Annotated in this window: 58 protein-coding genes and 1 other RNA gene (2 of these 59 cut by a window edge); 30 read left to right on the plus strand and 29 right to left on the minus strand. The window is 66.6% G+C overall.

Annotated features, from left to right (window positions below; all coding sequences use genetic code 11):
- Positions 1-243, minus strand: partial view of a nucleoside triphosphate hydrolase gene (locus ACP159_RS06190; protein ID WP_425098785.1) — the 5' end (the start) only. 381 nt of this gene lie to the left of the window's left edge; the window shows 243 of its 624 coding nt (coding positions 1-243); the start codon lies at positions 241-243; its stop codon lies off the left edge, out of view.
- A 471-nt stretch (positions 244-714) separates the two neighbouring features.
- Between ACP159_RS06190 and ACP159_RS06195 the strand changes: the two genes are divergently transcribed.
- Positions 715-2,715: a PIG-L family deacetylase gene (locus ACP159_RS06195; protein WP_425098786.1), complete on the plus strand. Its 2,001-nt coding sequence runs from the start codon at positions 715-717 to the stop codon at positions 2,713-2,715.
- A gap of 327 nt (positions 2,716-3,042) precedes the next feature.
- Here ACP159_RS06195 and ACP159_RS06200 read toward each other — a convergent pair whose 3' ends face one another.
- From ACP159_RS06200 to ACP159_RS06220, 5 genes are all read right to left on the minus strand, one after another.
- Entirely contained in the window at positions 3,043-3,477 is a 435-nt protein-coding gene (locus ACP159_RS06200; protein ID WP_425098787.1) for a CBS domain-containing protein, read from the minus strand.
- Between the two features lie 187 nt (positions 3,478-3,664).
- Positions 3,665-4,945, minus strand: a complete 1,281-nt coding sequence (locus ACP159_RS06205) for a flavin-dependent oxidoreductase (protein WP_425098788.1) — start codon at positions 4,943-4,945, stop codon at positions 3,665-3,667.
- An 82-nt stretch (positions 4,946-5,027) separates the two neighbouring features.
- Positions 5,028-5,912, minus strand: a complete 885-nt coding sequence (locus ACP159_RS06210; RefSeq protein ID WP_425098789.1) for an amidohydrolase family protein — start codon at positions 5,910-5,912, stop codon at positions 5,028-5,030.
- A gap of 3 nt (positions 5,913-5,915) precedes the next feature.
- The gene (locus ACP159_RS06215; protein WP_425098790.1) at positions 5,916-6,416 is read right to left on the minus strand and encodes a MarR family winged helix-turn-helix transcriptional regulator; all 501 of its coding nucleotides are present in this window, start codon (positions 6,414-6,416) and stop codon (positions 5,916-5,918) included.
- Positions 6,416-7,216, minus strand: a complete 801-nt coding sequence (locus ACP159_RS06220; RefSeq protein WP_425098791.1) for a crotonase/enoyl-CoA hydratase family protein — start codon at positions 7,214-7,216, stop codon at positions 6,416-6,418. Before ACP159_RS06220 ends, ACP159_RS06215 begins: the two co-directional genes overlap by 1 nt.
- 218 nt (positions 7,217-7,434) lie before the next feature.
- Between ACP159_RS06220 and ACP159_RS06225 the strand changes: the two genes are divergently transcribed.
- The gene (locus ACP159_RS06225; RefSeq protein WP_425098792.1) at positions 7,435-9,021 is read left to right on the plus strand and encodes an acyl-CoA dehydrogenase family protein; all 1,587 of its coding nucleotides are present in this window, start codon (positions 7,435-7,437) and stop codon (positions 9,019-9,021) included.
- 46 nt (positions 9,022-9,067) lie between these two features.
- Here ACP159_RS06225 and ACP159_RS06230 read toward each other — a convergent pair whose 3' ends face one another.
- Positions 9,068-9,757 (minus strand): SIMPL domain-containing protein, encoded by a 690-nt coding sequence (locus ACP159_RS06230; protein ID WP_425098793.1) that lies wholly within the window; start codon positions 9,755-9,757, stop codon positions 9,068-9,070.
- 172 nt (positions 9,758-9,929) lie between these two features.
- On the opposite strand from ACP159_RS06230, the gene ACP159_RS06235 reads away from it, so the two are divergent.
- A complete protein-coding gene (locus tag ACP159_RS06235) occupies positions 9,930-13,001 on the plus strand; it encodes a hypothetical protein (RefSeq protein WP_425098794.1) in 3,072 nt (1,023 codons plus the stop codon).
- Between the two features lie 63 nt (positions 13,002-13,064).
- Here ACP159_RS06235 and ACP159_RS06240 read toward each other — a convergent pair whose 3' ends face one another.
- Positions 13,065-13,694, minus strand: coding sequence for a CatA-like O-acetyltransferase (locus ACP159_RS06240; RefSeq protein WP_425098795.1), 630 nt, complete (start codon positions 13,692-13,694; stop codon positions 13,065-13,067).
- A 224-nt stretch (positions 13,695-13,918) separates the two neighbouring features.
- Here ACP159_RS06240 and ACP159_RS06245 point away from each other — a divergent pair, with 224 nt between their 5' ends.
- Positions 13,919-14,695, plus strand: a complete 777-nt coding sequence (locus tag ACP159_RS06245; RefSeq protein WP_425098796.1) for a gamma-glutamyl-gamma-aminobutyrate hydrolase family protein — start codon at positions 13,919-13,921, stop codon at positions 14,693-14,695.
- 5 nt (positions 14,696-14,700) lie between these two features.
- Here the strand turns inward: ACP159_RS06245 and ACP159_RS06250 are convergent, their stop codons facing one another.
- Positions 14,701-15,012 (minus strand): hypothetical protein, encoded by a 312-nt coding sequence (locus ACP159_RS06250; RefSeq protein ID WP_425098797.1) that lies wholly within the window; start codon positions 15,010-15,012, stop codon positions 14,701-14,703.
- Between the two features lie 321 nt (positions 15,013-15,333).
- A complete protein-coding gene (locus ACP159_RS06255) occupies positions 15,334-15,540 on the minus strand; it encodes a cold-shock protein (protein ID WP_425098798.1) in 207 nt (68 codons plus the stop codon).
- A gap of 222 nt (positions 15,541-15,762) precedes the next feature.
- Here ACP159_RS06255 and ACP159_RS06260 point away from each other — a divergent pair, with 222 nt between their 5' ends.
- Both ACP159_RS06260 and ACP159_RS06265 read left to right on the plus strand, forming a co-directional pair.
- Positions 15,763-16,080 carry an ArsC/Spx/MgsR family protein gene (locus ACP159_RS06260; RefSeq protein ID WP_425098799.1) on the plus strand — a complete coding sequence of 106 codons (318 nt, stop codon included), beginning with the start codon at positions 15,763-15,765 and terminating at the stop codon, positions 16,078-16,080.
- Positions 16,080-16,454, plus strand: a complete 375-nt coding sequence (locus ACP159_RS06265) for a hypothetical protein (protein WP_425098800.1) — start codon at positions 16,080-16,082, stop codon at positions 16,452-16,454. The genes ACP159_RS06260 and ACP159_RS06265 overlap by 1 nt, the downstream gene beginning before the upstream one ends.
- A 1-nt stretch (position 16,455) precedes the next feature.
- Here ACP159_RS06265 and ACP159_RS06270 read toward each other — a convergent pair whose 3' ends face one another.
- From ACP159_RS06270 to thrS, 5 genes are all read right to left on the minus strand, one after another.
- On the minus strand, positions 16,456-17,028 hold the full coding sequence (locus ACP159_RS06270) for a DoxX family protein (protein ID WP_425098801.1): 573 nt from the start codon (positions 17,026-17,028) through the stop codon (positions 16,456-16,458).
- A gap of 11 nt (positions 17,029-17,039) precedes the next feature.
- Entirely contained in the window at positions 17,040-17,774 is a 735-nt protein-coding gene (locus tag ACP159_RS06275) for a putative DNA-binding domain-containing protein (protein ID WP_425098802.1), read from the minus strand.
- 83 nt (positions 17,775-17,857) lie between these two features.
- The gene (locus ACP159_RS06280; protein WP_425098803.1) at positions 17,858-18,706 is read right to left on the minus strand and encodes a DUF692 domain-containing protein; all 849 of its coding nucleotides are present in this window, start codon (positions 18,704-18,706) and stop codon (positions 17,858-17,860) included.
- Between the two features lie 61 nt (positions 18,707-18,767).
- Positions 18,768-19,064, minus strand: coding sequence for a DUF2282 domain-containing protein (locus tag ACP159_RS06285; protein WP_425098804.1), 297 nt, complete (start codon positions 19,062-19,064; stop codon positions 18,768-18,770).
- 384 nt (positions 19,065-19,448) lie between these two features.
- On the minus strand, positions 19,449-21,395 hold the full coding sequence (gene thrS, locus ACP159_RS06290) for a threonine--tRNA ligase (protein WP_425098805.1): 1,947 nt from the start codon (positions 21,393-21,395) through the stop codon (positions 19,449-19,451).
- Positions 21,396-21,539: 144 nt separating this feature from the next.
- Here thrS and ACP159_RS06295 point away from each other — a divergent pair, with 144 nt between their 5' ends.
- The 14 genes from ACP159_RS06295 to rpmG all read left to right on the plus strand — a co-directional run bounded on the left by ACP159_RS06295 (position 21,540) and on the right by rpmG (position 33,162).
- The gene (locus ACP159_RS06295) at positions 21,540-22,784 is read left to right on the plus strand and encodes an MFS transporter (protein ID WP_425098806.1); all 1,245 of its coding nucleotides are present in this window, start codon (positions 21,540-21,542) and stop codon (positions 22,782-22,784) included.
- A gap of 21 nt (positions 22,785-22,805) precedes the next feature.
- A complete protein-coding gene (locus ACP159_RS06300; RefSeq protein ID WP_425098807.1) occupies positions 22,806-23,525 on the plus strand; it encodes a DNA-3-methyladenine glycosylase I in 720 nt (239 codons plus the stop codon).
- 212 nt (positions 23,526-23,737) lie between these two features.
- Positions 23,738-24,475, plus strand: a complete 738-nt coding sequence (locus tag ACP159_RS06305; RefSeq protein WP_425098808.1) for an alpha/beta hydrolase — start codon at positions 23,738-23,740, stop codon at positions 24,473-24,475.
- 15 nt (positions 24,476-24,490) lie between these two features.
- On the plus strand, positions 24,491-25,375 hold the full coding sequence (locus ACP159_RS06310; protein WP_425098809.1) for an alpha/beta hydrolase: 885 nt from the start codon (positions 24,491-24,493) through the stop codon (positions 25,373-25,375).
- A gap of 3 nt (positions 25,376-25,378) precedes the next feature.
- Complete coding sequence (locus ACP159_RS06315) at positions 25,379-25,807, plus strand: VOC family protein (protein WP_425098810.1); 429 nt, start codon at positions 25,379-25,381, stop codon at positions 25,805-25,807.
- A 25-nt stretch (positions 25,808-25,832) separates the two neighbouring features.
- Positions 25,833-26,441 carry a hypothetical protein gene (locus tag ACP159_RS06320; protein WP_425099043.1) on the plus strand — a complete coding sequence of 203 codons (609 nt, stop codon included), beginning with the start codon at positions 25,833-25,835 and terminating at the stop codon, positions 26,439-26,441.
- A 123-nt stretch (positions 26,442-26,564) separates the two neighbouring features.
- Positions 26,565-27,308: a hypothetical protein gene (locus tag ACP159_RS06325; protein WP_425098811.1), complete on the plus strand. Its 744-nt coding sequence runs from the start codon at positions 26,565-26,567 to the stop codon at positions 27,306-27,308.
- 104 nt (positions 27,309-27,412) lie between these two features.
- Positions 27,413-28,465 (plus strand): ester cyclase, encoded by a 1,053-nt coding sequence (locus tag ACP159_RS06330; RefSeq protein ID WP_425098812.1) that lies wholly within the window; start codon positions 27,413-27,415, stop codon positions 28,463-28,465.
- Entirely contained in the window at positions 28,462-29,088 is a 627-nt protein-coding gene (locus ACP159_RS06335; protein WP_425098813.1) for a class I SAM-dependent DNA methyltransferase, read from the plus strand. The genes ACP159_RS06330 and ACP159_RS06335 overlap by 4 nt, the downstream gene beginning before the upstream one ends.
- Before the next feature lie 126 nt (positions 29,089-29,214).
- Positions 29,215-30,339, plus strand: coding sequence for a LysM peptidoglycan-binding domain-containing protein (locus ACP159_RS06340; RefSeq protein ID WP_425098814.1), 1,125 nt, complete (start codon positions 29,215-29,217; stop codon positions 30,337-30,339).
- A gap of 3 nt (positions 30,340-30,342) precedes the next feature.
- Positions 30,343-31,389: an ABC transporter substrate-binding protein gene (locus ACP159_RS06345; protein ID WP_425098815.1), complete on the plus strand. Its 1,047-nt coding sequence runs from the start codon at positions 30,343-30,345 to the stop codon at positions 31,387-31,389.
- 175 nt (positions 31,390-31,564) lie between these two features.
- Positions 31,565-32,284, plus strand: coding sequence for an alpha/beta fold hydrolase (locus tag ACP159_RS06350; RefSeq protein WP_425098816.1), 720 nt, complete (start codon positions 31,565-31,567; stop codon positions 32,282-32,284).
- 194 nt (positions 32,285-32,478) lie between these two features.
- An RNA gene (rnpB, locus tag ACP159_RS06355) (RNase P RNA component class A) lies at positions 32,479-32,882 on the plus strand.
- 112 nt (positions 32,883-32,994) lie between these two features.
- The gene (rpmG, locus tag ACP159_RS06360) at positions 32,995-33,162 is read left to right on the plus strand and encodes a 50S ribosomal protein L33 (RefSeq protein ID WP_005856346.1); all 168 of its coding nucleotides are present in this window, start codon (positions 32,995-32,997) and stop codon (positions 33,160-33,162) included.
- Between the two features lie 155 nt (positions 33,163-33,317).
- On the opposite strand, the gene ACP159_RS06365 is transcribed toward rpmG, so the two are convergent.
- The 4 genes from ACP159_RS06365 to ACP159_RS06380 all read right to left on the minus strand — a co-directional run bounded on the left by ACP159_RS06365 (position 33,318) and on the right by ACP159_RS06380 (position 35,542).
- Positions 33,318-33,746 carry a hypothetical protein gene (locus tag ACP159_RS06365; RefSeq protein ID WP_425098817.1) on the minus strand — a complete coding sequence of 143 codons (429 nt, stop codon included), beginning with the start codon at positions 33,744-33,746 and terminating at the stop codon, positions 33,318-33,320.
- A 107-nt stretch (positions 33,747-33,853) separates the two neighbouring features.
- Entirely contained in the window at positions 33,854-34,309 is a 456-nt protein-coding gene (locus ACP159_RS06370) for a cupin domain-containing protein (protein ID WP_425098818.1), read from the minus strand.
- A 133-nt stretch (positions 34,310-34,442) separates the two neighbouring features.
- Entirely contained in the window at positions 34,443-35,186 is a 744-nt protein-coding gene (locus ACP159_RS06375; protein WP_425098819.1) for a Bax inhibitor-1/YccA family protein, read from the minus strand.
- Positions 35,187-35,335: 149 nt separating this feature from the next.
- Complete coding sequence (locus ACP159_RS06380) at positions 35,336-35,542, minus strand: DUF1127 domain-containing protein (RefSeq protein WP_425098820.1); 207 nt, start codon at positions 35,540-35,542, stop codon at positions 35,336-35,338.
- Positions 35,543-35,666: 124 nt separating this feature from the next.
- On the opposite strand from ACP159_RS06380, the gene ACP159_RS06385 reads away from it, so the two are divergent.
- Positions 35,667-36,542, plus strand: coding sequence for a LysR family transcriptional regulator (locus ACP159_RS06385; RefSeq protein ID WP_425098821.1), 876 nt, complete (start codon positions 35,667-35,669; stop codon positions 36,540-36,542).
- Positions 36,543-36,753: 211 nt separating this feature from the next.
- Here ACP159_RS06385 and ACP159_RS06390 read toward each other — a convergent pair whose 3' ends face one another.
- Together ACP159_RS06390 and ACP159_RS06395 are read right to left on the minus strand one after the other, a co-directional pair.
- Positions 36,754-37,161 (minus strand): hypothetical protein, encoded by a 408-nt coding sequence (locus tag ACP159_RS06390; RefSeq protein ID WP_425098822.1) that lies wholly within the window; start codon positions 37,159-37,161, stop codon positions 36,754-36,756.
- Between the two features lie 54 nt (positions 37,162-37,215).
- Positions 37,216-38,229, minus strand: a complete 1,014-nt coding sequence (locus tag ACP159_RS06395; protein ID WP_425098823.1) for an alkane 1-monooxygenase — start codon at positions 38,227-38,229, stop codon at positions 37,216-37,218.
- A gap of 171 nt (positions 38,230-38,400) precedes the next feature.
- On the opposite strand from ACP159_RS06395, the gene ACP159_RS06400 reads away from it, so the two are divergent.
- Together ACP159_RS06400 and ACP159_RS06405 are read left to right on the plus strand one after the other, a co-directional pair.
- Positions 38,401-40,086, plus strand: a complete 1,686-nt coding sequence (locus tag ACP159_RS06400) for an NAD(P)H-dependent oxidoreductase subunit E (RefSeq protein ID WP_425098824.1) — start codon at positions 38,401-38,403, stop codon at positions 40,084-40,086.
- On the plus strand, positions 40,083-40,739 hold the full coding sequence (locus tag ACP159_RS06405; protein ID WP_425098825.1) for a lysoplasmalogenase family protein: 657 nt from the start codon (positions 40,083-40,085) through the stop codon (positions 40,737-40,739). Before ACP159_RS06400 ends, ACP159_RS06405 begins: the two co-directional genes overlap by 4 nt.
- Positions 40,740-41,008: 269 nt before the next feature.
- Here ACP159_RS06405 and ACP159_RS06410 read toward each other — a convergent pair whose 3' ends face one another.
- Positions 41,009-41,896, minus strand: coding sequence for a transglycosylase SLT domain-containing protein (locus ACP159_RS06410; protein ID WP_425098826.1), 888 nt, complete (start codon positions 41,894-41,896; stop codon positions 41,009-41,011).
- A 100-nt stretch (positions 41,897-41,996) separates the two neighbouring features.
- Here ACP159_RS06410 and ftsY point away from each other — a divergent pair, with 100 nt between their 5' ends.
- Genes ftsY through ACP159_RS06425 form a run of 3 tightly spaced genes read left to right on the plus strand, consistent with a single transcriptional unit; the run spans position 41,997 to position 44,900 of the window.
- On the plus strand, positions 41,997-43,337 hold the full coding sequence (ftsY, locus tag ACP159_RS06415) for a signal recognition particle-docking protein FtsY (RefSeq protein WP_425098827.1): 1,341 nt from the start codon (positions 41,997-41,999) through the stop codon (positions 43,335-43,337).
- A 19-nt stretch (positions 43,338-43,356) separates the two neighbouring features.
- On the plus strand, positions 43,357-44,259 hold the full coding sequence (locus ACP159_RS06420; protein WP_425098828.1) for an EamA family transporter: 903 nt from the start codon (positions 43,357-43,359) through the stop codon (positions 44,257-44,259).
- A 32-nt stretch (positions 44,260-44,291) separates the two neighbouring features.
- Positions 44,292-44,900: an inner membrane-spanning protein YciB gene (locus ACP159_RS06425; protein ID WP_425098829.1), complete on the plus strand. Its 609-nt coding sequence runs from the start codon at positions 44,292-44,294 to the stop codon at positions 44,898-44,900.
- A gap of 93 nt (positions 44,901-44,993) precedes the next feature.
- Here the strand turns inward: ACP159_RS06425 and ACP159_RS06430 are convergent, their stop codons facing one another.
- Entirely contained in the window at positions 44,994-45,428 is a 435-nt protein-coding gene (locus ACP159_RS06430) for an Lrp/AsnC family transcriptional regulator (RefSeq protein WP_425098830.1), read from the minus strand.
- Positions 45,429-45,537: 109 nt separating this feature from the next.
- On the opposite strand from ACP159_RS06430, the gene ACP159_RS06435 reads away from it, so the two are divergent.
- The 4 genes from ACP159_RS06435 to ACP159_RS06450 all read left to right on the plus strand — a co-directional run bounded on the left by ACP159_RS06435 (position 45,538) and on the right by ACP159_RS06450 (position 50,716).
- Complete coding sequence (locus ACP159_RS06435) at positions 45,538-46,656, plus strand: type III PLP-dependent enzyme (protein WP_425098831.1); 1,119 nt, start codon at positions 45,538-45,540, stop codon at positions 46,654-46,656.
- Between the two features lie 76 nt (positions 46,657-46,732).
- Positions 46,733-49,027 (plus strand): xanthine dehydrogenase family protein molybdopterin-binding subunit, encoded by a 2,295-nt coding sequence (locus tag ACP159_RS06440; protein WP_425099044.1) that lies wholly within the window; start codon positions 46,733-46,735, stop codon positions 49,025-49,027.
- Positions 49,005-50,054: a DUF2235 domain-containing protein gene (locus ACP159_RS06445; protein WP_425098832.1), complete on the plus strand. Its 1,050-nt coding sequence runs from the start codon at positions 49,005-49,007 to the stop codon at positions 50,052-50,054. The genes ACP159_RS06440 and ACP159_RS06445 overlap by 23 nt, the downstream gene beginning before the upstream one ends.
- Positions 50,055-50,248: 194 nt before the next feature.
- Positions 50,249-50,716 carry a CoA-binding protein gene (locus ACP159_RS06450; protein WP_425098833.1) on the plus strand — a complete coding sequence of 156 codons (468 nt, stop codon included), beginning with the start codon at positions 50,249-50,251 and terminating at the stop codon, positions 50,714-50,716.
- 466 nt (positions 50,717-51,182) lie between these two features.
- Here the strand turns inward: ACP159_RS06450 and ACP159_RS06455 are convergent, their stop codons facing one another.
- The 6 genes from ACP159_RS06455 to hisF form a co-directional block, all read right to left on the minus strand.
- On the minus strand, positions 51,183-51,854 hold the full coding sequence (locus ACP159_RS06455) for a VPLPA-CTERM sorting domain-containing protein (protein WP_425098834.1): 672 nt from the start codon (positions 51,852-51,854) through the stop codon (positions 51,183-51,185).
- Positions 51,855-51,949: 95 nt separating this feature from the next.
- Complete coding sequence (locus ACP159_RS06460) at positions 51,950-52,894, minus strand: putative zinc-binding metallopeptidase (protein ID WP_425098835.1); 945 nt, start codon at positions 52,892-52,894, stop codon at positions 51,950-51,952.
- Positions 52,895-52,956: 62 nt separating this feature from the next.
- Complete coding sequence (locus ACP159_RS06465; protein ID WP_425098836.1) at positions 52,957-53,265, minus strand: phosphoribosyl-ATP diphosphatase; 309 nt, start codon at positions 53,263-53,265, stop codon at positions 52,957-52,959.
- A complete protein-coding gene (locus ACP159_RS06470; RefSeq protein ID WP_425098837.1) occupies positions 53,262-53,690 on the minus strand; it encodes a hypothetical protein in 429 nt (142 codons plus the stop codon). Before ACP159_RS06470 ends, ACP159_RS06465 begins: the two co-directional genes overlap by 4 nt.
- On the minus strand, positions 53,687-54,106 hold the full coding sequence (locus ACP159_RS06475; protein ID WP_425098838.1) for a hypothetical protein: 420 nt from the start codon (positions 54,104-54,106) through the stop codon (positions 53,687-53,689). The genes ACP159_RS06470 and ACP159_RS06475 overlap by 4 nt, the downstream gene beginning before the upstream one ends.
- On the minus strand, positions 54,103-54,323 hold the 3' end of the coding sequence (gene hisF / locus ACP159_RS06480; protein WP_425098839.1) for an imidazole glycerol phosphate synthase subunit HisF. 538 nt of this gene lie beyond the right edge of the window; the window shows 221 of its 759 coding nt (coding positions 539-759); the start codon falls outside the window, past its right edge; the stop codon is at positions 54,103-54,105. The genes ACP159_RS06475 and hisF overlap by 4 nt, the downstream gene beginning before the upstream one ends.

Below are 54,323 nucleotides of genomic sequence, written 5' to 3' on the forward strand. Positions count from 1 at the left end.
CGGCGCGCCCTTGCGTGGCAGCAGGCCCTTGGCCTCCAGCAGGCGGTTGTCGAGATGAAAGCCATCCATCGGCATGAGCACCGCCGGAACGTCGTCGGCGCGCAGGGCGGCGACCACCGCCTCGGCGAGCGTGGACTTGCCGGACCCCGGTGCGCCGGCGATGGCAATCATCTGTCGCCCGTCGCGCAACGGCATCCCTGCGATGCGCTGGTGCAACGCCGCAGCGTTCCTGGTTACTGACATTCTTACCCTCGTTCTGTTCACATAGTGTGACGCAGCCCTGTCACCCTGCCAAGCGGATGGACGATCCGCCTGCGGTTTTGGGCCAAACTGTGCTCATGGCGGCAGCAATCCCGCCTCAGGCGTTCCGTTGTCGCCCGCTGCGGCGGGTTCATCCGGTGCCGAATCACGGCCCGGGCGGCGGTTTGCCCGAATTATGACCCTGACATGGCAATGCGGAGGGCGGCAGGGGTTTGCGCCGAAAAGGTTAACGCAAGGTAAGCCTATGTCCCCTCGCAACAAATCGGATTGCTTCGAAACCGGAAACGCAGCTTTTCGGGAGTTGCGACAGCAAATCCGTGCAATTTCCGCGCGGCTGGGTTTTTAATCAATCACAGATTGAAGTGCCGCTTTTGTCCTTTGGGCAGGGGTGGGTTACGGGGTCGTCTGCGGTGCCTGATGCGCGGCGGCCCACTGTTTTGAACGGGATATGGCATGCCTCCGATTGATCCCCTGGCGCCTTACGACGGCGCCGACATTGACGGTGCCTTCACGCTGACCGTCACCGTGCGCTTCGACGACCTGCAGGCAGAGGCCTGGCAGACCGTCTTCGACTTCGGCACGGCGACGGCGGCGAACAACATCAGCCTGATGCAGTGGGGCACCACGAACGACCTGCTGTTCTATATCTATCAGGACGGGCAGGCGTATCGGCTGATCGCGGAGAATGCCATCGTGGAAGGGCAGGAACAGACCTTCCAGGTGGGTGTGCAGGACGATGGCACGATGTGGATCGGCGACGCGGGCGGCGTGATCGTCGAGATGGACGCGGTGGTTCCGCTGGACATCGCGCGCAGCAGCCAGCTGATCGGCATGACCGACTGGAGTGGCGGCGGCACGCTCGACGGGGCGGTGCTGGATTTCGAGATCGTCAATGCCGGTGCGCCGCAGCCCGACCCCGATCCTGCCCCCGCGCCCGACCCGGTGCCTGTCCCCGACCCGGTGCCTGTCCCCGATCCGGTGGACCCTGGCCCGGGCGAGACCGGCGGGGTGTTCGAGATCGACGCGGTGGCGCGGTTCGACGACATCCAGGGTGGGTACTGGCAGCGGGTGTACGACTTCGGCGACGGACCGGAGAGCAACAACATCCTGATGGGCCAGGTGGAGAACACCGCCGACATGATGCTGGAGATCTGGCAGGACGGGCAGGCCTATCGGGTGGTGGCGGAGAACGCCATCGTGCAGGGCGAGGAGGCGGTCTGGACCTCCGGTGTCGAGGCCGACGGCACGATGTACATCGAGAAGGACGGCGTGCGTCTGGCGGAGGCGCAGGGCGTGGTGCCCGAGGTTGCGGTTCGCGAAAACATGCTCGTGGGCGAGAGCAACTGGCCCGACGACACGCCGCTGATCGGGGATGTGTCTCAGATCGTGGTGGATGGCAGCGGGATGGATCCGCTTGACCCGGTCGATCCGGTTGACCCAGTGGACCCGGCCGATCCTGTGGAGCCGGTTGACCCAGTGGACCCGGTCGATCCGGTCGATCCCGGCACGCCGGGGCCGGTCTTTGCGGCGGGAGAGATGTTCATCGTCGCGCATCAGGACGACGACCTGCTGTTCATGAACCCGACGCTTCTGGACCAGGTGCAGTCCGGCGATCCGGTGACCACGGTCTACCTCACGGCGGGCGACGCCGGGGAGGGGGCGGACTACTGGGAGGCCCGCGAGGACGGCGAGAAGGCGGCCTATGCGGAGATGGCGGGAGTCCCGAACACTTGGGTCGACGAGACGGTCGACGTGACCTGGGGCGGAGAGACCCACGCGGTGCAGAGCGCCTACCTCGCCGACGCGCCCCAGATCCGGCTCTACTTCCTGCGCACCCCGGACGGCTTCGGCGACGGCAGCGGCTCGGACACCTACGGCCAGGAGAGTCTCGAACAGCTTTACGACGGCGAGATCGCCGAGGTGACAACCGTGGACGGCGCCGAGAGTTACACGGCGGACGGGCTGACCGGCGCGCTGACCGGGCTGATGGAGCTGCACCAGCCGGGGCAGATCCATATTCAGGACCACGAGAGCGAGCACACCGACCTCGAGCATTCCGACCACGTGCATTCGGCACTTTTCGCTTCCGATGCGGCAGAGGCGTACAACGGAGACTTCACCCTGACGAGTTACCTCGGCTATGCCACCTGGGGCTACGAGGAGAACGTCGAGGGAGACGAACTCGATGCGGTGCGGGCGGCGTTCCTCGAATATGCCGCCTTCGATCCCAAGGTCTTTGCGCCCGGTGGCCTGCTGATCGACGCCTACCAGGAATGGATGATGCGCGAGTATGTCGGCACGGAATACACGTTCCAGCAGGCGGACCCGCCGGAGCCGGCCGCGGTCGACGCGATGCAGGCGCTGATGACGGATGTGTCGGTGTACGAGCTGGACGCGGAGGCCGCGCTGCTGGACGAGGAAGAGCCGGAGGCGGAGCCGGACGGTCTGGCCTGAGAGGGGTCTTTGGGCGGTCAGGGCCCCACCCCGACCCTCCCCACCGGGGAGGGGGCCCCCGTCCCATGAAGAGCGTCTCGGGAGATCATGGCCGACAGTGCTGCCGGGTCTCCCTCCCCTTTGGGGAGGGTCGGGGTGGGGGAGGGCCGGTATCGTGGTGTCCCGGGACAAAGGTCCCGGACCGCCTCCTGATCCGGTCTCGCCGCTGAGTCCCGTGGCTTAGGGTTGCGGCCCACGCGGTCAAGGGTCTGATGACCGCGTCCGGCGCGGCGCGATCGCGGCCACCTCCGGCAGGGTGCTGCCCGTGGGTCCGGCCCGATGCGGGCGTCAGACGCTGCGCAGGCCGCAGGCGGGCTTCTGCGGGCCGCGCAGGATCTGTGCGGCTCTCTCGCCACTGTCGAGACGCGCGATGTCGGTCAGGGAGATCACCCCGACGAGGTAGCCGAGGCTGTCACAGACCGGCACCCGGCGCAGGCTGTAGCTGGCCATCATCCCGACGATCTCGTCCAGCGGCGTGTTCGGCGTCGCCTGATGCGCTTTCTGCGTGGCCAGGGACTTGATCGGATCGAAGGGTTCGAGCCCGCCGCCGCGCATGCCGCGGATCAGGATGTCGCGGTCGGTGACGACACCGCAGAGCCAGCCGTCACGGACGAGCGGCAGGAAGCCGATATCGTGGCGCACCATGAGGGCGATGGCTTCGTTGATAGTGGCGTCGTGCTGGATCTTGACGACCGGGCTGGTCATGATGTCGTGGGCGAGCATGGTCTGTCTGTCTGGTGCCGTGCCATGACGGAATGTCGATTCGCGCAATTGCCCGGAGGTTGAGTCTGTGCTCACGCATAGAGACTTCCGGATGTGTTTGGAAGCCCCATTGCCGTCCGGCGTCTCGTGCTCGCAAGCATGTGATGAACATCACACGTACAGAGCGGCACAAAATTGGAACCCATCGTCAACAGGCGACCGTGGCGCCCTCGGGAATGGTCCGCGGCGCGGCATTGAGCGTGTCCTTGGCAAAGCCCGCGGCGGCCTTGTATTTCGCCATGAATTCCGCGCGTTCCTCGGGCGGGATGACCGCGTCGATGTCGTCGAAGGTGCCGCCGCAGCGGTCGTCCACCATGTTCAGCAGGCCGAAGGGCCCGGCGCCCCGGTTGCGCAGGATGAGCTCGGAGACCGGCTTGCAGAGGGCGTCGTTGTAGGCTTGCAGCGCGGCGGGCGTGACGCCGTGCTCCAGCATCGCGGCGCCGATCGTGCGGGCGTCGATGATTGCCTGCGAGGCGCCGTTGGAGCCGGTGGGGTACATGGCGTGAGCCGCATCCCCCATCAGCGCCACGGGACCGTCCACCCAGGTGGGCACCGGGTCGCGGTCGATCATCGGGTTCTCGTAGGCGACCTCGGCGTTCCGCAAAAGCTCCGGCACGTCGAGCCAGTCGTACTGGAAGCCCTCGAAATGATGGGCGAATTCGCCGATTTCCACGGGCCGGAACCAGCCGGATTTCTCCCAGCCGGTGGTGTCGTCGAGCGTGTACTCCGCGATCCAGTTGATCTGCGCGAGGCCGTCTGCGTCCGGGTGCGAGATCGGGTAGATCACCATGCGGTGCCGATGCGTACCGAGACCGATGAAGCTGGAGCCGGTGCGGATCGGCTTCGCCCGCGTGGTGCCCCGCCACATCAGGGCGCCGCCCCAATGGATCGGCGGCTGCTCCGGGTGCATCTGGGCGCGGATCGGGGAATGGATGCCTTCCCCGTCGATGAGGAGCGTGCCGCTGTGTTCTGTGGGGCCGGAGGCGGTCTCGACAAGTGCCGTCACGGTGCCGTCGGCGTTCTTGCGATAGCCGGTGACGCGGTGGCCGAGGTTGATGTTTTCGGCTCCGATGCGCTCGGCCAGCGTGTGGTAGAGCAGCATGTGGAACTGGCCGCGATGCACGGCGTATTGCGGCCAGTTGTACCCGGCGAGGGTGCCCCTGGTTTCGGAATAGATGTCGTTGCCATTGAGGCCGACCAGCGCCCATTCCTTCGCGGGCACGCCAACGGTGTCGAGCGCCTCCGCGCCGATACCGAGGTCATAGAGCTCGCGCACCGCGTTGGGCTGGAGGTTGATGCCCACGCCGAGGGGCTTGAGTTCGCGCACGGACTCGAACACCACGACCGGCACGCCGATCTGGTGCAGGGTGAGCGCGGTCACGAGGCCGCCGATGCCGCCACCGGCGATCATCACGAGGGGCTGTGTCATGGTCTGTCCTTCCCGGCTGGCGCAGGCAAGGTCCTTCGAAGGACCTTGCAAATTCCGTTGACGGAATTTGTGCCCGCGTCAATCACATTTTCAGGATGCGGCGGGCGTTTTCTTTCAAGATCAATGGCTTGACCTCGTCCTTTATTCCGATGGTCTCGAAGTCCCTGAGCCAGCGGTCCGGGGTGATCGCGGGCCAGTCGGAGCCGAAGAGCATCTTCTTCTTCAGGATCGAGTTGGCATACTGGACAAACACCGGCGGGAAATACTTCGGCGACCAGCCGGACATGTCGTAGTAGACATTCGGCTTGTGCTGGGCGACGGCGAGGCCTTCCTCGGTCCACGGAAAGGACGGGTGCGCCATGACGATGGGCGTGTCGGGGAAGTCCACCGCCACATCATCGAGATGCATCGGGTTCGAGTATTTCAGCCGCATCCCCATGCCGCCCCGCATGCCGGAGCCGACGCCGGTCTGGCCGGTATGGAAGAGCATGATCGCGCCTTCCTCGGCGATGGCCTCGTAGAGCGTATAGGCCGCCTCGCGGTCGTTGGGGAAGAAACCCTGCATGGTCGGGTGGAACTTGAAGCCCTTGACGCCGAACTCCTTCACGAGACGGCGGGCCTCCCGCGCCCCGGCCTTGCCCTTGTGCGGGTCGATGGAGGCGAAGGGGATCAGGATGTCGTCGTTGGCGGCGGCCAGTTCGGCGACTTCCTCGTTCTTGTAGCGGCGGAAGCCGGTCTCGCGTTCGGCATCCACCGGGAAGATCACCGCGCCGATCCTGCGCTCGCGGAAGTAGTCCGCCGTCTGCTGCACCGACGGCAACATGCCGCCCGCACCTGCCGGGTTCTTGAAATAGGCGGCCATGCCGGCCTGAAACTCGTCGTAGCCGTCATCGCGCGGGCCGCAACAGGGTTCCTCGGCATGGGTGTGGAAGTCGATGGCGATGAGTTCGTCCATGTTCAGGGGCATGAGTCAGGACTCCTTGGGGCCTTGGCTGTCGAGGCCGATGTATTTGCGCAGCAGCGCCTTCAACTGCGCCTCCTCGGCGTCAGTCAGGCCGGTCGTGTTGCGGGTTTCGTGCGACAGGAAGGGCTGCTGCATGGCCATGAGCCGCTTGCGGCCCTTGTCGGTCAGCCACAGCTCGACCGAGCGGCGGTCGTCCTCGGGCACGGTGCGGGTGACGATCCCGGCGGTTTCCATCGCCCGGATCATCTTGGTCATATGCGCGCGCTTGATATGCAGGGCGCGGGCCAGCACACCCTGCCGCACGCCCGGGTTCTGCGCCATCAGCATGAGCACGGAGATTTCGCCGGGGCGGACGTTGAAGCCGTCCATCTCGTGGAAGAAATTCGCGAAGCTCTGGAGCTGCGACAGGCGCAGCAGGAAGCCGAGCGAGCCCGCCAGCGGACCGAAGTCGATGGCCTCGTCGCCGGGCATCGGCAGGGGCTGCGGATCGGGCGCGGTCCGGGGCATCAGGAGCCGCCGGGCGCCTGCACCTTGGCGGCGCGTTTCTCCAGGAAGTCGCGCAGGCGCGCCTTGGCGTCGTCGGTCATGGTGGCGAGGCTGGCGACCATGCTCTCGGTAAAGAGGCCGTCCTCGGAGGACATGTCGGCGATGCGGGGCAGGGCGTTGATGATCGCGTAATTGGTGAACTCCGCGTTCTGCGCCATGCGTTCGGCGATCTCCACCGCCTTGTCCAGCGCCTTGCCGTCTTCGGCGACATAGGTGACGCCGCCCCAGGCCTCCATGCCGGTCGCGTTCAGGACCCGCCCGGTCAGCATCATGTCGCCCATCCGTGCCGGGCCGATCAGCCGCGCGATGCGGACCGAACCGCCGCCGCCGACGAAGATGCCGCGCTGGCCCTCCGGAAGGGCGAAGAAAGCGGTGCCGTCGGCCACGCGGATCTGGGTGGAGGCGGCAAGTTCGAAGCCGCCGCCCACCGTCGCGCCGGTCAGCGCCGAGACAAAGGGAATCGTGCCGCGTTCGATCAGGTCGAAGACCGCATGCCAGCGGCGCGAGCCTTTCACCGCTTCGAACAGCGGCTTTTCGGAATGTTCGGACAGGTCCAGCCCGGCGCAGAAATGCGGGCCGTGGCCGAAGATCACGCCAGCCTTGGCCTCCGACGAGGCGCGGGTGACGGCGTCGGCAATGGCCTCGACGAAGCGGTCAGAGATCGCGTTGCGCTTGGCCGGGCGGTTGAGACCGATCAGCGCAACCGTGCCGCGCAATTCGTAGGTGACGAGGCTTTCCGCCTCGCCTGTGCTCTGTGACATGTCTGTCCTCCCTCGGGCCGCGGTTCGTCTGCGGCCAATTCTGTTTCCTAGTAGACAAATTTCGCGATTCGAGTCAACGTGCCGCGCAGGTTTGGCAGGGCAGGTCTGGCAGGGGAGGCGCTGCCGGCGTGGCGCGTGATGGGCATCCCTTGCAAGGTGGAGGCGGGCAAACGCGCTTTCCCCTCGCAATGGTGCGGCACGGTACGGGGAGAGGCAAGATGATCGAGACAATTGGCAAACTGCTTTGGGCGACACCGGGCTGGGCGGCTCAGGCCGACGGTGCCGGGCTGGACGAGGCGTCGGTGGCGCAAGTGCTCGAAGAGGCGGGCAAACTGGCGCGGGACGTGCTGGAGCCTTTGGCGAAGGTGGCCGATGAGGCCGGTTGCCGGGTCGAGGCGGGCCGGGTGAAGACCCCTGCCGGCTACCCCGAGACCTACCGTCGCCTGGGCGCGGATGGCTGGATCACCGCGGATCTGGACCCGGACTTGGGCGGCATGGGCTTGCCGGTGGCCTTGCATGTGGCGGCGAGCCTGCCGTTCGAGGGCGCGGCGCTGCCGTTCATGATGGCGCTCGGCTCCACCCGGGCCGGGGCGCACTGCCTGGCGGAACACGCGCCGGGGCTGCGCGAGGTCTGGTGTCCGAAGCTGGCGGAGGGGGAATGGTCGCTGACCATCTGCATCTCCGAGCCGGACGCGGGGTCCGACGTGGGTCGCATCCGCACGAAAGCGGCTCCAGATGGCGACGCATGGCGGCTCTCGGGCACGAAATGCTGGATCAGCTTCGGCGATCACGACATGGCGGCGCGCATCGGCCATCTGGCGCTGGCGCGGACCGGCACGGCGGAGGAGGGCACGCGCGGGCTGTCGCTGTTCCTTGTCCCGAACCTGACCGATGACGGCGCGGACAACGGTGTGCGGGTCGAGCGGATCGAGGAAAAGCTCGGCCTGCACGGCTCGCCCACCTGCGTGCTGCGTTTCGAGGAGTCGCAAGCCGTTATGATCGGGGAGCCGGGGCGGGGCCTTGCGCAACTCTTTACCATGATCGAACTGATGCGTTTGCAGGTGGGCAGTCAGGGCGCGGGCGTGTCTTTGCGGTGCAATGAACTGGCGCGCGGCTATGCGGCGGACCGCAAGCAGGGCGGCAAGCCGTCCGAAGCGCCGGTGCCGATCGACACCCATCCGGATGTGCAGCGGATGCTGGACAGCATCGAGGCGCAGGCGCTGGTTTCCACGGCGATGATGCTGGAAGCGGCGGTGGCCGTGGGGGCGAAGCGGACGGATTACGCGGCTTTCCTGCTGCCCTTGGCCAAGACCTTCTGCGGTGAGGGCGCACAGGAGGCGGCCTCGACCACCATTCAGGTGCTGGGCGGGGCAGGCTACACGCGGGAATGGCCGGCAGAACGGCTCTACCGCGATGCGCGAATCTGCACGATCTACGAGGGCACGACGGGGATGCAGGGGCAGGACTTCCTGTTCCGGCGGCTCTTGAAAGACGAGGGCGCGGGGCTTGCGACCTTTGCAGAGGCAATGCGGACGGAGCTGTCGCCCGGTGTCGGTCTGGAGCTTCTTTCGCGCCTCGAGGCGCTGTCGGAGACCGTCCGCGCGGGCGCACCGGGGGGCCAGATGGCGGCGGCGGACGGCTTTCTGCGGGCAGGCTGGGCCTGTGTCTCGGCCTGCCTCGCGGAACGGGTCAAGGCGCTCGGGTTCGAGGCACCCATGGCGCAGTACCTGGCGTTGGCCCCGGCGCGGTTCGCGCTGGCCGAGGCGCAGGTGATGCATGGCTTGGGTGAGGTGCCGAATTCTTGAAAAGAATTCGGACCGGATCCTTTGAAAGGATCCGGCACCCGGCGGCTCACTCCAGTCCGAACACCACCGTCACCCGGGCGTCCAGGCTGATTTCCCCGGCGGCGATCGGCACGCGCTTGGCCTCGGCGAAGGCGATGGGCATGTCGCGGCTCTGCACCATGGGCGTCGCGCTGTCGGTGATGGTCAGCACCGGCCCGAGCGTCACCCCCGCCGCCCCGGCGTAGAGTCGCGCCTTGGCCATGGCGTCGCGCACGGCGGCGCGGCGGGCTTCGTCCTGCAGCGGGCGCGGGTCCTGCACGTCGAAGCTCAGCCCCTGCAGGCTGTTGGCGCCGTCGTCCAGCACCGCCTGCAGCACGTCGCCGAGCTTGTCGAGATAGCGCACCCGCACCGTCACAAGGTTGGTCGCCTCGTAGCCGTCCGGCTTGCGATCCCCGCTGACGCGGTCGTTGACCCAGCGCTCGCCCAGTTGCAGCGAACTGGTCTGCACGTCACGGGCGTCGATGCCGATCTCGGTCAGCCGGGCAAGGATGGCCTCGACGGTCTGCGACGTCTGGTTCATCGCGCCCGTGGCGGTCTCGTCCACCGCCTGTGCCCCGAGGGTGATCTGGGCCATGTCGGGCGCAGCCGTCACCGTGCCCTCCCCGGAGACGGTCAGGCTGCGGACCGGGGTGTCCTGCGCGGGCAGAAGCGTCGGAATCGACAGGAACAGGGCGGTAACAAGGGCGGGGCGCAGCATGGCGGGGTTCTCCGGTCTGGCGTTGCAGGGCGTGTGTCGAATGTCGGTCGACGCGGGCCGTCCTGCAAGCCTTCGGCTCGGCTTTTCTTTTCCTCGGCAAAAGCTTGCTCTATACTGTGCGCTTACAGGAAATTGACTCCCGCAGGCCCTGCGGGACTGGTAGAGACGCTGCATGGTACCTGATTTTGCACTGTCCCTTTCCTTCGAAGGCATCGCCCTGCTGCGCCATGTGAATGGCCGCTGGGCCTGCATTGACGAGGTCGCGCTCGACGTTCCCGATCTTGACGGGGCGGTCAATGCGTTGCGCGACCGGGCGCTGGCGCTCGACCCGGAGGGCGAAAAGGTCGTTCTGGTGATCCCGAACGAACAGATCCGCTATCTCGACGCGCCCGATCCCGGCGACGACGCCGCGGCGCGGGAGGCGGCGGTGCGCCGTGCGCTGGAAGGGGCGACGCCCTACGAGGTGAAGGATCTGGTCTTTGACCACGTGGCGGACCGGGGCCGGCTGCGGATCGCGGCGGTGGCCCGCGAAACGCTTGACGAAGCAGAGGCATTTGCCGCGACGCATGGTTTTGCCGGGGTCAGCCACGCGGCGATTGCGCCGGACGGGGCGTTCCGGGGCGCGGTGCATTTCGGCAAGGTGAAGGGTTGGAAGGGCCGCACCCGGCGGCTGCCCGCGGCGATGGTGATCGCCGAGGCGGACGAGGCGGCACTGACGCCGAAGGCCGTGGCGGCGCCGGAGCCAGACCGGCAGGCGGCCCTGGATTTCGCGGCAGAGGAAACGGTCGCGACTCCGCCGCAGTGGGATGAGCCGGAGCCGGTTGCGGAGTCCGCGCCCGTCGATGAGCCAAAGCCCGAGCCGGTTGCCCCGCAGGAGGCAGAGCCGGTGGCAGAAGGCCAACCGGACCCCGCGCCGAAGGTCGAGCCAACGCCGGAACCGGCTGTGGCTGCCGATAAGACACCGGACCCCGTGCCCGTGCCCGCGCCGACAGCGGACGCTGCGGAAGAAGAGCAGGCACCCGTGGCCCCGGCCGCCGCGCTGACGCCGGGCGATCCCGATGCCGGGGCGGGGCTGTATTTCTCGACGATTCGCGCGGCCTTGGCGGAGGAAGAGCGGATTGCCCCGCCGTTGCAGGCTCCGCGTGCCGAGCACAAGCCGCGTTTCACACCGATGGCTGCCGACGCCGCGACGGCGGAGCCTGCGCCAGCCGCGCAGTCCCCGCAAGCGCCCGCCCAAGCCCCTGTGGAAAAGCCGCAGGCCGACGCTGCGCCGGAGGCCGGTGCAACTCCGAAGCCTGACGCCGCGCCGAAAGCCGACGCGCCTTTGACCGCTCGGGAGCGGGCCATCGCGCTGGCGTCGCGGGTGCCCGGCGCGGCGGAGGATACCGACAGCACGGCGGAGCCGACGCTGCCGAAACCGCAGCCGCCGATCAAGCCGGCGGGTGTGACCGAGGGCACGCTGGAAGCTGGTGAGGCTGCGGCGCGCAAGCCCGGCGCTGCCGCTGCCGCGATGCGCTTCCTGTCCTCGCGCCGCAAGGGCAAGGCCACCGAGGCAGATCCCCGGACCCGCCGGGTGCCGAACCTCGGCTTCGGCAAGGCGGGCCCGGCGCAGGACGAGGCCGCCCCGGTCCTCTCGGCCAAGCCTTTCCCCAAGGCTCCGGACCCGCAGGTGGCCGCCGGGCCGACGCTGACCGCGCCGCCGGCCGATCCGGGTATTCCAGTGACCGCAAAGGCTCCGGTGGCCGCCCCGGCGGCACAAACCACGGGGGCGCCAACGACCGGTGCCCTTGCAGGCGTTGCCGCACGCCGGGTGGTGGATGCGCCGCAGAAAGCGCCGCCCGCGCCGCCGATGCCCGCAGGCATGGGCCGCGCGGTGACCGCCCAGACCGAAGCCGAGCGCATGACCATCTTCGGCGCGCGCGGGCAGGAGATCGGCGGCAAGCCCCGGTTCCTCGGGCTGATGCTCACCGCGACCTTGCTGCTGTTCCTCGCCGGGGTTGCCGCCTGGGCGTCGGTCTTCATGCAGGACGGCCTCGCCAGCCTGTTTCGCTCGGAGCCGCCCGCCGAAGCCATCGCCAGCCTGCCCGAGGTCAGTGCCCCGATCCGCAGCCCCGATGCGCAGACCGAGACGGCGCTGAGCCCCGCGCCCGCCGACACCACCGTCGCGGAGGAGGAGGACGAGGACGTTCAGCTTGCCGCGCTGGAAACCGCCGACGACGTGACGCAGCAACCGCGCCCGCCGCTGGCGCAGCCGGTCGAGCCGCAGCTGCTGAGCCCGGAAGAGGCCGCCGCGACCTATGCGGCGACCGGCTTCTGGCTGCGCGCGCCGACACCGCCGATGACCCCGCCGGAGGACAGTGTGGCGGACGTCTATGCCGCCTCCATCGACCCGGCGGTGATGTCGTCCGACGCCGTCGCCCTGCCGGAGGCCCAGGACATCGGGCCGGAATACGCGATGCTGGACCCGGGTCTGCCGCCGCCCGCGGGCATGACCTTCGACTTCGACCAGCGTGACCTGATCCGCGCGACGCCCGAGGGGGCGCTGACGCCGGATGGCCTGCGCATCTTCACCGGGCGTCCGCCGGTGATCCCGCCGCTGCGCGGTCAGACCCGGGTGCCCGAGGCCGCCGCGCCAGAGGCGCAGGTGGACAACCCGCTGAGCCGCACGCGTCCGGAAGCCCGCCCCGACGACATCGTCGAGCAGCAGGAACGCGCCACGCAGACCGGCCTCTCCAACGCCGAGCTCGCCGCGATGCGTCCGGTCATGCGGCCGCGCACCGAGCAGGAGGAGGCTGTCGCGGAGGAGCCGGACAGCCCGGCCACCGACCAGGCCGTGACCGCCTCGCTGGTGCCGGTGACCCGGCCGCGCAACATGGAAGCCATCGTCGAACGCGCCCGGCAGGCCGCCCCGCCGGAGGTGATCCAGGAGGAGGACGCGCCGGTGCGGACCGCCTCCGCCACCGCCATCGCGCCGCGCACGGTGCAGCCGAGCGGGCCGACCGGAGGCAGCGTGGCGCGGAATGCGACAGTTTCCAACGCGATCAACCTGAGCAAGGTCAGCCTGATCGGCATTTACGGCACGCCCTCCAACCGCCGCGCCCTGATCCGCCTGCCAAGTGGCAGCTACAAGAAGGTGAAGGTCGGTGACAGCATCGACGGGGGCCGCGTTGCGGCCATCGGCGAGAGCGAGCTGCGGTATACGAAGAGCGGCCGCAATGTGCTGCTGAAGATGCCGCGCGGCTGACGACGGGTCCTGCGTCTCTGACAATCGCGCCGCCGGGGGCGTTCAAGGCCCCCGAACGTGCTTCTACACCCGATCCAGCTGCGCCTGCACCGCCTCGAAATACGCGCCGAGGTGCTCGCCGTCGACCAGGGCGTGGTGCACCTGGATCGCCATGGCCATGCGCCAGCCGTTCCCTTCCGGCACGATCTTGCCCCAGCTGACCCGGGGGATGCAGTCTTCGGCATGGGGCAGGGCGTTGTCGAGAGCGGTGAAATCCAGCCACGGCAGGCAGGAGACGAAGGCCACCGCGTCGTCGTTGTCGCCGAGCACCGGGTTCAGCCCGTCGGCCACGCGGGCCTCGGCCATGCGGCGCTGCGCCTCCGCATCGAAGGTCGGGAAATCCGGATCATACGGCACGTACCCGTAATTGAACCCGCCCCCCGCCCGCGGCACCGGCATCGACAGGAACAACCGGTCATGGCGGACCACCGTATCGCCGCGAAACCGCATGCACAGCTCCGGCACCGCGTGCAGCCCTGCGCCGATGGCAAAGAGGCAGGCGCGGTAGGGCGACAGCCCCTCCGCCTTGCGGGGCATCACCCGAGACAGATCGAGCCGCACGGTCACCGCGTAATGCGGCCGCTCGAAGCTGCGGAAGAAGCGGAACTGCGCGGTGCGCGGCCAGGAGGTGAGATCGACGGGATGTTCTGTCATGACGCGGACCCTACAGCGTTTCAGGTTGAACCAGAAACGCTGTATCGCCGATTTCGCGCATGGGAAACCGGGCGCGTGTCTGCCTGCTTTCGCGGCACCGCCTGCGACCTGTGCATTTGTGCAGGGTGCTTCACCTTTCTTAAGGGAGCGCTATGGTTTAATCCTGAGAATACGCGGATCCGGAGCCAGCCTCCGGGGATGCGACGGACGAACGGAGCACAGGCATGGCACGGCCCATCGTAGGCATCATCGGCAACTCCTTCCTGATCAACGATCAGTACCCGGCCCACGCGGGCGGGACGATGAATTCGGAGGCGGTCTCGCATGTGTCCGGCTGCCTGCCGTTGCTGATCCCGGCCGATCCCCGCTTCCTGTCGGTGGAGGAACTGCTCGAAACCTGTGACGGCTTCCTGCTCACGGGCGGGCGGCCCAATGTGCACCCGGAGGAATATGGCGAGGCCTGGACGGAAGCGCACGGCGCCTATGACCGCGCCCGCGACGCCATCACCCTGCCACTGGTGCGCGCCTGCGTCGAGCGGGGGCAGCCCTTCCTCGGCATCTGCCGGGGCTTTCAGGAGGTCAATGTCGCCATGGGCGGCACGCTCTATCCGGAGATCCGCGACCTGCCGGGCCGGATGAATCACCGCATGCCCCCGGACGGTACGCTCGAGGAGAAATTCGAGCTGCGCCACAAGGTGAGCCTGTGCGAGGGCGGCGTGTTCAGCAGCCTGTTCGGCTCGACCGAGGTGATGACCAACACGCTGCACGGGCAGGGGATCAAGTGCCCCGGCAAGCGTATCGTGATCGAGGGGCAGGCGCCGGACGGCACGCCGGAGGCGATTGTCGTCGACGGGGCGAAGGGCTTTACCCTGTCGGTGCAATGGCACCCGGAATGGAACGCGGCCAACGATCCGGTCTCGCGCCCGCTGTTCGAGGCGTTCGGCGATGCGGTGCGGGCCTGGGCCGCGGGCAAGTCCGGGGCGCTGCGCAAGAGCGCCTGACGCCGTCAGGAACAGCTGTCCGTGGCCTGTACCCGCGCAAGTTCCCACTGGTCCGCATAGGCCCAGCCACGGACCCGGTCGCGGCTTTCCATGAGCACCTGCGACGCCTTCTGCGCGAAGCAGGAACAGTCCACGCCAGGCAACGTCTGTTGGCACATGGCGTACCCGCCGTCCTTCGCCTCCTCCGAGATACTGCTGCTCTGGCGCACATCGGCGGGTGCCTCCCAGGAGGTCAACGGCTTGAACTGCGCCACGCCCGCCACGAAGACGCCGCCGCCGAAGAAGATGGCAAGGGCAATGCTGGTCTCGGTCGTCATGGTGGCCTCTGGGGTTTCGGTGCCGCGCAAGGCGCGGTCCGTGACGGGAGCCGGGACGATCGCGCCGCCCGGCAGGGCCCGCAACCCGGGCACCGGCCATCAGTCTAGAGGGAGAGCGCGGCATCGCCTAACGAACAATGCCGACAGAGTGAATCAAATGCAAAGGCTCTGCCACGGGGGCGCCGTCTTGCGAGCGGCGCAAGGTGAGGTCTTTCCCGAAACGGACAAGGCACCGGACAACGGCTCGTCCGGGAAAAAGCCAACATTAGCGGGCCGCGGCGGGCGGCCCGTCCTGTCATCGCGTCACGGGTGATCCGTCTGTCAGAGAGCCTGGAGATCGGCTGCCATTTCGCGGCCATCCCGGCCTTCACGCAGCTCGTACTTCACCTTCTGATTGTCGGCGAGTCCGGTCAAACCCGACCGTTCGACCGCCGAAATATGAACAAAAACGTCCTTGCCACCCTCGTCGGGCGCAATGAACCCATAGCCTTTGGTGGTGTTGAACCATTTCACGGTGCCGCTCGGCATAGTCTCCGTGCTCCTTTCCCAGTCCAATTGATTGGCCCCGCGCCGCGCGGGGCGCCCCCGTCACATTCGCCTTTCAGGATCGCAACCGGCTGCACCGGGTCCGGGACTGATCGTCGAAGGTCACTGTCCTAGGATTGCGGCGCTTCTGTAAAAATCAAGCAAAACGTCCTCGTATTTCACCACGGGCCTCCTTATGTGAACGCAAATGACGAAGGAATTGGCATGATCCTGTACGGACTGAAGACCTGCGACACTTGCCGCAAAGCGCGTAAAGCCCTGAACGGCGTGCAATTTATGGATGTGCGAGAGGATGGAGTTCCGTCGGAGGTGCTGCGCGTGGCTCTGGACCGCTTCGGCGATAAATTGCTGAACACCCGGTCGACCACATGGCGTGACCTGCCCGAAGCGGAGCGGGGCCGCGCGCCGCTCGACCTTCTGGCCATCCATCCGACGCTGATGAAACGCCCTTTGATCGTCTCCGGGGAGACGATGATTCTCGGCTGGGACAAGGCGGCGCAGCAGGCGGCGGAGGCCCTCTGATGCGCAACGCGGCTCTCACCCTCGGCATCATCGCGGGCGTCTTCGGAATGCTCGTGGGCTTTATCGGCTTCGGCTACACCGAGCTTGCCCGGCACTTTGCGGAGGTCGAGGAGGTCTTCGGCATGTTCGACGATCCCCAGATGGTGCGCGTCGTCTCGATCCTGTCGCCGATGCTCGCCATCGCGGGCGGGGCGATGGCGAAGGCACGGGCGCTTTGGGGCGGTGTCCTGCTGCTCGTCTCGGCGCTTGGCATGTATGTCGCCTTCGGCTTCAACGTCTTCACCATGTTCCCAATCTGCTTTGCGGGCCTGGGCGGGGTCCTTGCGCTCGCCGCCGGCCAGCCGGACGAGCCGAAGGCGCATTTCGGCAAGTGACTCAGGCGGGCGCCATCGCCGGGGAAAGGCGGCTGCGGAGCACCCGGTCCACCGACAGCGCACCGGCCCCCTTGATCACCAGTGTGACCAGCAGCAGCATCCAGAACGCCCGCTGATCGAGGATCAGGGCGTCCGGAACGCGGTCGAACCACGCGCCGAGTGTTTCCGCATGAGCAAGGCCGCCGTGGCCGTAGAGGTCGGTCAGGCTCTGCAGCGTGACGAAGCCGATCATGCCAAGCGCGGCGAGGCGGGTGAACAGACCGATCACAAGCATCAGCGGCAGGACGAACTCCGCCCAGGTTCCGGCGGTGACCACGGCCCAATGGAAAATCCCGAGATTGTCGGTGTTGTAACCGGCCGCCTCGAAGACCTTCGGGAAGATCTGCGCGTAGGCCCCGGTACTCGGGCTGAGGAAACCGAACAGGCCGTCGCCCAGCTTGGTCAGCCCGGAGGCCCAGAAATATCCGAGTAGCACCCCGGCAAAGACCAGCCGCGCCAGCAGCGGCAGCAACCCGTCGCCGAGCCGTTCCACCGCGCCGAAGACCGTGTTGTGCAACGTCACGACCCTGTCCATCGTCCCGTTCCTCATTCCGTTTCCAGATTTGTCAGGGCGCCGCCCTGCAGCAGCAGGCCCATCATCGCACCAAGGTCGAACGCCTCGTCCGTGGCCTCCAGCGCCGTGCCGAACGTCTTGCCCTGCATCAGCAGATCGGCAAACACCGCGCCACCAGCAGGCAGCACCTGCGGTTCAGGATCGAACGCCGGGCGCAGGATCAGCGCATCTTCCGCCGTGGCCTCCGGCTTTGGCCCGCGCCCGAGCGCGAACCGCCAGACCGAGACCACGGGCCAGGGCGAGCGGAGCAACCGCACCGCGGGCGCAAACCGGACTTTCGCGCCCGTCAACGCCGCCTCGGACAACCCTTGCAGCGTGCCGGGGTCCAGGGCCGCGCGGTCTGCGGCGTGGTAGCTCTCGCGGATGGCAAACTCCAGCCGCGCCACATCGGGCAGGTAACCAAGGCTCTTCAGGGCCTCCAGACGGGCCAGGAAGTCGGGAAAATCCGCGCCATATCGGGCCATCAGGGGCGATCCAGGCGCCGCCGCCCGCACATAGAGGCTTGCCGCCCGGGCGAAGTTCTCCGCCCCGATCAGCGAGCGTACCGCGGGAAAGCCGACCTCCAGCGCCTCGCGCAGCGACACGGCGACATTGTTGCGATAGACCGCGAACCGCCGCTCCGCGGGCCGTCCCGCGCCGTCGGTCAGGCCCTCGGGCACCGCCACCTCGGCCCGCCGCAGGGCGTCCAGGAAAGCATCCTGCGACACGTCCCTCGTTTCTTCTCTTTCCAAATACTCCGGGGTGAGCCCCGCAGGGGCGAGGGCGGAGCCCTCACATCCGACCGTGCCGCTCATACGCGCACCCGGCTGAGCGCCGCCTCCGCCCGCCGCGCTTCCTCGCGCAGGACAGGCCATTCGGGCACGTCATTGTCCCATTCGATCAGCACCGGCAGCGGCCCGGCGCGGTCCAGCACGTCGTCGAGCAGCGCCCAGACCGGGTCCGCGACCTCGCGCCCGTGGCTGTCGATCAGCAGCGGTGCGCCATGATCGTCGGCGTCCTCGTCATGGCCGCCAAGGTGAATCTCGCCAACACGGCCGAGGTCGAACGCGTCGATATAGGTCTGTGGCGAGAAGCCGAGGTTTACCGCCGAGACAAAGACGTTGTTGACATCGAGCAGCAGCCCGCAGCCGGTCCGCCGCGCGATTTCGCGCAGGAAGTCCGGCTCTTCCCAGGTGCTCTCTTCGAATTTCAGGTAGGACGAGGGGTTCTCCAGCAGCATCCGCCGCCCGAGCGCCTCCTGCACGTCGTCCACATGGTCACAGACCCGCGCCAGCGTGGCATCCGTATAGGGCAGCGGCAGCAGGTCGTTGAAGAAATGGCTGTCGTGGGTGGACCAGGCCAGGTGTTCCGAGAAACTCGCCGGGTTCAGCCAGCCCATCAGGTGTTTCAGCCGGTTCAGATGCTCCGGATCGAGGCGGCCCTCACCGCCAATCGACAGGCCCACGCCGTGCACCGAGACCGGGAACCGGTCCGCCAGCGCCTTGAGTTGCGCGATGGGCCGCCCGCCGTCTCCCATGTAGTTCTCCGCGTGGATTTCCAGCCAGCCCACCGGGGCGGCCTCTGTCAGGATGTCGCGGTAGTGCTGCGGCTTGTAGCCGACACCGGGCAGGGGCGGCAGGGCTGCGTCGAAGTCGTACATCGCGGTCTCCATCTTGCGCGGCAGTCCGTAGGGCGGGGCTAAGCCCCGCCCCTTGGGGGGATTACATCGGGATGTCGCGCTCGAGCGCTTCGAGGCTGCCCATGCGCATCGTTCCGTCGGCCATCGCCGGCAGTTCGATCGTGGTGCAGGTGCCCGCGTCGACCAGGCTCCAGGCGTTGCCCTGGTAGTCGACCTTGGAGGTGCCGGCGCAGGTGGTGCCGGGGCCTGCGGCGCAGTCGTTCTGGCCCGCCATGGCGACGCCGAAGCACTTTTCCTTGTCCTCTGCGTGCACCACGGTGGCGGCGAAGGAGGCGGCAACAGCACCCACGAGGGCAGCGGTCTTGAGGGTCTTGGACATCGGATTTCCTTTCCAGTCAGGTCAGTTGAGCGAGTTGAATGTGTCCCCCGGCGGCGTCCTTGCCCCGGGCCTCTTCAACCTGCCGATATCGGCGAAATCCTGCCATTCACGCCGACGTGTATAACGCGGCTGTCAGGGGATCACGGGCTTTCGTGAGACTGTGCATCTGCAGAAACTCAATGAAATCAGGGCCTCGCGCAAGGCGTCCGACAGGGTTCGCAACAATCCGAAGGGGTCCAGCGTGGGAATGTTACAGCTTTGCCTTGCGTAACCCGCAGGGCGGCCATGCCGCTCACGCAAAGCGCGAGGACTGTTACAGTCTTTTGGCACGAAAAAGCCCCGGCCGTTTCGGGCCGGGGCTAATGGTTGCGTCAGGTGCGCGGATCAGGCGAGGTCGGGCGGCAGGGCGGCCTGACCGAGTTGGGCGACGATGTCGTCCAGCGTCGCGACGCTGGTTTCCTTCTCGCCGAGGCGGCGGACGGTGACCGTGCGTTCCTCGACCTCGCGGTGGCCGATGGCGAGGATCACCGGGACCTTGCCGAGCGAATGCTCGCGGACCTTGTAGTTGATCTTCTCGTTGCGGATGTCGGCTTCCGCCCGCACGTCCGCAGCCTTCAGCGCCTCGACCACCTCGAGCACGTAGTCATCCGCTTCCGAGACGATGGATGCGACAACCACCTGACGCGGCGCGAGCCAGAAGGGCAGCTTGCCCGCATGTTCCTCGATCAGGATGCCGATGAAGCGCTCGAAGGAGCCGAGCACGGCGCGGTGCAGCATGACCGGGCGATGCTTCGCCCCGTCCTGCCCGATGTAGCTGGCATCGAGCCGTTCGGGCAGGTTCGGGTCCACCTGCAGCGTGCCGCACTGCCACTCGCGGCCGATGGCGTCGGTGAGGGTGAACTCGAGCTTGGGACCGTAGAAGGCGCCTTCGCCCTCGAGGATCTCGAACTCGTAGCCCGCCGCGTTGCAGGCATCGCCAAGCGCCTTTTCCACCCGGTCCCAGCTTTCCTCCGAGCCGATGCGCTTTTCAGGGCGCGTCGAGAGCTTGATGGTCCAGTTGTGGAAGCCGAGGTCGTCGTAGATCCCGGCGAGGAACTTGATGAACTTCGCCGTCTCGGACGTGATCTGATCGTCGGTGCAGAAGATATGCGCGTCATCCTGCGTGAAGCCGCGCACCCGCATGATGCCGTGCAGCGCGCCCGAGGGCTCGTAGCGGTTGCACGAGCCGAATTCGGCCATGCGCAGCGGCAGGTCGCGGTAGGATTTCAGACCGACGTTGAACACCTGCACATGGCAGGGGCAGTTCATCGGCTTGAGCGCATTGACGGTCTTCTCCCGGGCATGGTCCTCGTCGACTTCGACGATGAACATGTTTTCCTGGTAGTTGTCCCAGTGGCCGGATTTCTCCCACAGCACGCGGTTCACCACCTGCGGGGTGTTGACCTCGACGTAACCGTCGCCGCGCTGCTTGCGGCGCATGTAGTCCTGCAGCGTGGTGTAAATGGTCCAGCCGTTCGGATGCCAGAAGATCTGACCCGGCGCTTCCTCCTGCATGTGGAAGAGGTCCATCTCGCGGCCAAGCTTGCGGTGGTCGCGCTTGGCGGCCTCCTCGAGCATGTGCAGATGGGCCTTGAGGTCTTCCTTGTTGCGGAAGGCCGTGCCGTAGATGCGCTGGAGCATCTGGCGATTGCTGTCGCCGCGCCAATAGGCCCCGGCGACGCTCATCAGCTTGAAGGCATCGGCGGGCACCTGCCCGGTGTGCTGGAGGTGCGGCCCCCGGCACAGGTCCTGCCAGTCGCCGTGCCAGTACATCCGGAGCGGCTCGTCGCCCGGAATGGCCTCGATCAGCTCGACCTTGTAGGGCTCGCCGCGGTCCTCGTAATACTGGATCGCAACCGCGCGGTCCCAGACTTCCGTCCGGACGGCATCGCGCTTGTTGATGATCTCCTTCATCTTCTTCTCGATCTCGCCGAGATCTTCCGGCGTGAACGGCTCTTCGCGGTCGAAGTCGTAATACCAGCCGTCCTTGATCACCGGGCCGATGGTGACTTTGACATCGGGCCAAAGCTCCTGCACGGCACGGGCCATGATATGGGCGAGGTCATGGCGCACCAGTTCCAGCGCCGGGGCCTCGTCCTGCATCGTGTTGATGGCGATCTGCGCGTCGGCCTCGATCGGCCATTGCAGATCCCAGTGCCTGCCGTCCACCTGCGCCGAAATGGCCTTCTTGGCGAGGGACTTGGAAATAGCGGCGGCGACCTCGCCGGGCGTCACGCCCTTGTCGAAACTGCGGCTCGCGCCATCTGGGAATGTCAGGGAAATCTGGCTCATCGGCCATGCTCCTCGTCGTTTTGGCGCCCACGGAACGCCCGGTTGCGGGTTATGTGTGTTGCGCGTTGTGGCGGCGGGGACGGGGGCTGTCAAGCGGGCCATGGCGCATGCGGCGGCATGGAGACACAGCGAGGTAAAGATGTCATGACCGGCATCGCGAAAAGGCTCTACGGACGAGTGGCGGACACGGATGCGAAAACGCCACCGGAAGAGGCCCGCAATGCGCTGCGCCATATGGGCGCGCTGTCGATGACCAAGATCGCCGACGGGTTGATCGACCCGAAGCTGGTGCTGAGTTGGCTGGGGCAGGCGCTGGGCGCGCCCGCTGCCGTCACCGGCCTTTTCGTGCCGATCCGCGAGGCGGGGGCGCTGCTGCCGCAGATCCTGCTGGCGGGCGTGGTGCAGCGGACGGCGGTGCGCAAATGGATCTGGGTCATCGGCTCGGCGGGTCAGGGAATCGCGGCGGCTCTGATCGCGCTGGCCGGGATGACTTTGGAGGGTATGGCGGCGGGGCTGGCGATCTGCGGAGCGCTGGCGATGCTGTCGCTCTGCCGGGCGGCCTGCTCCGTCAGTTACAAGGACATCCTCGGCAAGACCATCCCGAAGCGGCGGCGCGGCACGGTGCAGGGCGTCGCAGGCAGCGCGGCCTCGCTCGCCGTGGTGGCCTTTGCCCTGCTGATGCTCTCCGGCGTGCTGCGCGAACAGGGGCCGGTCATCGCGGCCATCGCGCTGGCGGCGGGGCTCTGGCTCTGTGCGGCAACGCTGTTCTCGACGCTGGAGGAAGTGGCGTCTGAGACAGACGGGGCCGCCGCCCTCGACCTCTCCCCGCTGCGAGACGATCCGGCCTTCCGGCTGTTCATCGCGGTGCGCGGCCTCTTGACCGTCACCGCCCTCGCGCCACCCTACTTCGTTCTGCTCGGCGGCGGTCAGGGGGCGTTGCAGGGGCTGGGCGCGATGCTTCTGGCCTCGGCGCTGGCCAGCTTCCTGAGCAGCTACGTCTGGGGCCGGCTCTCCGACCACTCGGCGCGGCTGGTTCTCGCGCTGTCGGGGATCTGCGGCGCGGGCTTCGCGCTTCTCGCGGTATTGGCGGAGGTGTTCGGGTGGTCTGCCGCGCCTTGGGTCGTCCCGGGCATCCTCTTCGGCTTCATGCTGGCCTATCAGGGCGTGCGGCGCGGGCGCTCGGTCTACCTCGTGGACATGGCACCGGAGGACAAGCGCGCACCCTATGCGGCGCTGGCCAATACGGTGATCGGCGTGCTGTTGCTGGCGGTGGGTGCCTTAGGCGGGGCGCTGGCGCTGCTGGGGCCGGTGGCGGCGCTTTCGGGCTTTGCCCTCCTGTCGCTGGCCGGAGGGCTGCTGGCGTTTCGCTTGCGTGATGAAAAGGCCTGATGTTCGGATTTTGTTCTTCCCATGAGCGCAGCCCTGTGGCAGCTTTCGCGCATCAGTGGAGGGACCGAGATGCGCAGTTTTGACGAGATCCTCGCCATCGCCGCCGAGCGGAAAGGCGGGCGAGACGCGGTTCTGGACGGTATCCCGAAGCCGAAGACGGCGGAGGCACTGGCGGCCATCCCGGACGACCGCTGGCTGGCACAGTTTGCCCGGGGCATCCTGCAGGCCGGGATCAGCTGGACCGTGGTCGACAAGAAATGGCCCGATATCGAAGCGGCCTTCCACGGCTTCGACGTCGGGCGGGTGGCGCTGATGTCGGAAGATTGGTTCGACGAGTTGATCGCCGATCCGCGCATCGTGCGCAGCCCTCCGAAGGTGCGGGCAATCCAGGAAAACGCGGTGTTCATCGCCGAGGTTGCGAAGGCGGATGGCAGCTTTGGCCGCCGCATCGGCGACTGGCCGGCGGAGGATTTCGGCGGGCTGCTGGACTGGCTGCAACGCGAAGGTGCGCGACTCGGCGGGGCGACCGGGGCCTATGCGCTGCGGCAGATGGGCAAGGAGGGCTACATCCTGTCCGGCAGCGTGGTGGCGCGGCTGGTGGCGGAAGGGGTGATCGACAAGGCCCCGACCTCGAAAGCGGCAAAGCGGGCGGTGCAGGATGCGTTCAATGTCTGGAAGGCGCAGAGCGGTCTGAGCCTGACAGTGATCTCGCGTGTGCTGGCGCAGAGCATCGACGCATGATGGTGACCAAAACCTTGGGCTGAAATTGTGTTCACCACCACGCCGGGCGTGTGCGGGGCATAGCCCCGCCCTACGGTCCGTTGTGTCTTTTTCCCGGCGTTCCGGGGGTGGAAGGACCTGCGCCGGTTCGAGTATTTGTGAAGAGAAGAAAGACCGGGACTTGGGTGTCCCGGTTACCCGCCTATGCTGGCGGCGGATTGGCAGGAGATGACATGGCCGAGACATCCCACCTCACCGGACCCCGGGGCGACCGCCTCGCCTATGCGTACACGCCCGGCAACGGGCCCTGCGTCGTCTTTCTTTCGGGGTATCGCTCCGACATGGAGGGCACCAAGGCGGTGCATCTCGAAGCCTGGGCGGTGGCGCGGGGTCGGGCGTTCCTGCGGCTCGACTACGCGGGGCACGGGGCGTCCGGCGGCGTGTTCGAAGAGGGCTGTATTGGCGATTGGGCGGCGGATGCGGAGGCGGTGATCCGGCATGTGACGGATGCTCCGGTGGTTATGGTCGGCAGTTCCATGGGCGGCTGGATCGCCGCGATCCTGTCGCAGCGGCTGCCGCTTGCGGGCTTCGTGGGCATCGCCGCCGCGCCGGATTTCACCGAGGACGGCTTCTGGGCCGGCTTCACCGAGGCGCAACGCCGGGCGGTGATGGAGCAGGGCGGGGTGGAACTGCCGTCCGCCTATGAAGACCCCTACATCGTCACGCGCAGATTGATCGAGGACGGGCGGGAGCACCTGGTCTTGCGCAAGCCCCTGCCGCTGGACTGCCGCGTGCGGCTGCTGCAGGGGACCGAGGATGAGGCGGTCAGCCGGGAGACAGCGCTGCGCCTGCTCGACCATATCGACGGCGCGGACGTGCGTCTGACCCTCGTCAAGGGCGCCGACCATCGGTTCTCCACGCCGGACTGCCTCGCGCTGATCGAAACCGCGATCCGCGAGGTTCTGGCGTGATCCGGGTGTGGTAAGATGCGGTTCGACGCGTCCCGGATCGGGCCGGACCCGGAGGCATACCTCGCCGCGCAGGAGGCCCGGGTGCCGGGCATTACCCCGGGCGTGCAGAAGCGCATCCTGTGGGCCGGTGAGACCGGGGGGAAGACGGCGCTGGCGCTGGTCTACGTGCATGGCTTCTCCGCCACCTCCGAGGAACTGCGCCCGCTGCCGGACCGTGTGGCGCAGGCCCTGAACGCCAATCTGGTCTTTACCCGCCTCACCGGCCACGGTCTGCCGGGCGAGGCCCTGGCGCGGGCCAGCCTGCTGGACTGGAAAGCCGACATCGCCGAGGCGCTTGCGGTCGCGGAGAGGATCGGCCAGCGCACGGTCCTCCTCGCCTGTTCCACCGGGGCAACGCTCGCGACGCTGGCGCTTCCGGAGCCGATGGGGCAGGCGGTGGCGGCGGCGGTCTTCATCTCGCCGAACTTCCGCGTGAAGGCTCCCGCCGCGCGCATCCTGACGTGGCCGCTCGTGCGCCACTGGGGGCCGCTGGTCGCCGGGCGGATGCGCGGGTTTGCCCCGCGGAATGCCGATCATGCCCGCTACTGGACCTGCCGCTACCCGACCGAAGCGCTGATCCCCATGGCCACCGCCGTCGCCGCAGCAGCCAGAGCACCGGTCGAGGCCATCGGCACGCCCGCGCTGATGCTCTACGACCGCGCCGATACGGTGGTCGACCACCGCGCGACAGAGGCGCTCGCAAACCGCTGGGGTGGTCCGATCCTGACACATCCTGTCAGTACTGGCGCCGAGGATGATCCCGATCACCACGTCATCGCCGGGGCGATCCTCTCGCCCCGCCAAACCGGGCCGATGGCGCAGACCATCGCCACATGGATCAAAGAGACCACAGGAGTTTAACCCATGGACCAGCGCGTCAGCCTGATCACCCTCGGCACCCGCGACATTGAGGCCAGCGCCGCCTTCTACGAGGCCCTCGGCTGGCGGCGGGTGGAGACACCGGACGGTATCGTCGTCTTCGACCTCATCGGGCAGGCGCTGGGGCTGTATCCGCTCTCCGCACTGGCGAATGACATGGGGCTGGCCGAGGCCGACCTCAGCACCGGCGCCGCCACGCTCTCGCACAATCTCGCCACCCGCGAGGCGGTCGACGCGCTCACCGCGAAGGCCGAAGCGGCGGGCGCCACCATCCTGCGCGCCCCGCACGAAGTGTTCTGGGGCGGCTACATCGCCTATCTCAAGGACCCGGACGGTCACGTCTGGGAGTTCGCGCATAACCCGTTTTCGGCGCTCGGGCCGAACGGCGAATTCCGCTGGACCGGCTACGCCTGATCCGATGAAGCGGCCGCCGAAATCCATGCGCGGGCTGGAGGACCTCGGGCGGACCCGCCTGTCGAAACACTTCTTCCTGCGCGAGTTCCTGCATTCGGAAATCGGCAGCCTCCACGGCATCCCGAACATCCCTGAACGCCCGGACCTCGCCATCGCGCGGGGGCGGGCGCTGTGCCAGACCCTGCTCGACCCGTTGCAGGAAACCCTCGGGCGAATCTTCGTGCGCTCCGGCTACCGCTCGCCGACGCTCAACGCCTTCGGCAACGCGGCGGGCCTCAATTGCGCGCGCAACGACAACCCGCTGGAATGCCACGTCTGGGATTTCCCCGATGTGCCCGTCGCCGGGGCCTCCGTGGTGATCCCGTGGTTCGCGGATCGCTACGACCAAGGCCGCGACTGGCGGGATCTCGCGTGGTGGCTCCATGACCATATCCCCTTCTCCGAACTTTGGGTCTTCCCGAAACTCTGCGCCTTCAACATCGCGTGGCGACCCGTGCCGCAGCGCCGCATCGACAGCTATATCGTGCCGAAAGGCTGCCTGTTGCGTCCCGGTGCCGAACCGGGCGAGCCGTCCGAAAAACGGGCTGCGCGCTACGCGGATTTCCCGCCGTTTCGGGGCATCGCCTGTCCGTGACGCCGCGCGATGCGACGAAATTAACCTTAACGCCCCCCGCCGGGTTGTCCGAATCCCGCCGGCTTGCCATGTACGCCCTGAGCAAGGAGTGCAGGCAGCCCCGTGACCGCGAACCCGCCAGACGTGACCCCCCTGACCCTGCCGCAGCGGGAATGCCTCGTGCTGGCCGCCGAATACCTCGCCCGGGAGATCCCTGGCGGCATGGAGCCAAGTGCGTTCGGCGCAAGCCTTCTGCCCCTGTCCCCGGTTTTCGACATCGGCGCCTGCGCCCTGGCGCGGCTCGGGATCTTCGAGGAGGGGCCGCGGAATGGCGTCTATGCCGTCGCGATCACGCCGGACCGCGTGCGCGCGCATCTCGCCCGGCGTGCGCTGAGTGCTGCGGACTTCGGCGCGGCGCTGCAGGCCTGGCTCAACCATGCGGCGGGCCATGCCCAGACCTTGCCGGATACCCGCGCCAGCTTTGTCCTGCCGGATCTCCACGCCCGGATCGGGACCGTCCTGATGCGCCTCGGCCTGCTGGAGGCGGACGGCGGACGCGTGCGCTGGACGCAGAAGGCCGCGCCCTACATGCAGGAGGCGATCCTCTGGGACGACAAGGGGCAATGCCTGTCGGAAATCTGGCAGGCCCAGGAAGAGGCCGAGGCCCGGAACTTCTTTGCCGGGCTGCCCGCCGGGCTGGTGCAGGCGCTGCGCCGCACGGTCATCGAAAAGGGCGGCTTCGAGGGGCTCGATTTCCTGCGGCATCACTGGACGGAACACGGCTGGACCGAGATACGACAGGAAAATCCGGGCAATCTCAGCGACGCGGAGTTCCGGGTTAACTTTTTTACAACCTTCATAAGGTTAATCAGGGAAGGACGGGGCTGACCGGCGCCTGCGCCACCGCCACAGGCCCCACCCGTCCCTGACCCGTGGAGCAGAACGCCCATGACCGATCCGATCCGGCCCCGCGACCCGCGGGGCACCCGCCGATGAACGCCGAAGCGCCCCAGAACCATCCGCTGGGACGCCTGCCGCGCATGACCCACTCCAGCCAGCCGCTGGGGCAGGCGGCGGCGGCCCGCGCGGCGTCCGGCTCCGATCCGCAGTTCAACGTCTTCCTGACCGACACCGCCCGCCTCATGCGGGCCGAGCGCACCCTCGACGGCAGCCTGCGCGAGGCGGTGCATGGCCATGTGATCCGCCGCGACGCGCTGGGCATCGCTTTCGGGCGCGGCGCGGTGCAGGCCGACCTGCAGGGCCAGATGGTGGCCATCCCGGACCAGCAGGCGCTGACGGAGGATGTGTTCAGCACCGGCTCTCAAAGCCTTGGCCTGCTCGGGGCGCAGCGGCTGTTCCTCTTCGGCCACCACCGTGGCCCCGGTCCCTTCGGTGCCCCCACCGGCCGGGCGGTTCAGTACCGCGAGATGTCGGAGATCTACGCCAAGGGCAACCGCATCAGCGACATCTGGAGCGTGCGCGACCATGGCGCGATCTGCTCACAGCTGGGCCTCGATCCGCAGGCCCTGGCGCGGGAGCTCTGGTCCGGCGCCGACCCCGAGAGCATGCCGTTCCGCCCCGCCATCGACCAGCAGGGCCCCTATACCGGGACCGGCAACCACAACCAGTGGGGCCGCGCCTTTGCCGAACTTCTGACCCGAATCGTCGCGGGCGAGTTGCAGACCATCACCGGGCAGTACGACGACGCCTGCGTGCTGGCCTATCCCGGCGGGGTCGATGGCCACGGGGTGGCACAGGCGGTGCAATTCTGGATGGGCCTGCGGGCCGCATTTCCCTCGGCGCAGTTCCGGATCGAGCATGCCATGGGCCTCGAGGAGCCGCTGATGCCCGCCCGCGCGGCAGTGCGCTGGTCGCTGACCGGACGGCACGAGGGCTGGGGCCTGTTCGGCGCGCCTTCCGGTGCGGAGGTGCATGTCATGGGTATGAGCCACGCGGAATTCGGCCCGCTCGGCGTGCGCCGGGAGTGGACGCTCTACGACGAGCTGGCCATCTGGATGCAGATCGTGGCACACCGGGGGGCATGAGCTTTCCCTTGCCGCCCCCCGGCCTGTCCGAGACCACCCGCGCCACCTACGAACGCGAGGCCGCCGCCTTCGACGCGCAGCGGCCGAAGGGGCTGTTCGAGGCGGGCTGGCTCGGCCGGATGCTGGCGGATGTGCCGCCGGGCGGCGCGGTTCTGGACCTCGGATGCGGCGCGGGCGAGCCGATCGGGGCTTTTCTCCACGCCAGCGGTCATGCCCTGACCGGGGTGGATTTCGCGCGGCCCATGCTCGATCTCTTCGCCTGCCGGTTCCCGGAGGCCACCGCCATCCATGCCGACATGCGGCACCTCGATCTGGGCCGGCGCTTCGCGGCCATCGTGGCCTGGGACAGCTTCTTTCACCTCACGCAGGACGAGCAACGCGCCGCCTTGCCGCGGATTGCCGCTCACCTCGACGCAGGGGGGCGGCTTCTGGTCACCGTGGGACCGGAGGCGGGCGAGGTGCTTGGCCATGTGAACGGCGCGCCGGTCTATCACGCGTCGCTGGCGCAGGCGGAGTACGAGGCGATTCTGTCGCAGGCGGGCTGCGAGACCGAGGCATTCGTCCCGAATGACGCCGAAAGCCACGGGCACACGCTGCTTCTCGCCCGCAGGGTCAAATTTTAATCTCCCTTAACGCTTTGTTAATAGGGCGATTGACCCTATGGGGCGACACAACCCCTTGCGTTTTTATTGACGAACACCCACCAGATGCGCCAGATTTTATGGAAACATCTAGGGGGATAGACGGATATGCTGAAACGCGCGAGCGCGATCGCAGCCGCTTTGGTCGCTGCCACGACCATGGGGGCCGCGGCACAGGAGACCTGCGGTGGCCAGTACACCGTGCAACGGGGCGACAGCCTCTCGCTGATCGCCGACAAGCTCTACAAGAACGTCGGGGCCTGGACGGCGATCTATCGCAACAACATCGACGTGATCCCGAGCCCCGACAGCATCCGCGTCGGCCAGGTCTACCGGATGCCTTGCATCGACGGCCTGCCCACCGGGCTCAAAGGCGGCACGGTGATCGACGCCAAGCAGGCCGCCGCGCCGCGGATCGCGCCGGTGGCCAAGCCTGCAGACGCGGCCGCCCAGCTTGCCGAGCGCCAGCGCAGCGCGGCGGAAGCGGCGCAGGGCGTCGATGTGCGGCTGATCGCGGGCGACGACTTCCGCCCCTTCACCAACCGCCTGCAAATGAGTTCGGGCATGATCACCGATCTCGTCAACCGCGCCTTCGTCAACGACGAGAGCACTGGTCAGCACAAGTTCTACTGGATCAACGACCGCTCCACGCACCTCGATCCGCTGCTCTCCGAAGGCATGATTGACCTCGCCTTCCCCTGGAAGAAGCCGCATTGCGACGAGGGGGACACCAGCGCGGTCTGCACCGATTACGTCTATTCCGAGCCGATGTTCGAAATGCTGATCGTGCTGTTCACCGCGAAGGACCACCCGGTGACCTTCAACGGCGAGCAGGACCTCGCGGGGATGCGCGTGTGCAGCCCGCTGGGGTTCGAGGCGGGCAGCCGCCAGGGCGGCTCGAATTACATGACGAAACTGGGCGCGCGGCTGCAGCAGCCGGACAGCCCGGAGGAGTGCTTCACCCGCCTGATGAACGGCAGCACCGACGCCGTGGCGATGAACGAGTTCACCGGCCGCGTGGTGCTCAAGGACATGGGCCTGTCGGACCAGGTGGAGCTGCAGCTGCGCCGTCCGCTGGCCATCGAGGGGCTGCACGTCGTGGCGCACAAGTCCAACCCACGTGCCGAGGCGCTGATCGCGGCGTTCAACAACGGGCTGGAGACGATGCGCGACAGCGGCGAGTATCTCAAGGTCATCGACACCCATATGTCCAGCATCTGGGCGGGGCTCTGATCCATGTCTGACTGGAGGAGACTGGCGGCGGCCGGGATGGTCGCCGCGCTGGGAATGCTGACCGGGGGCGCGGCGCTGGCCCAATGTGCTCCGAGCGCACACAAGGTCAGCGCCGGGGAGACGATCTTTACCATCGCCGAGGCGAAATATGGCGATCCGGAGAAATGGACGCTGATCTACTACGCCAACGAGGTGGCGCTGACCGCCTCGGTGTTCCAGGTCAAGCCGGGCGACATGCTGATCATCCCCTGCGAGGCGACATCGGCCAGCGCCGATGCCACACCGCTGCAAACGGATGTGGCGAACGCCGAGTTGAAGCTGCTGACCGGCTCCAACTACGAGCCCTTCACCGATCTCGACTGGCCGGGGCAGGGGATGCTGACCGAACTGGTCAACGCCGCGATGGAAGCGACCCCGGACCCGGTGACCTATTCGATCACCTGGGAGAACGACTGGGGCAAGCACTTCCCGGAGCTCGACGACAAGACCTTCGACATGGGCTTTCCCTGGTACAAGCCCGATTGCGACGCGCAGCCGGACAGCGACCGCTGCGTGAACTACCACTTCTCCGACCCGCTCGCCGAAGTGCTCATGCTGCTCTTCGTCAAGGACGGCTCGGATTTCACCTTCGAGACCGACGAGGACATCTTCGGCAAGAAACTCTGCCGTCCCGATGGCTTTCTCAGCTTCGACCTCGACACGCCGGAGCGGCAGTGGCTGACCACGGGCAAGGTCGAGCTGGTCCGCGCCGACGACGAACCCGCCTGCTTCAACATGCTGATGGCGGGGGAGGTGGACGCGGTGTCTCTCAATGTCTTCCTCGGGGCGCAGGTGATCAAGGAGATGGGGCTGCAGGGACAGGTGGTGCCGCTAGACCGACCGGTGTCTTCCCTGGGCATGCACATGATCATCTCGAAGCGGCACTGGCGCGGGACGACCTTCCTCTACCGCTTCAACGCCGGGCTGGCGAAGCTGAAGGAAAGCGATCGCTACAACGAGATCGTCTCCAAGCACCTCGGCATCTTCTGGGACCGGATGAACGCGGAGTGACCGGGACGACCGGCCTCGCGCAGACGTGACGACAAGGGCCGGCGCGGATTCGTGCCGGTCGTTTCTTTTGCCCTTTCCGCCGGGCATGACTTTGATAGTTTGCGAAAAATCCATCCGACTTCGGCGGGCGGCGGGCGGCGGGAGCCGCGGACACAGGCAGCGACAGACAGGGCAGATGCGCGAACCAGTCGTCTTCATACCGGGCATGATGGCCGATGCCCGCGCCTTCGGCCCACAGATCGCCGATCTCAGCCGCGACTTCGCCGTCATGTGCATCCCGCCGACGCGCGGCGAGCGGATCGAGGAGATTGCCTCCGGGATGCTCGACCTGCTGCCGAAACGCTGTGCGCTGGTCGGGCACGGCATGGGCGGCATGGTGGCGATGGAGATCGCCCGCCGCGCCCCGGACCGGGTGTCGCGGCTGTGCCTGATGGACACCTCGCCGCTGGCCGACACACCGCAGCAGGCGGCGGAGCGCGACCCGCGCATGGTCAAGGCGAAGACCGGCAAGCTCCGGGCGGTGCTGGAGCAGGAACTGCCGATGGAGGCGCTGGCGCCGGGGCCGTATCGCGCCGACATCCTGGCGCTGGCCCGGGACATGGCGGATGTGCTGGGGCTGGAGATTTACCTGCGGCAGTCCCGCGCCCTGCAACGGCGGCGCGACCAGCAGGGCACGCTGCGCAAGATCGCGGTGCCGGTGCTGATCCTCTGCGGCGCGCTGGACCGGATCTACGAGGTCAAGCGCCACGTCTTCATGGCCGACCTGATCCCCGGCGCCCGTCTGGACGTCATCGACGGTGCGGGCCACCTTCCGGCGCTGGAGGCACCGGAGGCGGTGGCGGACGCCCTGCGCGACTGGCTCGCCCGGCCCCTGATGCTGCGCGGCGCGCTGTGACGCGGAGCGGGCCTGCGGCCCGCGCATGCCGTCTCCTCGGCGGCCTCCGGCCTTCTCTTCGGGCGGGCGCCCGGGGCAGCGGCACCGCTCAGGATCAGGCGCGTTTTTCGCAGCTGGCGGGGCGCCTGAGTATTTGTCGAAGAGAAGAAACAGGGGATTGACGGGTGCCCGGGCGCTTTCTATGTCCGCGGGGCGCGGAAGGCCGGACGGCCGCTTGTCCTTCGGGACGAGAGGAAAGTCCGGACTCGCTGAAGCATCGGTGCCGGGTAACGCCCGGGCAGGGCAACCTGACGGATAGCGCCACAGAAATGAAACCGCCTCTGCCTTGGCAGGGGTAAGGGTGAAACGGTGGGGCAAGAGCCCACCGGGGGGCTGGCAACAGTCCCCGCATGGCAAGCCCCACCGGGAGCAATGCCAAATAGGGACCGCGCGCCCGCCTGATTCCCTACGGGGAATATCGGGGCAGGGGGGCTTCACCCCGAGTGGTCCGGGTTGGCAGCTAGAGCCGCGTGGCAACGCGTGGCCCAGAGGAATGGTCGTCGATGGCGCGGGGGGACTCGCGCCGGAACAGAATCCGGCTTACAGGCCTTCCGCGTGTTGAAATTTTCCGTCCACCCCGTTGACTCGGGAGGCTGCATGGGTAAAAGGCAGGCTCTACAGATTTTCACGGGGCCGACGCCCTGTTTCAGGACGACCCCAGGAGACAAGCCATGGCGAAGCCGACGACTATCAAGATCCGCCTGAACTCGACCGCAGGCACCGGCCACTTCTACGTGACCAAGAAGAATGCCCGCACCATGACCGAGAAGATGACCATCCGGAAGTTCGATCCGGTCGCGCGCAAGCACGTTGAGTACAAGGAAGGCAAGATCAAGTAATCTTGCCCCAGCCCCTGCCGGGACCGGCGGAGCGACGAGGCCGCGCAGGACATCCTGCGGCGGCCTTTTTCGTGTCTGGCGAGGCAGGTTGGAAGGATTGCGCCGGGCAGGCCCGTCGCCCGGGGGCGCGCGGCTGGCGCCGCGCGCGGGGCGGGTCACTCGGGCAGGATCGCGGCGTCCTCGAGCACGACGGCTTGCCAGGTCTCCGGGTCCTCGACCCGTTTCAGCGTGCCGCGCAGGGTCAGACGCCGCGTCTCGTCGGTGAAGGCGACCGGCTCCGCCAGCGTCACCATCAGCGCCGCGCCGTGATCCGGGCTGCCGCAGAACGGGCAGCTTCCCATGTCCGCCACCAGCATCAGTTCGCGCACCATATCGCCCGGCAGGGCGGGTGCCGCGTAGCCGGTGATCGTCACGACCTGGGGGTCCTCGCCGAGCGCCGCCGGGTAGCGCTTGGTCACGCTGTAGCTCGAGTCGGTGATGACCTCGTCGATTTCGATCTGGCCGAGCAGCGCCCAGGTGTCAGGCTGGGCGGAGGCGGCGCCGGCACCGAGTGCGGCGAGAAGGGCAAGTGGGCTGGTGCGCATGGAACGGGGCTCCCTGATTGCGAATAGGGTCTCGTGTGGCAGAGTAGCAGCCCGACGACCCCCGGTGAATCCCCAATGTGCGGCATCGGCGGACCTTCGGCGGCGGCTCAGTCCAACGGGTCTGCCGGGGCACCGCTCTCGGTGGTCCAGCGGCGTTCGTCATGGGCCCGGTCCACGTGCTGGACGCGGTCATGGTTGGGGTAGTGCACGCGGTCGCGCACAGCACGCGTGCCAACCACCAGCAGTCGCGCCGGGGCATCGCTGCGGTTCTCGATGCAGTGGCCGGTGGCCACGCCGGCCTTGAAGCAGGCGGCCTCGCCGGTGCCGAGCGGGGTTTCGTCGGTGCCCTCGCGCAGGATGACCTCGCCCTCCAGCACGTAGACCAGTTCGTCCTCTTCCGCGTGCCAGTGCAGGGTTGCGGTCCGCGAGCCCGGCGGCAGGATTTCCTCCGCCGCGCCGAACTGGGTCAGCCCGCCGCTGTCGCTGAACCGCAGCGACTCGAACGGCCCGCAGGAACCGTCCCCGGTCTCCCGCTGCACCGCATCGCGCGTGATCTTCGGCATGCCTGGCCTCCCCTCCAAGTTGAAGCGCAGGGTAACGCGCTTCGCGTGTCGCGCAACCAAAACCTGTGAACGCAAAAGGGCCGGTCGCGATGACCGGCCCCCCTGTGTCTTTCTTGCCCTAGGGCGCTGCCGTTTACTCGCGGTTGCCGAACAGCTGCAGCAGGAACATGAACATGTTGATGAAGTCGAGGTACAGCTCCAGAGCGCCCATGATGGCGGCCTTGCCGAGCCACTCCTGATCGGCGTGGGCGGCGTGCTGGATGTAGGTGTTCTTGATCTTCTGGGTGTCATAGGCGGTCAGGCCGGCGAAGATCAGCACACCCAGGATCGACACGGCATAGTAGATCGCCGGCGACTGCAGGAAGATGTTGATCAGCGAGGCGACGATGATACCGATCAGACCCATGATCAGGAAGTTGCCCATGCCGCTGAGGTCCTTCTTCGTGACATAGCCGTAGAGGCTAAGGCCCGCGAAGGCGATCGAGGTCACGAGGAAGATCTGCGCGATCGAGAAGCCGGTGAAGGCCACGAAGATCCACGCCATGGACAGACCCATGACGGCGGCGAAGCCGTAGAAGAAGAGTTGCGCGGCCGCCATCGACAGCTTGTTGATGATGCTGCCGAAGAGGAAGATCATGCCGAGCGGCGCGAACATCACGATCCAGCCGAGGATGTTCGGGCGCAGCGTGACCGGGTCGCGGAAGACGCTCAGCAGATCGGCGTTGGAGCCGACGGCCCAGGCGACAAGGAAGGTCAGCAGCGTGCCGACCGACATCGTCGCGTAAACCTTGTTCATGTGGGCGCGCAGCCCTTCGTCAATCTGGGCGGCGCGGGCTCCAGAGACGCCTGCCGCCCGGATCGTGTTGTAATCAGCCATGAAAGCCTCCGAGAAGATCCCTGTTTAACTCCGCGTCACGACGCGGACCCCGCACGTACGGATGCACGTGCAGACCCTGAAGGGAATATTGGGGATGCAGCGCAGGTTTTCAAGGTTTTCCGGGCTGTTGTCCGGCCGAAATGCGCATCTTAAATACGCCAATTCGACGGAGCGTCCCAAAACGGGCGGTTCGCCTCGGATTGTGCGGCAAGGCGCGACAATCCGATGTCGTCGAGCGCTGCGTCGTCGAGTGCCCGCAGGGCGCGGCGCTGGCGGGACAGGGCGGTCCATTGGGCAAGACGGGCGAGGGGACGCAGGCGGATCCGGGGGAAGATCAGGGGGAGTGAACGGATCATGATGACCTCCTTCAATTAATGTGATGCATTCGGTGTTTGTCATTTCGCATGGTGATGGTATGAAGGGGTCATGTCCATTTGTGAAGCGAATGTTTCTTAAGTGATCCATCACGGAGTCTGATGAATGCGGAATCTCGACATCACTACGCTGCGCTCCTTCCTTGCGGTGGCGAACTCTGGCGGTGTGACCCGGGCGGCGGGGTTTCTGAACCTGACGCAATCGGCGGTTTCCATGCAGCTCAAGCGGCTCGAGGAGACGCTCGACCTCAAGCTGCTGGACCGCTCCGGGCGCGGCGTGACCCTGACGCCCGCAGGCGTGCAGCTGCAGACCTACGCCCAGAAGATGATCGAGCTGAACGACGAGATCTACAGCCGCCTGACGGACAAGAGCTGGGAGGGCGAATTGGTCCTCGCGGTGCCGCATGACATTGTCTACCCGGTGATTCCGGAGGTGCTCAAACGCATGGGGCGCAGCCATCCGCGGGTCAAGGTGCAGCTGGTCAGCTCGTACACCCGCGACGTCAAGGCATTGTTTTCAAAGGGAGAAGCCGATGTGATCCTGACCACGGAGGAGCATGTGGGCGAAGGCGGCGAGACCCTGGCCACGGTGCCGCTGCGCTGGGTCGGCGCGCCCGGAGGCACCGCATGCCGCGGCCGGCCGCTGCGGCTGGCCTACAACCTGAACTGCGGTTTCCGCCCCGGCGCGATGGCCATGCTGGACGCGGCGGGGATCGACTGGGAGATGGCGGTCACGACGGACAACGACCGCACCGTGGAGGCCTCGGTGAGCGCCGACCTTGCGGTGACCTCATCCCTGGAGGGGCATGCGGCGGACTATCTGGAATACATCGACCCCGGCATCCTGCCGGACCAGGGGGTGCAGAAGATCAACCTCTACGGCTATGCGGGCAGCGGCAACGCCGGGTTGGTGGAGACGATGAAAAGTTATTTGCGGCAGGGGTTTGCAAGCCTCGGCGCGGCGAATACCAACGCCGCCTGACGGCAGCGGCGCCTGCGGCGGGCGGGTTGGGGGGCTCCGCCCCCCCCCGTTTCGGGGTATTTGGACCAAGAAGAAACACTCAGGGCCGTTCATTCGGCTTTCGGTCCGGCGCGGACGGTCCGTGGGGCGGGGCTTGCTTTTTTCCGCGCCATTCTTCCGAAAACCGGTTTCCACTTTTCGGATTGCGCGTCGCGCCCCGCACCCCCCTGGCTTACACGCCCACGTCCGGCCCGAGGCACATCATCGGTTCCTCGTTCTGCTGTGCCTCGTAGAGCACCGTGCTGGCGGGGTCGTTCTCGAACACCGCCCGGAGCTTGTCGTCCTCGCGGAAGAACGACCAGCATTGCGGGTCGGGCGTGTCCTCGTAGACGAAACAGATCTCCCCGGCTTCCTCGTACCAAAAGCCTTCCTTGCATTTGCCGTCGAGGAAGGACCAGCGCACCTGCCGGTCCGGCAGGTATTCCTCGGCTCCGTAGGCTTGACCCGCGAGGCCGAAATACAGCGTCTTTCCATCGACATAGCGTTCGAATTCCCCGGCGGACATCGGCTCTGCCGCGATGGCACCGAGGGTGCTGAGGCCTGCGAGGAGGCCCGAGACTATGGCTGCTTTAAGGTTCATGTAACCATGCTGCCAGAGCCGCGGGGCACGGGGAAGAATTTAGTTACTGTTAAGTTAATTTGTGCGGGTCGCCGCCGCCCATTTCCGCACCCGCCGGTCCATCACGCGCCGCCACAGCGGCGGCACCAGGGCGATCACCGCCATCACCGGCAGGCTATGGGGCAGCACCGGCATGGCGGAGCGGTCGACATCCAGGCCCGGGAAGGGGACGGCGGGCCGGGTGTGATGGTCCGAATGGCGCGGCGCGTTCAGCATCAGCGCGGCGGAGAACCCGTGCGGGCTGTTCCAGGCATGCCGCGGGCCGACCGGTTCCGGTCGCCCGTCCATCAACCGCTTCCGCCGCAGCCCGTAGTGCTGGACATAGTCCGACAGGTAAAGCTGCACCTGCGCATAGCCCGCCAGCGCCAGCAGCCACAGCACCCCCGCGCCGCCCCCGATCAGCGCCGCCATGCAGAGCGACACCGCCGCCCCGAGCAGATATGCCGGGTAGGGATGGCCGCCGCGGCCTTTCCTGAGCCGCGCCTCCGCGCGATACCCTTCGACGAATTCACCCCGCCAGGCCCGCGCCAGGAAGCGCCAGAACCCCTCGCCGGGCCGCGCCGAGTTCGGATCGCGCTCCGTGGCCGCCCAGACATGATGCACCCGCACGTGCGCCGAAGCATGGTGGCCGAACAGCACCGAGGCATAGACCGCCGCGCCGAGCCACCGCAGCGCCCGCGCCGGCCGGTGGATCAGCTCATGCGCGTTGGAGTTGCTCACCTGCCCGAGGAACAGCGCCAGCGCCATGAACAGCACGCCGCGCTCCCACAGCGGCCCCGCGCTGCTCAGCACCGCGACCCCGCCGTAGAGCAGGGGAAAATGCACCAGCGCCAGCGCCACCGCGAGGCGAGTCCCCGCCGGGAACTCCGCCCCCGGATGATCCGGCGCGGCGAGGACCGCCAGGCGATCCATGACGCCCGCGACGACGGTGATATAGACCAGCGCCGCCACGGCAAAGCCGCCGCCAAACGCCTCCCCCAACGCCAGCAGGACCACCATCCCCATCGTCACGCCGACAAATCGCGCCATGCGCATCCTCGCAAACTCCTGCAACCGTACCTCTATCGGAACTTTCCGTCACCCATCGGGCGAAACGGCGGGCATTTCAGGGCGCGACCTTCGGATCAATTGTCGTTTTCGGCCTGCCCATGACCAAAGCGCCGACCTATTGTGCCGACACGCGCAAAGGAGACAGCAGACATGGCACTGGATGAACGCAAAGGCGTCTGGAAATCGGGCAAGGGCAAGGGCCGCCACACGCCCAAGGGCCGGCAGCTCGACGATCAGGCCCATGACGAGGTCCGCGCCCTGCTCGGCGACGCCCCCCGCCGTCGCGATCTGCTGATCGAGTTCCTGCACAAGGTTCAGGACACCTACGGCCACATCTCCGCCGCGCATATCCGCGCCCTGGCCGAGGAATTGCGCACCGGGCAGGCGGAGATCTACGAGGTCGCCAGTTTCTATGCCCATTTCGACGTTGTCCGCGAGGACGAGACCCCGCCGCCCGCGCTGACCATCCGCGTTTGCGATTCGCTCTCCTGCGAACTGGCCGGGGCAGAGGCCCTGCTGGCCGCGCTGGAAGACGGCATGGACCCCGCGCAGGTCCGCGTGCTGCGGGCGCCCTGCATGGGGCGTTGCGACACCGCGCCGGTGCTGGAGATCGGTCACAACCACATCGACCAGGCCACCCCCGAAAAGGTGCAGGACGCCATCGCAAAGGGCGACACCCACGCCCACATTCCCGCCTATCAAACCCTTGCCGACTATCGCGCCACCGGCGGCTATGAGACGCTGCAGAGCCTGCGCGCAACCGGCGATTGGGAAGTGGTGCAGGACAAGGTGCTCGAGGCCGGTCTGCGCGGGCTTGGCGGCGCGGGTTTCCCCTCGGGCAAGAAATGGGGCTTCGTGCGCATGAACGAGGGGCCGCGCTATCTCGCCGTCAACGGCGACGAGGGCGAGCCGGGCACCTTCAAGGACCGCTACTACCTCGAACGCACCCCGCACCTGATGCTCGAAGGCATGCTGATCGCCGCCTGGGCCGTCGAGGCGGAGCGCTGCTTCATCTACATGCGCGACGAATACCCCGCTGTCCTGCACATCCTCGCGACCGAGATCGCGGCGCTCGAAACCGCCGGGATCGTCCCGGAGGGCTACATCGAGCTGCGGCGCGGCGCGGGGGCCTACATCTGCGGCGAGGAATCCGCGATGATCGAGAGCATCGAAGGCAATCGCGGTCTGCCGCGCCACCGCCCGCCTTTCGTCGCGCAGGTCGGCATCTTCAATCGCCCCACGCTGGTTCACAACGTCGAGACCCTGCACTGGGTCGCTCGTATCTGCCGCGAAGGGCCGGAGGTGCTGAACAGCACGGAGAAGAACGGCCGCAAGGGCCTGCGCTCCTATTCCGTCTCCGGTCGCGTCAGGAACCCGGGCGTCCATCTGTTGCCCGCTGGCTCCACCATCATGGACATTATTGACGCGGCAGGCGGCATGAGCGATGGCCACAGCTTCAAGGCCTACCAGCCGGGCGGGCCGTCCTCCGGCCTGCTCCCGGCCAGCATGTCCGACATCCCGCTCGACTTCGACACTTTGCAACCGCACGGCACCTTCATCGGCTCCGCCGCCGTGGTGGTCCTGTCGGACAAGGACAGCGCAAAGGCCGCCGCCCTCAACATGCTGCGCTTCTTCGAGGATGAAAGCTGCGGCCAGTGCACTCCCTGCAGGGTCGGCTGCGAGAAGGCGGTCAAGCTGATGCAGGCGGATCGCTGGGACACCGGCCTGCTCGAAGAGCTGTCCACAGCCATGGTCGACGCCTCCATCTGCGGTCTCGGACAGGCCGCGCCGAACCCGATCCGCTCGGTCATCAAGCACTTCCCGGACGAGGTGTGATCCCGTCCGGCCCGCTCGACCTTCTGTGCGCCGCCCTGTTCCTCGGGGCGGCGTTCGCCTATCCGCTCCTCACGGGTCCCGGCCTGACGCGCAGCGTGGTCAAGACCCTGCCGGTTCTGACCCTCTCGCTCTGGTCCCTTCTCAACGGAACCCCGCTGCTCGGACTCGCACTCGCCCTCTCGGCTGCGGGGGATTGGTTCCTCTCCCGCCCCGGCGAGAGCGCCTTCCTGAAAGGCATGGCCGCCTTCGCCGCCGCCCATGTGACCTATATCGCGCTGTTCGCGATCATCCTCTGGACCACCGGCAGCGCCAGTTTCCCGGACCCGAAGATCCGCGCCACCTTCATCCTGCTCGGCCTTGGCGGCTGGCTCGCCCGGTTCATCGTCCGCGCCGCCGGTCCGCTGCGCCTGCTGGTCGCCCTCTACGCGGCGCTGCTGCTCGGCATGGGGGCGCTCGGCTTTACCCTGCCACCGGGACCCGCCGCTGATCTCGTGGCCATCGGTGCGTCGCTCTTCATCCTCTCGGACGGGCTGATCGGCCTCGACCGCTTCCTGCGCATCCGCAAACCGGGGCAGGGGCTCGCGATCTGGGGGCTCTACTGCGCGGCACAGGTCCTGCTGACCCTCGGACTGCACGCGCTGCTCGCCGCCTGACGCCTCCGTCCGTCTTTCTTCTCTTTCCAAATACTCAAAAAATTCCGCCGTTAACCCCGAAAGCCTCCGGTTTTGGATGGTATCGATACCATAAAATCAAATGTGTACGAAACTCGGCCCGAATCGTACCAAACTCCGGGTTTCTGTCGCTCACCTGTCCGAAACCGGCTGGTCGCCGGTGTGGTCAGTCAGTGGGCACCGACGACATCTTGTGGTGCAACGCCCACCGGCCGGTGCGTTAACCTCTGAAACGATGCTGTCAGGGTTTCTCAATCGTTGCGATACACCGCGCAGACGCAGCCCTTGGCCTTCAGCTGCGAACACAGCTTCCAGGCCGCATCCCGCGTGTTGCGCCCGATCCGCGCCATGTAATAGCCGCCCTGCGGCGAGGCGCGGCTCTTCTCCCAGACGAGATCCGGCTTGTCGCCCTTGAGTAATGACTGGCAAGCCGCTGTTTTCCTTTCATAAAGCGTCAGCGCCTTCTGCTTCGTCGTACCGAAGGCCACCTGCACCCCGAAGGGCTTCATCACCGGCTCCGGGGGCGGGTAGGCGGTCAGGATTCGCTTGCGCGCCAGCTCGTGACAGGCCTGCGCAAACGGCTTGTCCTTCTGCAACCGGAAATCATGGCTCTCGGGCGGCGCATCCACCCATGTCCGCGCCGGAATACCCGTGATTATGCGAACATAATCAATGGTTTCCTGCGCCAGCCCTCCGGTCCCGGCGATCAGCCCCTCGGCCCGCCGCTCGCCACCATTGTAGCCCACCGCCGCCAGCCCCGGATTGCCGTACCGCCGCGTCATCTCGCCAAGGTATTCCGCCGAGAATTCAAGGGCTTCGGCGGGGTTGTACGGGTCTTTCAATCCCCGCAGCTTCGCCGTGGACGGGATGAACTGCGCAATCCCCTGCGCATTGGCATGGCTCAGCGCGTTCGGGTTGAACCGGCTCTCCTGCCAGATCAGCCGCGCAAAGAACCCCGCGTCCAGACCGCTCTTTTTCGCAAAGTTTTCAATGGCTTGACAGGTGTCGAAGACGAAGTGCTCGGGCCGGATGCACTCGACCGGACCAAACGCCCCGCGCGAGCACAACGTCCCCGGATCCCGCGCCAGGGCCGGACCGGACAGAAGCGCCAACAACAGGAAAACCAATCGAAAAACCATACCCGAGTTACAGCCCGAAGCCCCGGATCGGTCAACACACACTTTCATTACCCCGCCATGCGTATTACTTGGGAGAGGTTGCACAAATCCGGGTTATCCCATGTCCTTCTTCGGCAAGCTCAAGAACAGGCTGTTCAAATCCTCCTCCAAGCTCGATCAGGGCCTCGAAGCCATCGTCGAGGACGGCGGCTCGGAAGAGGCACCGGAGCCGCCGCTGGATCGCCCGGAGACTCCTTCTGAAAGCCCGGCCAGCCCGCCGCAGGAAGCGCCGCAGCCCGAGCCGGTGACGCCCGATCCGGTGCCGGAAATCCAGCCGGATCAGCCGCTTGAGACACCTGCGCCCGATCTGCCCACGCCCGGCCCGGACGCCACCCCGCCCTCCGATCCGACACCCGGGCCGGATGTGACCCCGGCGCCCACGCCGGTCGAGGCTCCCGCGCCTGACATCCCCGTGGAGATCCCAAGCCCGGGCGAGCCGATGCCCAACATCGGCCCAGACGACCTCGCCATCGCCGCTGCCCTGATCGAAACACCCGCTGCGTCGCCCTCGAAACCCGGCTTCCTTGGCCGCCTCTTTGGCCGTCAGGGCGCCGCTCCGGTGATGCGCAGGGTGCTCGACGACGACATGGTCGAAAGCCTTGAAGAACTCCTGATCGCCTCCGACATGGGCGTCGACACGGCGCTCCGCGTAACCTCCAACATCGCCGAAGGGCGCATGGGCCGCAAACTTTCCGTTCAGGAAATCAAGCAGTTGCTGGCGTCCGAAATCGCCCGCATCATGGAACCCGTTGCCAAACCGCTGCCGCTTTATCCCACCAAACCTCAGGTGGTGCTCGTGGTTGGCGTCAACGGTTCGGGCAAGACCACGACCATCGGCAAGCTCGCCTCCCAGTTTCGCGCCGCCGGCAAGAAGGTGGTGATTGCCGCAGGCGACACCTTCCGCGCCGCCGCCGTCGAGCAGCTGCAGGTCTGGGGCGAGCGCGCCGGGGTGCCGGTCCTCACCGCCCCCGAAGGCTCCGACCCAGCCAGCCTCGCCTTCGACGCCATGACGAAGGCGCAGGCCGATGGCGCGGACCTCTTGATGATCGATACCGCGGGCCGCCTGCAGAACCGCGCCGACCTCATGGAGGAACTGGCCAAGATCGTCCGCGTGATCCGCAAGAAGGACCCGAACGCCCCGCACAACACGCTGCTGGTGCTCGACGCCACCACCGGCCAGAACGCGGTCAGCCAGGTGGAAATCTTCCAGAAACTCGCTGACGTGTCGGGACTCGTGATGACCAAACTCGACGGCACCGCCAAGGGCGGCGTACTGGTCTCGCTGGCCGACAAGTTCGGCCTGCCGATCCATGCCATCGGCGTTGGCGAGCAGATCGACGATTTGCAAGCCTTTGATCCCGAAGAGTTTGCCGCTGCGCTGACTGGCCTCGACACCGAATGATCCACCGCTCGACGCGCGCATGACCGGGTGGCTCACCTCCATCGAGGGCACGGAGACGGGCCATCAGCTTGCGCTTGTCCTCGCCCTCATGGCCGCCTTCCTGCACGCCGTCTTCGGCGCCCTGCAGAAAGGCAAACACGACCCCTGGCTCTCCCGGGGGGCCATCGACGGCGCCTACGGCCTCATGGCCGCGCCCTTCGCGCTGTTCGTGGTGCCATGGCCGGAGGCGCACATGTGGGTGATCTTCGCCGGGGCCTTCGTCATCCACACCGTCTACAAGGTGTTGCAGGCGCTTGCCTATTCACGCGGGGCCTACACCGTCGTCTACCCGGTGGTGCGCGGCACCGGCCCGCTCTTCGCCGTCATCGGTGCCACGCTGATCTTCAACGAGCATTTTACCCTAGGCCAATGGCTCGGTGTCGCCACGCTCCTGACAGGCATTTTCGGCCTCGCGCTCTACAACTACCTCTACTTGGTCAGCAACCGAGAAACCCTTGTTCCGGCTTTGCTCTTCGCCTTTGCCACCGGCCTCCTCGTGGCGCTCTACACGACATACGACGCCTACGGCATCCGTGCGACGCAGAACCCCTTTACCTTCCTCGCGTGGTTCTTCATGACCGACGGCCTCGTCATGCCGGTCCTCGCCGCGCTGCGGTATCGTGCCATGGCAGATCGTCCGGCTCTGGCGCCGCTGCTTGCCCGGGGTGTCATCGGCGGGCTGATCGCCTATTGCAGCTTCGGCGGCATCATGCTCGCCACGCGCCTCGACAAGGTCGGCGAAGCGGCGGTCCTGCGCGAGACCTCCACGGTCTTCGCCGCGCTCATCGGCTGGCTGGCGCTCAAGGAAACCGTCGGCCCGCGCCGCATCGCTCTCATGGCCTTGATCGCGCTCGGCGCGGTTATCGTTGAGTTTGCCGGATAAAGCGCCTATCTCGGGTCCAAAGGAGCCATCCCATGCCGCAAAAAGAGATCAACCCGGGCCTGAAGACCGCGCTCGAAATGGGCCCGATCCTGGCCTTCTTCGGGGCCTACATCTGGCTGAAGGACGAGACCTTCACGCTCGGCGGCACGGCTTACGACGGGTTCATCATCGTCACCGCCGCCTTCATCCCGGTGTTCCTGCTGGCCACCGCCATCCTGTGGAAACTCACCGGCCACCTGAGCCGCATGCAGGCGGTGACTGCCGTGCTCATCGTGGTGTTCGGCGGGCTTTCGGTCTGGCTGAATGACGACCGCTTCTTCAAGATGAAACCGACGCTGATCTACCTGCTGTTCGGCGGTGCGCTGGCGATCGGCCTGATGCGCGGCGAAAGCTGGCTGCGCTCGGTCATGGAGGGTGTCATGCCGCTGCGGGACGAGGGCTGGATGATCCTGACCAAACGCGTCATGCTGCTGTTCTTCGGCCTCGCGATCCTCAACGAGATCATCTGGCGCACCATGTCCACGGAAACCTGGGTCTATTTCAAGACCTTCGGCCTGACCGCCGCCATCATTGTCTTCTTCATCACGCAGGGTGGCCTGTTCAAGACCTATGCCATCGAGGAAGACGAAAGCACCTCCTGACGCAGGCACGGGGCCCCGTCTTCTTTGGTCCAGAAATACCTGGGGGATCCGGGGGCAAGGCCCCCGAACCAAAATTTTGCCCCGACAAAATTTTCACCCCGCGCGGTCAACCTTGGTACTCAGGTGGATCAGGCTCTCTGAACTCTTCACCCCCTGAACATCGCCAATCTTGTCGAGTGTCACGTCCAGCGCCTCGGTGCTCTCCGCCGAGAGAGTCACGATCATGTCCACCCGTCCCGAGGTCGTGTGCACCTGCTCCACCACAGGCATGGCCTTCAATCGCGCAAGAACCGCCGGGCCCGAGCGTGGCTCGACCGAGACCAGCACCGTCGCCCGCAGCATGGCCTTCAGCGCCGCGCCGCGCCGGATGGTGAAGCCCGCCAAGATTCCCTTCGCCTGCAGGCGTTCGATCCGCGCCTGCACCGTGGTCCGCGCAATGCCGAGTTGCCGGGCGAGGTCCGCGACCGGCAGGCGGGCATTCTCCGCGAGAAGGGCAATCAGCGCCCGGTCTGTTTCGTCGATCTGCATGGGTCCTCCGGCAATCTGCCCAGAATGAGCCATCAGATCGCCGGTTCTGACAAGTGAAATTCGCCGCATCTGCCCGCACTCTGGAAAGAAACGAGCAGGAGTACGCGCGATGGGCATTCATCCCGAGTTCACGACCGACCCGGCCGCCTGGCTGACACACAATGCCCCGGACGGGCCGGTGTTTTTCTTTTCCTCCCGGGCGCTGACGGAGACGTTCCTGTTTTTTCGGGATAATTTCCCCGGCATGGTCACCTACGCGGTGAAGGCGAACCCTGCGCCGCAGGTGCTCCAGACGCTCTGCCGGGCGGGTATGACCGCCTTCGACGTCGCCTCCCCGAACGAGATGGAGCGGGTTCGTGCGGTCTGTCCCGCGGCGCAGCTGCATTACCACAACCCGGTCCGGTCCCTGTCCGAGATCGCGGTTGCCAAGGGCTTCGGGATCGCCTCCTGGTCCATCGACCGGGCGTCGGAACTGGACAAGCTCGGGGACATCGCCGGGCAGGAGATCGCTGTGCGGCTCAAATTGCCGGTGAAAGGCGCGGCCTATGACTTCGGCTCCAAGTTCGGAGCCGATCCGGACACCGCCGCCGCGCTGCTGCGCCGCGTCGTGCAGCGCGGTGGAGTGCCGTCCATGACCTTCCACCCCGGCACCCAATGCGACGATCCCGCGCCCTGGCGGCGGTATATCGAGGCCTGTGCAGAGGTCGCGCTGGCAGCGGGCGTGCGCCTGCACCGGCTCAACGTCGGCGGTGGTTTCGCCGCGTTCCGGACGGCGAAAGCTCCGGATCTGCAGGGTGTCTTCACTGCCATCGCCGAGACCGCGACCCGTGCCTTCGGTCCGGACTGTCCGGATCTCGTCTGCGAGCCGGGCCGCGCCATGGTTTCCGAGGCCTATACCCTCGCGCTCACCGTCAAGGCCGTCAGCGATGAGGCGGTTTTCCTCGATGACGGGCTTTACGGCGCTCTGATGGAATGGCGCGATCTGCCCGCACCTGAGCGGATCACCGTGCTGGCCCCCGACGGTGCCCCGCGCCGGGCCGCGCCCGCGCCGCGCGTGGTCTTTGGCCCCACCTGCGACAGCCTCGACCGGCTGCCGGAGCCGCTTCCTCTGCCGCGAGACCTGGCGGAAGGAGACCGCCTTCTGGTGCGCGGGATGGGGGCCTATAGCCTCTGTCTTGGCACCGGGTTCAACGGATACGGGATGCCGCGCACGATTGACCTCGAATAGTTCCGGTTGACGGCTGGACACCGTCGCCCCGCCCACTACTCTCGCACGGGCACGCAGGATGCAGCGCGAGGATACCATGGACAAGTTCGGAAAAAGCCAGTCGGTCACGCGGGTCGAGGACACCCGTTTTCTTATGGGACAGGGTCGCTACGTCGATGACATTGCGCCGGCAGGGGCGCTGTTTGCCTATTATTTCCGCTCGCCCGTCGCCCATGCGACGATCAAGGGGCTGAACACCACCGAGGCCGCCGCCGCCGAGGGCGTGCACCTTGTGATGACCGCCGAGACCCTTGCGCATGAGGGCATCACCGAGGGCATGTCCTTCGCCACCATGAAGAACCGCGACGGCACCGCCGCCGCTGCACCACGCCGTCCGTTCCTCGCCGAGGAGCGCGTGCGCTTCGTCGGAGAGCCTGTGGCGCTGATCGTTGCGGACAGTCTGAACCAGGCAAAGGATGCCGCGGAACTGATTGAATTCGACTATGAAGAGCTGCCGGTGCATATGGAGCTTTCACCGGCGGGCGAGCCTCTGCATCCGCAGGAGGCCCCCAACAATCGCGCCTTCGACTGGGCGATTGGCGACGGTGAGGCAACGCATGTAGCGCTGGAGAAATCCCACCGCGTGGTGCGGCTGGAGATCGGCGACAACCGCATCATCGTCAACTCCATGGAACCGCGCGGCTGTTATGCCGAAGTGGTGGATGGCCGCCTGCATCTCGCGGTGAACGGGCAGGGTGTCTGGGGCATGCAGGACGAACTTGCCCGCGTTTTCGCCGTCGACAAGGAGACCATCCGTGTCACCAATCCCGATGTCGGCGGCGGATTCGGCATGAAGGGGATGCCGTATCCCGAGTATTTCACCGTGCCTCTGGCGGCCAGGCTGCTGAACCGCCCGGTGCGCTGGATCGGCGAGCGGACCGAGTCGATGCTCAGCGACAACGCAGGGCGCGACCTTGTGACCATGGCGGAAATGGGTTTCGACAAGGACGGCAGGATCACGGCCTACCGCGTGCACAACATCTCGAACCTCGGGGCCTACTGCTCGAATTTTGCGCAGGCGATCCAGTCGAACCTCTTTGCCCGTGTGCTGACCGGCACCTACGACATCAAGACCGCCTATCTTCGCTGCGAGGGTATCCTGACCAACACCACGCAGGTCGACGCCTATCGCGGGGCGGGGCGGCCGGAGGCGATCTACGTGCTCGAACGCATGATGGACCGCGCCGCCCGCGAGCTGGACATGGACCCGTTCGAGCTGCGCCGCCTCAATTTTGTCAAGGAGTTCCCGTACAACACGGTTACGGGAGAAACCTACGATGTTGGAGACTTTCCTCGCGTTCTTGCGCATGCGGAACGGCTGGCCGACGTGCCGGGATTCGCCGCCCGCCGATCAAAATCCGAGGAGCAGGGGAAACTTCGGGGGCTTGGCCTGTGTTACTATATCGAAAGCATTCTGGGCGATCCTAGCGAAGGCGTACAGATTGATTTTACCGAGGATGGTGGCGCTTTGATCTATGTCGGGACACAGTCGAACGGGCAGGGGCACGAGACCGTCTTTGCGCAGTTCCTGTCGGATCAGACCGGCATTCCCGCCGATCGGATCCGGGTGATCCAGGGCGATTCCGACCTGATTGCCAAGGGCGGCGGCACCGGCGGGTCGCGCTCCGTGACGACCCAGACCAACGTGACGCTGACAGCGGTGGCGAAGATCGTCGAAGGGTTCACCGCCTTCCTCGCAGACGAAATGGGCGTGGCGGCGGAGGACATCACCTTCGACGATGAGCGTTTCCGGGCGGAGGGATCGAACCTGACGCCGACCCTGCTGGAGGGCGCGCAGATGGCGCGGGAGGCCGGACGCACGGATTTGCTCGTCTGGAAGGTGCGGGACCAGTTGCCGGCGCGCAGCTTCCCCAACGGCGCGCATCTGGCGGAGGTGGAGATCGACCCGGAGACCGGGCAGGTCACTTGCGACCGCTATCACGTGGTTGACGATTTCGGCAATCTCATCAATCCGATGCTGGCCGAGGGGCAGGTCCACGGCGGTGTGGCACAGGGTCTCGGACAGGCGCTGACCGAGCATGTGGTCTACGACGATCAGGGCCAGCTTCTGACCGCGACCTTCATGGACTACGGCATGCCGCGCGCGGACGTGATGCCGTGGGTCGTGTTTGAGACGGAGCCAGTGCCGTCGACGGCGAACCCGATGGGCATGAAGGGCTGCGGCGAAGCCGGAACGGTGGGCGCGATGGCCGCCATGGGCAATGCGGTGCAGGACGCGCTCTGGGCGCGGGGGATCAAACAGGTTGATATGCCATTCACGCCCCAGCGGGTGTGGGAGATGTTGAGGAATGTTGCGGTCGCGGCTGAGTAATACGGTCCTTGGATGGCTCCATCGGGCGTTTGCCCGGGGCCACACGTCTTATGCCAAACGGCGCGGCGCCGTTGATCATGTCATCATTCTCGACGGCACCATGTCTTCGCTCACCCCGGGTGAGGAGACCAACGCCGGGCTGACCTATCGGTTGCTGACGGAGGCCCGCAGCGCCGATGTCTATTACGAGGCGGGCGTGCAGTGGTCTGACTGGCGCTCGACCCATGACGTGATCGTCGGACGCGGGATAAACCGGCAGATTCAAAGGGCTTACGGCTATCTCGCCTCGCGATATCGGGAGGGGGACCGGATATTCCTGATGGGCTATTCGCGCGGGGCCTATGCTGCGCGCTCGCTGGCCGGGGTCATCGACCTGGTCGGGCTGGTGCAGGCGAAACATGCAACCGTGCGCAACGTCCGGCAGGCCTACAGGCTGTATCAGTACGACCCGAAGGGGCAGGCGGCGGCGGCGTTCCGGCGGCAGTACTGCCATGCAGAAGCGCCGATCGAGATGATTGGCGTCTGGGATACGGTCAAGGCGCTTGGTCTGCGGTTGCCTCTGCTTTGGCGGTTCTACCGAGACAGCCACGGGTTCCACAGCCACGACCTTGGAAACTCGGTGAAGCGGGGGTATCAGGCGCTGGCCTACAACGAGAAGCGGCTCGCCTATGCCCCTGTTTTATGGACGAAAAAGCCGGATTGGCCGGGGGAGATGGAGCAGGTCTGGTTTCCCGGGACGCATGGGGATGTCGGCGGGCAACTTGGCGGCTTCAACGAGGCGCGCGGCCTGTCGAACATCCCGTTGGTCTGGATGCTGGAGCGGCTGGAGCGCTGCGGTGTCGGGCTGCCGGAGGGGTGGGAGGCGCGGTTCCCCTGCGATCCGGAGGCGCCCTCCGTGGGACAATGGTCCGGTGTCTCGAAACTGTTCCTGCTGCGCCATGCACGGGCGCGGGGGCGGGACCCTTCGGAGACATTTCATGCTACATTGCAACGGGTTATGCCGAAACCCGTCGTTCCGGGTGAATGATCTTCATCGCGTCAAGGAAAATCATCACAGAATGGTGAGTCCCCTTTCAACTGTGGCATTGCTGCCTATATTTCTATCAGGTTCGCGGGGCCGGAACCCCCGCGACGCCTTCACTGTCCCTCGTTCCGTGACTGGCGCCCGGGTATTGTCCCGGGCGCTTTTTCTTTGCGGGAAAAGGGTTTAGAGTACCACGCATGAGCTATTCCGACACCTTCCTGAAAGACATCCTGAGCCGCACCAAGGTGGTGGCGGTTGTCGGCGTGTCGATGAATCCCGTCCGGCCGAGCTATTACGTGGCGCGATACCTGGCGCTGAAAGGCTTCACGGTGATTCCGGTGAACCCGGGTCACACCGGCAAAATGCTGTTTGGTCAAACGGTTAGAGCGTCCCTGTCGGAATGTCCGGCGAATGTGGACATGGTCGACATCTTCCGCCGGTCCGAGCATGTGGTGCCGGTGGTGGAGGAGGCTCTTGCGTGTTTTCAAGGGCTTAAGACGGTGTGGATGCAGATCGGGGTCGAAAATGCCGAGGCCGCGGCGCTGGCGGAGGCGCGTGGGGTGGACGTGGTGCAGAACCGCTGCCCGAAGATCGAATATCAAAGGCTTTTCGGCGAATTGCGCATGGGTGGGTTCAACACCGGCGTAATCTCGTCGAAGCTGTAACGGGGCCGCGCTGTCTGGCTGCACCAGAGGCGCACCGCCCCCCGTCACTCCGCCCCGGTTAAAGCGCCTCGCCTTATACTTAAGCCACAAATACCCTGTCGCACCTGCGGTGCTATCGGGACATTTGTGTCGCAGAATGATTCAGGCAAAGGCGGGACGCTGTAATGCGGCGCACGGTGCGGTTGAGGCATCGAGCGCTGAGATTTTCCGACATTTCCAGCTCTGAAAACGACATGGCGGGGCGACCGAAGCCGCGGCCACGCTTTGGTCGAGAGGTCAATCAGTACGATTCGGCTCGATTTTCGTACAGATTTCCGGAACCACCTTTGCCGTGGTATCGATACCATCGTGTTTTTCGCACAAATGCGCGCATTTCCCGGTTAACGCTGTCATTTGCTTGGGATGGTGCCGCAAAGGACACGCCCCGGCAAGACAACCCGGACCCCCTCGGGGCCCGGAAGACGCGTCAGGACGTCTTGCGGCGGCGGGCGAGGCCAAGCCCAACGAGACCACCGAGCAGCAGCAGGCCACCGGCCGGCAGCGGCACGTTGGCGGTGAGCGTGGTAGCGTAGGCGGACCCATTGCCCGGACCCACGTTGATGCCGTGGTTGTCGTGGCGATAGACGGTGCCGTAGAAACCGCCGGTCGAGGCGATGCTCGAATACTGGTAGAGTTCCTGGAAGGAGGCGTCGAGCGTCCGGCCGCCAATGTCACCGAGATCCGCGACGGTCATGTAGAAGAAGGACCGCCAGCCGGTGCCGTTCCCGGAGGCCGCGTAGCCGTAGTAGTTCGAGAACGAGAAGGTGTTCCCGGACAGGCCGACCGTGACGTAGGGGTCGCCGTAACTGTAGGTCGGCGTCTCCCCAGGCATCCAGAAGTAGGCGTCGATCATTTCCGGGATGCTGCTGGTGAAGTTGAAATCCACCACCTGCGACGCTCCGGTGTTGTTCGCGTCCAGCGTGATGCTGCCGGATACGGTGCCGCCCGGCGGGGCCCAGGGCGTCGTCGAGCCGCCGCATCCGACGCAATAGTACTGCACACCGGGAAAATCGAAATTGAGGCTGTAGGTGACGGGCACGGCCTGCGCCGTGGTTGCGGCACAGGCAAGCGCCGCGAAGGAAAGAGCCGTGCGAATCATTCCGTTCGATCCGATTGTGTTGAATTGATCGAGATATTTAACGGGTGGTTTACCTTGTGAAAGCAAGAAAGATCGCAGCGGTTTCCCGTGCAGTGTCAGCTGGAGAGCGGGGCTAGATGCTTATGGGCGAAGGCCATCTTGGTGCGTACGCCCTGCGGTAGAATGAACGGGTAAACATCGGCCAGATCCAGCGCCCGGTTGACGTGGTTGGCGGCGAGGCCGAAGTCGATGGCGCGGGTCAGGAGCGCCTCCGTGTCGGTCTGCGTGTAGGGGTCGGAGCCGCTCGTCAGACCGGCGGCGCGGGCACTGTCGAGCAGGTCGACGAGGTGCAGCAGATGGGCCACGGTCTCGGCCCAATCCTCGTGCGGGTGGGCGGTGGCGTAGCTGGTGATGTGGTGTTCGTCCGCCGGGGCGGGGGCAGCGTAGTGGGCCGCGAGAGCGGCGCCGTAGTCCTGCCGTTCGTCGCCGAAGAGGGCACGGAAGCCGTCCAGGAAGCCGGGGCGCTCCGACAGGCGCTCGAACAGGAAATGCGCCATTTCGTGGCGCATGTGGCCGAGCATGGTGCGGTAGAGCTCGCCCATGTCGCCGCGGCGCTGCGCCCGGATCGCCGGGTCGGCCTCGGTCACGTTGATTGTGATCTCACCGGCGTTATGGCCCATGACCACCTGTTCCGTCCCGGTGGCGGTATCCTCGGCCAGCATGCGGAAGGTTGGCCGCGCGCCGGTGTCCCGTTCGGTGAACCACCCCCAGCGGGCGAGGTTGGCGAGCATCCAGCGCTTGGCGGCTTCGGTCTTCTGCCAATGCGGCAGGTTCGCGGATTCGCGCAGGTCCGGGACGATCTCGGTCATGGCGCAGGACATGCAGAAGCCGGAGGGCGTCGGGAGCCAGTTGCAGTCGATCGCCTCGCCGTTCTGGCAGGTCTGCGTGCTGGTCGTCATGGTCTGCGCCTCGACGTCGAAGCGCACGGCCTGGCCGCACTGGCAGATGGCGTTCTGAAACCAGAGGCGTTGGCCGCAGCTGGGGCAGGTGAAGAGTTGCATGTCTCGCCTCGTCCGGGGTTGCCGGGTTCAATGCCCGGCGGTGCCGGTCGGTTCCGTCCGGGTCAGCCGCGCGACGCTTTTTCCTGCAGGCCGGACTGCGATTGGCGTGCCGCGAGGATGTCCATGACCCGGGCGAGGGGGATGTCCCGGGATTTCAGCATGACGAGGAGGTGAAAGAGCACGTCAGCGGCCTCCGAGGCGAGCTTGTCCTTGTCGTCCCTGATCGCCTCGATGATGGCCTCGATGGCTTCCTCGCCGAATTTTTCGGCGCATTTCTCCGGTCCCTTGGCGAGGAGTTTCGCGGTCCAGCTCTCGTCCGGTGAGGCGGCGGCGCGTTGGGCGACGATCTGTTCGAGGTCCTCGAGGGTCATTGGCGGAAATGCTCCAGTCTGCCGTCTTTCATGATGATGGCGTCTATCATAGCCCAATAGGTGGCGGCAAAGGGGGTGTCGAGAAGATCGGCGCGGTCCAGCGGTGTGAACCCGGTGATCCCGGCGCGTTCTTCGGACGACCAATCGTCGAGGCCAAGGCCGGTGTCGCGCCAATACGAGCGGATCGCCCATCTTTGGTCGGGCGTCCCAGCCTCGGACCAGTCCCCGACATAGACCGTGAACAGCGGTGGGTGGTCCTCGCCGCGCGGGTCGGACCAACGCACGCTGAAGAAGCCGAGCCATTCCTCGCCGGACTGCAGATCACCGGTTGCCTGAAGCGTTTCGGCTCGGCAGCAGTCGCACTGCGTTCTCTCGACCGGGCCGGTCTCTTCGACGGAGATGTCTTCCCAGCGCACCTCCGTCACAGCCGGCTGTCCCGGGTCAGGATACGATCCGTCAGGGTCCAGATCTGCGCCTCCATCGGCGTGCCGAGGATCTGGGCCCGGTTGAGCGGGGTAAAGACCGGGGCGGCCTCGCGCTGATCCTTCTCGGACCAGTCGCGGATCTGCGGGCCGTCGCGGTCGATCCCCATGCAGATGCCCCAGCGTTCGCCGGGCGTGGCGTCCTGCGACCAGTCCCCGATGTAGAGCCGCAGAAGCGGCAGGTGATCCGGCGCGTCATGGGTGACGGCGACGGTGTACCAGCCGGCGGAAAGCTGGCCCACGTCGAGATAGCCGGTCACGGCGGTCACGGGCTTGCCGCAGCAGTTGCACACGCCTTGTTCGGCCTCGCCCTCCCGCACCACGACATTGCTGCCGTCGGAGGTGCCCTGCGCGGTCACAGGCGGACGGGCACGCCGGCGGCGGCCATATGCGCCTTGGCCTCAGCGATGGTAAAGGTGCCGAAGTGGAAGATCGAGGCGGCGAGCACGGCGGAGGCGTGGCCTTCGGTGACGCCCTCGACAAGGTGATCGAGCGTGCCGACGCCGCCGGAGGCGATGACCGGCACATTCACCGCATCGGCGATGGCGCGGGTCAGGGGCAGGTTGAAGCCGGATT

The sequence above is a fragment of the Tropicibacter sp. S64 genome, assembly GCF_049803835.1.
Taxonomy (GTDB): Bacteria; Pseudomonadota; Alphaproteobacteria; order Rhodobacterales; family Rhodobacteraceae; genus Pacificoceanicola.

Excerpts from the sequence above, each read along its gene's own strand:
- ACP159_RS06285 (WP_425098804.1), bottom strand. The coding sequence starts at position 19,064 with ATGTCCAAGACCCTCAAGACCGCTGCCCTCGTGGGTGCTGTTGCCGCC.
- ACP159_RS06450 (WP_425098833.1), top strand. The coding sequence starts at position 50,249 with ATGAGCTATTCCGACACCTTCCTGAAAGACATCCTGAGCCGCACCAAG.
- ACP159_RS06245 (WP_425098796.1), top strand. The coding sequence starts at position 13,919 with ATGGCACGGCCCATCGTAGGCATCATCGGCAACTCCTTCCTGATCAAC.
- ACP159_RS06445 (WP_425098832.1), top strand. The coding sequence starts at position 49,005 with ATGTTGCGGTCGCGGCTGAGTAATACGGTCCTTGGATGGCTCCATCGG.
- ACP159_RS06425 (WP_425098829.1), top strand. The coding sequence starts at position 44,292 with ATGCCGCAAAAAGAGATCAACCCGGGCCTGAAGACCGCGCTCGAAATG.
- ACP159_RS06205 (WP_425098788.1), bottom strand. The coding sequence starts at position 4,945 with ATGACACAGCCCCTCGTGATGATCGCCGGTGGCGGCATCGGCGGCCTC.
- ACP159_RS06335 (WP_425098813.1), top strand. The coding sequence starts at position 28,462 with ATGAGCTTTCCCTTGCCGCCCCCCGGCCTGTCCGAGACCACCCGCGCC.
- ACP159_RS06395 (WP_425098823.1), bottom strand. The coding sequence starts at position 38,229 with ATGGCGCGATTTGTCGGCGTGACGATGGGGATGGTGGTCCTGCTGGCG.
- ACP159_RS06220 (WP_425098791.1), bottom strand. The coding sequence starts at position 7,216 with ATGTCACAGAGCACAGGCGAGGCGGAAAGCCTCGTCACCTACGAATTG.
- ACP159_RS06350 (WP_425098816.1), top strand. The coding sequence starts at position 31,565 with ATGCGCGAACCAGTCGTCTTCATACCGGGCATGATGGCCGATGCCCGC.
- ftsY (WP_425098827.1), top strand. The coding sequence starts at position 41,997 with ATGTCCTTCTTCGGCAAGCTCAAGAACAGGCTGTTCAAATCCTCCTCC.
- ACP159_RS06240 (WP_425098795.1), bottom strand. The coding sequence starts at position 13,694 with ATGACAGAACATCCCGTCGATCTCACCTCCTGGCCGCGCACCGCGCAG.
- ACP159_RS06385 (WP_425098821.1), top strand. The coding sequence starts at position 35,667 with ATGCGGAATCTCGACATCACTACGCTGCGCTCCTTCCTTGCGGTGGCG.
- ACP159_RS06250 (WP_425098797.1), bottom strand. The coding sequence starts at position 15,012 with ATGACGACCGAGACCAGCATTGCCCTTGCCATCTTCTTCGGCGGCGGC.
- rpmG (WP_005856346.1), top strand. The coding sequence starts at position 32,995 with ATGGCGAAGCCGACGACTATCAAGATCCGCCTGAACTCGACCGCAGGC.
- ACP159_RS06215 (WP_425098790.1), bottom strand. The coding sequence starts at position 6,416 with ATGCCCCGGACCGCGCCCGATCCGCAGCCCCTGCCGATGCCCGGCGAC.
- ACP159_RS06295 (WP_425098806.1), top strand. The coding sequence starts at position 21,540 with ATGACCGGCATCGCGAAAAGGCTCTACGGACGAGTGGCGGACACGGAT.
- ACP159_RS06440 (WP_425099044.1), top strand. The coding sequence starts at position 46,733 with ATGGACAAGTTCGGAAAAAGCCAGTCGGTCACGCGGGTCGAGGACACC.
- thrS (WP_425098805.1), bottom strand. The coding sequence starts at position 21,395 with ATGAGCCAGATTTCCCTGACATTCCCAGATGGCGCGAGCCGCAGTTTC.
- ACP159_RS06345 (WP_425098815.1), top strand. The coding sequence starts at position 30,343 with ATGTCTGACTGGAGGAGACTGGCGGCGGCCGGGATGGTCGCCGCGCTG.
- ACP159_RS06195 (WP_425098786.1), top strand. The coding sequence starts at position 715 with ATGCCTCCGATTGATCCCCTGGCGCCTTACGACGGCGCCGACATTGAC.
- ACP159_RS06310 (WP_425098809.1), top strand. The coding sequence starts at position 24,491 with ATGCGGTTCGACGCGTCCCGGATCGGGCCGGACCCGGAGGCATACCTC.
- ACP159_RS06465 (WP_425098836.1), bottom strand. The coding sequence starts at position 53,265 with ATGACCCTCGAGGACCTCGAACAGATCGTCGCCCAACGCGCCGCCGCC.
- ACP159_RS06305 (WP_425098808.1), top strand. The coding sequence starts at position 23,738 with ATGGCCGAGACATCCCACCTCACCGGACCCCGGGGCGACCGCCTCGCC.
- ACP159_RS06280 (WP_425098803.1), bottom strand. The coding sequence starts at position 18,706 with ATGTACGACTTCGACGCAGCCCTGCCGCCCCTGCCCGGTGTCGGCTAC.
- ACP159_RS06255 (WP_425098798.1), bottom strand. The coding sequence starts at position 15,540 with ATGCCGAGCGGCACCGTGAAATGGTTCAACACCACCAAAGGCTATGGG.
- ACP159_RS06330 (WP_425098812.1), top strand. The coding sequence starts at position 27,413 with ATGAACGCCGAAGCGCCCCAGAACCATCCGCTGGGACGCCTGCCGCGC.
- ACP159_RS06400 (WP_425098824.1), top strand. The coding sequence starts at position 38,401 with ATGGCACTGGATGAACGCAAAGGCGTCTGGAAATCGGGCAAGGGCAAG.
- ACP159_RS06390 (WP_425098822.1), bottom strand. The coding sequence starts at position 37,161 with ATGAACCTTAAAGCAGCCATAGTCTCGGGCCTCCTCGCAGGCCTCAGC.
- ACP159_RS06230 (WP_425098793.1), bottom strand. The coding sequence starts at position 9,757 with ATGCTGCGCCCCGCCCTTGTTACCGCCCTGTTCCTGTCGATTCCGACG.
- ACP159_RS06270 (WP_425098801.1), bottom strand. The coding sequence starts at position 17,028 with ATGGACAGGGTCGTGACGTTGCACAACACGGTCTTCGGCGCGGTGGAA.
- ACP159_RS06210 (WP_425098789.1), bottom strand. The coding sequence starts at position 5,912 with ATGCCCCTGAACATGGACGAACTCATCGCCATCGACTTCCACACCCAT.
- ACP159_RS06430 (WP_425098830.1), bottom strand. The coding sequence starts at position 45,428 with ATGCAGATCGACGAAACAGACCGGGCGCTGATTGCCCTTCTCGCGGAG.
- ACP159_RS06235 (WP_425098794.1), top strand. The coding sequence starts at position 9,930 with ATGGTACCTGATTTTGCACTGTCCCTTTCCTTCGAAGGCATCGCCCTG.
- ACP159_RS06260 (WP_425098799.1), top strand. The coding sequence starts at position 15,763 with ATGATCCTGTACGGACTGAAGACCTGCGACACTTGCCGCAAAGCGCGT.
- ACP159_RS06200 (WP_425098787.1), bottom strand. The coding sequence starts at position 3,477 with ATGCTCGCCCACGACATCATGACCAGCCCGGTCGTCAAGATCCAGCAC.
- ACP159_RS06455 (WP_425098834.1), bottom strand. The coding sequence starts at position 51,854 with ATGATTCGCACGGCTCTTTCCTTCGCGGCGCTTGCCTGTGCCGCAACC.
- ACP159_RS06340 (WP_425098814.1), top strand. The coding sequence starts at position 29,215 with ATGCTGAAACGCGCGAGCGCGATCGCAGCCGCTTTGGTCGCTGCCACG.
- ACP159_RS06365 (WP_425098817.1), bottom strand. The coding sequence starts at position 33,746 with ATGCGCACCAGCCCACTTGCCCTTCTCGCCGCACTCGGTGCCGGCGCC.
- ACP159_RS06435 (WP_425098831.1), top strand. The coding sequence starts at position 45,538 with ATGGGCATTCATCCCGAGTTCACGACCGACCCGGCCGCCTGGCTGACA.
- ACP159_RS06375 (WP_425098819.1), bottom strand. The coding sequence starts at position 35,186 with ATGGCTGATTACAACACGATCCGGGCGGCAGGCGTCTCTGGAGCCCGC.
- ACP159_RS06265 (WP_425098800.1), top strand. The coding sequence starts at position 16,080 with ATGCGCAACGCGGCTCTCACCCTCGGCATCATCGCGGGCGTCTTCGGA.
- ACP159_RS06225 (WP_425098792.1), top strand. The coding sequence starts at position 7,435 with ATGATCGAGACAATTGGCAAACTGCTTTGGGCGACACCGGGCTGGGCG.
- ACP159_RS06460 (WP_425098835.1), bottom strand. The coding sequence starts at position 52,894 with ATGCAACTCTTCACCTGCCCCAGCTGCGGCCAACGCCTCTGGTTTCAG.
- ACP159_RS06370 (WP_425098818.1), bottom strand. The coding sequence starts at position 34,309 with ATGCCGAAGATCACGCGCGATGCGGTGCAGCGGGAGACCGGGGACGGT.
- ACP159_RS06380 (WP_425098820.1), bottom strand. The coding sequence starts at position 35,542 with ATGATCCGTTCACTCCCCCTGATCTTCCCCCGGATCCGCCTGCGTCCC.
- ACP159_RS06420 (WP_425098828.1), top strand. The coding sequence starts at position 43,357 with ATGACCGGGTGGCTCACCTCCATCGAGGGCACGGAGACGGGCCATCAG.
- ACP159_RS06320 (WP_425099043.1), top strand. The coding sequence starts at position 25,833 with ATGCGCGGGCTGGAGGACCTCGGGCGGACCCGCCTGTCGAAACACTTC.
- ACP159_RS06410 (WP_425098826.1), bottom strand. The coding sequence starts at position 41,896 with ATGGTTTTTCGATTGGTTTTCCTGTTGTTGGCGCTTCTGTCCGGTCCG.
- ACP159_RS06300 (WP_425098807.1), top strand. The coding sequence starts at position 22,806 with ATGAGCGCAGCCCTGTGGCAGCTTTCGCGCATCAGTGGAGGGACCGAG.
- ACP159_RS06315 (WP_425098810.1), top strand. The coding sequence starts at position 25,379 with ATGGACCAGCGCGTCAGCCTGATCACCCTCGGCACCCGCGACATTGAG.